The following is a 57,148-nucleotide window of genomic DNA, read 5'->3' as shown; positions in this document are numbered from 1 at the left end:
AGTATGAACCGTAAACTTATCGCAATTGCTCCTTTATTAATTTTTATCTTTATTTGTGTGTTTTTATACCAAGGGTTGTTTGCCAACCCGCGGGAAATACAAACAGGGCGAATTGGTCAAACGGTGCCTGCGTTTAATTTACCTGATTTAATGCAAGACGATAAACGTTGGACTGATGAGCAGCTAAAGGGTGACGTGTATTTGCTAAACGTTTGGGGCACATGGTGTCCGACGTGTTTAGCTGAGCTTGGCTATTTAACTAAGCTACGCGAGCAAGGGGTTAAAATTATCGGCTTGTATTATGTACAAAGTTACGACGCCGATTTTGATGGCCCATTTGATATGCAAGCGCTGCGTGATGATGTGAGTAATATGCTTTCACGTGCGGGCGACCCTTATCAATTTAATATTTTAGATTTAGAACGTTCATTGTCTTTAGATTTAGGGGTGTCCGGTGCACCAGAGACATTTTTAGTAGATAAAAATGGCACCATTTTGTTACATCACACTGGTGATATAAACCCTCGAGTTTGGCGTGCTAAGTTTGCGCCTATTATGCAGGAGCTGCAGCCATGAGATTGTTTTTATTAACCCTTAGCTTGTTTGTTAGTGTAGCTGCGTTTGCTCAGCAAGACCGTTATCAATTTGATAGCAACGAGCAAGCTGTTCGCTTTGAAGAGCTAACAAAAGAATTACGTTGCCCGAAGTGTCAAAATCAGAATATTGCTGACTCTGATGCCGTTGTCGCAAAAGACTTGCGCGAGCGAGTGCTGGCGTTGGTAAAAGATGGCAAAACCAAAGATGAAGTTATTGATTACATGATTGATCGATATGGCTACTTTGTTCATTACGATCCACCGGTAACACCTGCCACGTTAATACTGTGGGTACTTCCGGTACTCATCGTAATAATTGGGTTTGGCTTTATTGTGATTCGCCAACGTAAAGCGTCGGTAAAACAAACCTGGAGTGACGCTGATGAAGTGATGCTCAATAAGCTGATTAAACAAAATAAACATCAGGAGCAAAGTTAAATGATTTTAATGTGGGCGTCTTTTGCTTTACTCACACTTATTGCATTGCTGTTTATTATTGTGCCTTTTTTAAAAAAAGAGCGCGTAGTAACCATCACCCATAACGCCAATGCACAGCTTATCAGCATTTATGAACAGCGTTTAGTTGAATTACAGACAGATTTAGATAATCAACGTATAGACTCGCAAAATCACAGCGAAGCTATTATTGAATTAAAACGCCGTTTACTTAATGAATTATCGCCGGAGAAGTCACTAAATAGCCGTGGTGACAATCGTATATTTGCTTTAACAGGCGCGGCGTTTTTAATTGCATTAGCAGGTATTTTCTATGCAATGACAGGCAGCCAGCAACAAATTGCAGCTTGGCATGATGCAATGGATAACTTGGCCGATTATGGTCAGCGCGCCGTAATGCAAAAGGGCGAGCCATTAACTAAAAATGAGTTACAAGCGTTTGCCTTAGCACTGCGTACTAAATTAAGTCAAAGCGGTGATGATGAAGTGGCTTGGATGTTGTTAGGGCGTGTTGCTTTAATGCTAAATGAATTTGATATGGCGAAACAGTCATTCGATAAAACATTAAAAATAAACCCTGATAATATGCAAGCGCTTGTTAGCTACTCTCAGGTGCTATTACTTGAGGGCAGTGAAGAAAACATGACTCGTGCAGCGGGTATGCTTTCTAAAGTACTGCAAGCTCAACCAAATAACCTTGATGCGATTTCGTTACTTGCACTAATCGCCTTTGAGAGAAAAGACTGGCTACAGGCAAAGGCAGCGTTTGAGGTGCTACTTGCAAGTATGGATGAGTCTGATACGCGCTATGCTATGATCAACCAACGTATTAGCGAAATCGACCTACAAATTGCTCAGCAAAACGTGGCAACCAGTGGCGATCAGTTAGCGGCTCAAAGTATTCAAGTTACCGTTGATATCGATAGCCAACTTGCAGACAAACAGCCCAATAACGGTATTTTGTTTGTGTTTGCTAAAGCGGCTAAGGGATCACCGATGCCTTTAGCCGTGGTCAAACTAACAGACTATAGCTTTCCAATTACGGTTGAGCTGAGCGATGCTAATGCCATGATGGCAGGGCTAAACTTATCGAGTGCGAGTGAAATTATCATTTCTGCGCGTATCTCTAATGATGATTCAGTTATGCCAAGCACTGGGGAGCTTGAAGGGCATTCTCAAGTGCTTGCTTCTAAAGAGGTGCGCCAAGTGCAACTGAACATTGATACATTAATACCTTAAGGATTTGAGATGTTAAAACAAGGCTTACTTTTATTATGTTTACTCACGTTATCGGGTTGTGCTCAAGTGCCTGAGAGTAAATATGATGAGCGCGATCCCATACAAAGTGTAAACAGACCTATTTATGACTTTAATATGGACGTACTTGATGCTTATATTTTAAGGCCTGCGGCAGTGGGTTATATAACAGTAACCCCACAGCCTGTGCGTCGAAGTATTGTGCATTTCACCGATAATATTACAGCACCGGTTGATATTATTAATGCGGGTCTGCAAGGAAAGCCAAGCAGTGCCGGAATTAATTTTGCGCGCTTTTTAGTGAATTCTACAGTGGGGGTGTTTGGCTTATTTGACGTTGCAAGTTCGTTAGGGCTTGAAGTAACTGATGAAGATTTTGGCCAAACCTTAGGTGTGTGGGGAGTAGGCGATGGTGCCTATTTAATGATCCCGGCAATGGGGCCATCAACTGCACGTAACTTAACCGGTGATGTTGTTGATAATGTGGTTTTACCTGAAATTGCACTGACTACACCACAAACAATTTTAGTGTTTGCGTTAAAGGCGGTTGAGGCAAGGGCGTCTTTAATGGCTCAAGAGGGTTTATTAAATGATTCATTAGACCCATACCTGTTTGTTAAAGACATTTACTTTCAGCGTCAGTTATATGAACTCTACGATGGCAATCCGCCAATAAAAGAAGAGCCTGAAGATTTTGACGAAGATTTCTTAGAAAGCCTTTGATAAAAATAAAAACGCCAGCAAATGCTGGCGTTTTATTTTTAGTTATTAATTACTAATGAGCGCTTTAATTATCAATCATTATCTGCATTTGTTCACTAACCCAATTAAGTGCTTCGTGGTAAGCATCAGGCACATCATCACCTAAGTTAAGCTGTTGGGCTTTATCGTTAGCAGCGTGCCAGTTACCCTGCTCATAGAGGGTTACTAAGTTTAAATACTCAGCAAGCAGCCCTTCATTGTTTAACAGTGCCGCTTTTATCTCATTTGAAAGCGGTAGTTTAAGCATTACACTGTCCATCTCTTCATCTAGTATGGCATCCATAAGCGACATCATGCCGGTTAAAAATGCTATTCCTGTATCTCTAAGTTTGCCATGTGAAATTGCTAAAAGCTCACAAAAACGCGCGCGTGTGAGCGACAACCTAATAAGCTCCAGAGGTTTGTCTGCAGAGACTTGTGCGGCAAATAATAAAGAGAGTAGTTTTTTTATTTCAGCCGCGCCCAATACAATAAGCGCTTGTTTTATTGTGTTTATTTCAGAGCGGCGAGCAAATGCTGCCGAGTTTGAGTAGCGTAGCAGCTTATACGATAAGTTAACATCACGCTCAAATACATCGGTGATTTTTTTAAGATCCATTTCTACGCTGGATGTTTCATAGAGTAGCTCAGCCAGTGCCATGCCCGATGGCGGTAATGCCTTGCTTTGCACCATTTCTGGTTTTGAAAAGAAAAAGCCTTGAAAGTATTCAAAACCTAGTTCAAAAGCTTGATTGTAAAGCGCGTAAGTTTCAACCTTTTCAGCAAGTAATTTTATGTGTGGATAAGGTTTTAAATCCTCTATGATCGTTTTAACGTTTTCAATATCACAAGTTAAAAAGTCGACTTTAATAATATCGATAAACGGATAAAAGTGCCGCCATACAGGTTGATGTGCATAGTCATCTAGCGCTAGCGTATAGCCTTTTTCTTTTAGGTCTTTAACAATTGCCAATAAGCGTTTACCTGGCTGGACGGTTTCGAGTATTTCAATTACCACCCCATCTTTGTTTAAAAGGGTTGGGTAGCCTTTTAACAAGGTGTCTAAGGTAAAGTTAATATAAGCGGGTTTATTATCAGTTAAATCTTCTAAGCCAAAGTTAAATTGACTGCCTTCAATCAGTCGAGACGTGGCTTCATCGCCGTCAATATTTGGAAATACGTTATCAACTCCATCACGAAATAAAAGCTCATAGCCAATTAGTTCTTTATTGCGATCTAAAATAGGTTGCCGAGCAGCGTAAAAATACATATAAGATTCCGAAAGAGTAGAAATTGATTAACATTGTAATAATATATTGGAAAACATTCAAAATAGCATCGGTAAAATGAACATTATTAATAAAATACTATGGTTGGTTTGGTATTTCTTAATCTAATTTTATTGTTTTTCATTTTATTTGTTGCAAAAGTGAGCTAACCGATGGTTTTTTATCTACTTAAATGAGCGGGTTGGAGTTATTAGCAATTACCGTGTTATAGTTCAGTAGAAAGCTTTTATTCCAATACTGTCTTAATTATAAGATTTCAAGAGTCATTATTTGGATTAAAAGCCTGTTATTACTTATTTAAGTGGAGGCAAATTTGGAAACAGGAATGATTATTTCACTGGCATTATATTTTATTGTAATGCTGGGAATAGGACTATACGCATATAAGCAATCTACCAGCGATATATCAGGGTATATGCTAGGTGGTCGTAATTTAGCCCCCAGTGTTGCTGCCTTATCAGCGGGTGCATCAGACATGAGTGGTTGGTTACTTATGGGCCTACCTGGCGCAATGTACTTGTTTGGGCTTAGCAAGGTTTGGATTGCTATTGGCTTAGTATTAGGCGCATGGGCAAACTATTTCTTAGTCGCCCCAAGACTGCGTGTTTATACTGAAAAAGCAAATGACTCTATTACCATCCCTGATTATTTTGCAAATCGTTTTGATGATAACAAGAATATCCTCCGTGTGATCTCTGCAATTGTTATTATTGTGTTCTTTACTTTGTATACTTCATCAGGCGTAGTCGCCGGTGGTAAGTTATTTGAAAATTCATTTCAGATGAGTTACGAAATGGGTTTATACATCACCACGGGTGTGGTTGTTGTTTACACCTTATTTGGTGGCTTTTTAGCGGTTAGCCTAACAGACTTCGTGCAAGGTTGTATTATGTTTATCTCCTTGCTTGCAGTACCTATCGCTACTTATATGATGCTTGATCAGCCATTTATGGATACTTTAGCAAATGCAAATTACCAGCAGTTGTTAAGTTCACCAAAAGCCAGTGAAATCCATTCATTGAATATGCTTGATTGGTTTGCTGGTGGTTCTACCATTGCTATTATTTCTGCGATGGCTTGGGGCTTAGGCTACTTTGGTCAGCCACATATTATTGTTCGCTTTATGTCTATTCGCTCAGTAAAAGAAATGCCAACTATGCGTCGTATTGGTATGTCTTGGATGACACTATCTGCGATTGGTGCGGTATTTACCGGTTTATTTGGTGCTGCCTTTATGATTGAAAACCAAATGCCAATTGCCGATAAAGAGACCATTTTCTTAGTATTAGCTGAACTTATTTTCCACCCATTAATTGCTGGTTTCCTACTGGCTGCTATTTTAGCTGCGATTATGAGTACGATTTCATCGCAATTATTGGTGTGTTCAAGCTCGCTTACTGAAGACTTCTACAAGATTTACTTAAACCGCGATGCCTCGCAAACTGAGCTGGTGTTAGTAGGGCGTATTAGCGTAATACTGGTTGCGTTATTTGCTATTTACCTAGCGTATGACCGTAATAGTTCAATACTTGATTTAGTTAGCAACGCATGGGCTGGTTTTGGTGCTGCATTTGGTCCACTTGTCTTGTTTAGTCTTTACTGGAAACGTATGAACTTAAAAGGGGCTATTAGCGGTATGGTTGTTGGTGCTTTAACAGTGCTTGTATGGATTTATGCGCCTATTACCATTAATGGTGAGAGCTTAAGCAGTGTAATTTATGAAATCGTCCCAGGCTTCATTTTAGCGAGTATTGCTATTGTGGTAGGAAGCCTTGTGACAGCTGAACCGAAAAAAGAAATTACTGATCTGTTTGATGAAGTTGAATCGTCATTGTAACTGATTAGCTAACGTAAAGTGTTGGTTTTTATAAATGCCAATCAGTTTAACTGGTTGGCATTTTTTATTGGCTGACCTTTAGCTATTATTATTTAAAGGCATAAAAAAACTGAATTCGAATACCGAATTCAGTTTTTTAATAATTACTATTGAGCTTTTGAAAGTGCTAACTCGCTGCTTTATCTTTTATATCCGCAACGTTATCTGACTTTGTTTTTTTAGCTTTAGTGGGTACTTCTTTACCACCTTTAAGTACGGCCATAAAGTCGTCTTTACTTTTTGCAATCTCCAGCGCGAGCGACTCAACCTGTTGTTCACTTAGTGGCACATCTACTTTTTCAAGCATGAGTTCTAGTGACTCGGCAATATCGAGCATTTTGTCATAGGCATCAGCTTCTTTTTTAGTAGTAAACGTCATGCGCTCGACTCCGTTTCGTTCTACAACATATTTAACAACAACAGCCATGATTTCTCCTGCTTACTTACGTGGCAATATGATTATTTTAAATCATTAGATTACTGTTTTTATATACAGTACAAGCTTGCGCGTGGTTTTGCAAGCTTTAGCCTTAGTTTATCTGCAGCTTGGTTGACAATAAAGAGTAACTCTACTTTATTTATTAAGTCACTTTATAACGCGTTGCAGTAAAGGAGTCGCAAGGAGTGATTGTTACCGTTAGTACTTAGTAACCACAACGTTATGTAAAAGTGCTGGGTGTAAATAATCAACGAATGTTCATGTAAGAACACAAAAGGAAATAGTATGAAATTAATTAAAATCATCTCATTAGCCGCTGCTTTATGTTTATTACCTATGGGTACCACCTTTGCGCAAAGCGATATGCTATCAGAGCAGATGCAATCAGCCGTGGTTAATATTAATACTGCTGATTTAAAACAGTTAATTAAGTTACCAGGTGTCGGCAAGAAAAAAGCACAGGCAATTATCGATTATAGAGAAACAAATGGTGATTTCGCATCACTTGAAGATCTAGCTAAAGTAAAAGGGGTGGGTAAAAAAATGCTAGCCAAACTTGATGGAAAGGTGGCGTTTTAACTTAAAAGGGCGCTATGCGCCCTGATCAAACTGTTTTAAGGCAGCACCAAGGTGCTTTTTAGCAAAATTAACATCTACGGGGGCGGTTAGTAGCGGGTAGCTTAAACCAGCCACAATCAAAAAGGGCACGAGTAGCCATCCTTCAAAAAGGGTAAATATTAAAAAAAATGGGCTTAGCAGCATAAGCTTTACAATACGCATTAACACTCTGTCACTAGGAGAGAGCATACTTAACGAGATCGCAATAACGGTTTGTCTTTGACGAACTTTTAAGTGTTTAAGTTCGTCAACGTGGCTTGAAAAAAAAGTAAACATATTAAAGTGACTTTTTAGAGATTAATCGACTGGCCACTAACGCAATAAGTGTGGCGGTAAACAATACAAAAATAACTTCCATCCATGCAGGCATACTTAAGCCTGCAAATTGCCAATCTATGTTTCCGCAATCACCGGTTGCCTCAAAAAATTGCGGTATCCAATGATGTAATGGCATAAACTCTGGAAAATTTGGCTCAAACTCACAGCTAAATGCGAAGGGGTCAGTGGTTGTTTGCATTTCAATGTGCTCACGAGCTATTAGTAACCCCCATACACTTGAAACCCCCCACACTGTATAAGCGACAATACGGACTACGAGGTTGTTTGGTTTACTGGCGCCAATAATACCGGCAAAAAGTAAGCCTAATACCGCGGTGCGTTGGTAAATACACATAATGCACGGTGCTAATCCCATGTTGTATTGAAAAAAGAGCGCGATGACTTCAAGCAGAAAAACAATCCCACTGAATAATAACCAAGGTGTACGTTGAGTACTTAGATTAGCAAGCCAGTTCATAACAAATCCGTATTTAAATAAGGGCTTAGATTATGACGTAGGATAAACAGCGGAGCAAGTAAAAGGGAAAAAGTGAGGAGCTATGAAATTTCCTAGCTCCTCAAAGTCGGGGAAGCTCTTAATGCCCAGAATTCGCTACAGGGATGTGGTGTTGTATTATCCCCCAGTCATAAAACAAACTGGTTATTTCACTCAAGCCAAAATAAGTCGCGCTTAACCCAACAAAGGTAAGCACAAAAGTGTAAGGTAAAGCCATATACACCATTCGACCGTAAGATAGGCGTAACACGGGAGCTAGTGTTGATGTAAGTAAGAATAAGAAAGCAGCTTGACCATTAGGGGTGGCCACGCTGGGTAAGTTTGTGCCGGTGTTTATCGCCACTGCAAGTAAATCAAATTGGTCTCGAGTTATCTGACCTGCTTTTAGAGCTGCAGCAACTTCATTTATATATACAGTGCCGACAAATACATTATCACTGACCATTGAAAGCAATCCATTAGCGATAAAAAACATCACCAATTGTAAGTGCCCTTCAAATGTTAGTACCCAAGTAATCACAGGAGTAAAGAGTTGTTGATCGATGATTACTGCAACCACACTAAAAAATACACAAAGTAGTGCAGTGAAGGGGAGGGCCTCTTCAAAGGCTTTACCGAGTTGGTGCTCTTCTATTATGCCGGCCGACGACGTGGCTAAAATAATGACCGATAAACCAATTAAGCCCACGGTTGCTAAATGTAACGCTAAGCCAGTAATTAACCAGATAGCGATAAGTGCTTGAATTGTGAGGTTCACTCTATCGCGTTTGGTACGTTTTTTATCAAGTGTTTGTGCATGGTTTTTTAAAATAGCATGAATTGTTTCTGGCAGTTTTGCCCCATAGCCAAAGGTTTTTGTTTTTTCTAATAAAAAGGTTGTTAATAAGCCCGCAAAAAGCACGGGTAAAGAAACGGGCAGCATTCTTAAAAAGAACTCTCCAAATAGCCAACTTGCTCGCTCTGCAATAATTAAATTTTGTGGTTCACCAACCATAGTACACACGCCGCCAAGTGCGGTCCCAATCGAGGCATGCATGAGTAAATTACGTAAAAAAGCACGAAACTCTTCAAGCTCTTGACGGTTTACCTCTTTTACTTGGTTATCATCGTTAATATCGTGCTCACTAATAAAATCTTTTCCTGAGGCCACCTTGTGATAAATACTATAAAAGCCCATGGCCACCGCAATAACAACCGCCATTACAGTCAGGGCATCCAAAAAAGCTGATAAAAACGCAGCAGCTATTGCAAAGGCAAGCGATAAAACGGTCTTACTTCTTACTGAAACCACTAACTTGGTAAAAATATACAGCAGCAGATCTTTCATGAAATAAATACCGGCAACCATAAAAATAAGTAATAAAAGCACATCTAGGTTTTGTGCTATTTCATGTTCAACTTGCGTGGTTGATGTCATACCAATTAATAGTGCCTCAATGGCAAGTAGACCACCAGGTTGCAGTGGGTAACATTTGAGCGCCATGGCCAATGTAAAAATAAACTCAATAACCAGTACCCAGCCAGACAAATAAGGGTTTAATTGAAACAGCAGCGGGTTAATTATTAAAAATGCAATAATGGTGTATTTATACCATTGAGGTGCTTTACCTAAAAAATTTATAAATATTGCAGATGGGACACTCTGTTGCATGATTTTTCCCTAGGGAGGCGTTTAATAGTCTGGTTAATGTCATTAACTTAGTCCAGCTTATAGAGGGTGTAAACAACTAAATAATAATAGTCAAAGTGTCTGGTATGAATAATAGGTTGGCATTCATATTGTGTTTAAAACCTATCGGTAAAACTAGCGAATCATACAAGTAAAGTTGCCTTTTTAATCACATACCTAGGTAATTTAACTTACTTTACTTGTTAGTTGTGGCTTGTCTGGTACAATCAGTCAGTTAATCGTATGTAGCGATGTGATGTGAATTAATTCGAGTAGGAATTGAATGAGAATTTTTAAAGCGAAAAGCCCAGCAGGATTTGCTGAGGAATACATAGTAGAGTCAATCTGGAATGGTGATTTTCCTCCAGGTTCAATTCTGCCTGCTGAGCGTGAACTCTCAGAGTTAATTGGTGTTACTAGAACCACATTACGAGAAGTATTACAGCGATTAGCTAGGGACGGTTGGTTAACAATACAACATGGTAAACCTACTCGCGTTAATAACTTTTGGGAAACCTCAGGATTAAATATCCTTGAAACACTGGCACGTTTAGATGAAGATAAAATGCCAGAGCTAACCGATCAGTTACTCTCAGCACGTACTAATATCAGCGCAATTTATACCCGTGCAGCTATAAAACTTGCACCAGAGCGTGTTATCGAAATTTTATCACAAAGCGATGAATTAGAAGACAGCGCGCAAGCGTTTGCAGATTATGATTATAAAGTTCATCATGAATTAGCTGTTGCCGGTAACAATCGCATTTATGTGCTCATCCTTAATGGCTTTAAAGGTTTTTATTCTAAGATTGGCTGCCATTACTTTTCAGATCCTCGCACTCGCGAGCTTGCACGCCAGTTTTATAAAGACTTAACTAAGCTTGCTGAGAATAAAGAGCACGATGGTGCAATATTCATGATGCGTAAATATGGTCATCAAACCGGTGAAATATGGCAACATATTCGCGGTGATATGCCTAGCGATATTATGGATTAGTAAAAAGAACCTGCTTAAAGCAGGTTTTTTTATGATTAAAAATCAGTCCATTTATCAAGCGTTCGCTATTTTAGAACGGTGCTATCTATAAATACGATTGTTAATTTATTTTTGATAGCCATAGAATAATGTTTAATTAAATATGGTTGCTATTGTAATTTTAAAATTAGTGCCCATATTAGTAATCAGTATTGCGTAAGCAATTGACAATAAACTCAAAATATTTGGAGAATAAAATGGGTGTATTAGTAGGCCGTCAGGCACCAGACTTTACCGCTGCAGCTGTTCTAGGTAACGGTGAGATTGTAGATAGCTATAACCTTCACGAAAAAATCAAAGGTAAAAAAGCAGTAATCTTTTTCTACCCACTAGATTTCACATTTGTATGTCCTTCTGAGCTTATTGCTTTTGATAAGCGTTATGCAGAATTCCAAAAACGTGGCGTAGAAGTAATTGGTGTTTCTATCGATTCACAATTCTCACACAACGCATGGCGTAACACGGCTGTAGCAGACGGCGGTATTGGTAAAGTTCAATACGCACTAGTTGCAGACGTTAAACACGAAATCTGTAAAGCATACGACGTTGAGCACCCAGAAGCGGGCGTTGCATTTCGTGGTTCTTTCCTAATCGATGAAGAAGGTAACGTACGTCACCAAGTAGTGAACGACTTACCACTGGGTCGTAACATCGACGAAATGATCCGTATGGTAGATGCACTAGCATTCCACAGCGAGCACGGTGAAGTATGTCCTGCTGGTTGGACTGAAGGTAAAAAAGGAATGGACGCAAGCCCTGAAGGCGTTGCTAAATTCTTATCTGAAAACGAAGGCGAGCTATAATTTAGCCCTTTAGTTTGAGAAAAAAAACCGCCAAAATGGCGGTTTTTTTATTATTTTAAATTAAAACGAAAAGCTAACTTTAGTGTAAATGTAACGACCACGAGGGTTGTGTACACCCGATGCGTAACCATACAGATCTGAATCACCGTCACCAATTGCAAACGGTGGCTCTTCATCAAATAAGTTGTTCACACCTAGTGATACTTTTGCTGACTCAGTAATACGGTATGATGTTTGTAAATCTACCAGTACTTGTGAATCAACAGTACGCGATGTATTACTATCGAAGTCTAAGTTCCCATCGAAGTCGATATCTGGCGTATCTTCAAACTCACCTACATAACTAATGTTCATGTTTGTGTTGAACTGACCAATTTCCCAGTTAGTTGAGAAAATCCAGCGATGCTCTGGGTAACCATATTCACCGGTATAATCGCGGCCGTCTTTTTCAAATTTATCTTGGTAAGCCCATTCTAAATTGAATTTTAGTAAGCCTAAGTCATCCAGTGAGTGATTGTAGTTTGCTGAAATATCAACGCCCGAAACTTCTTGTGATGACACGTTTTCAAAAGTACTGAAAATCTTTTGAATAGTCCCTAAACTGTCTGTACCTGACGGAGGTAAGCGAACACATACGGTACTATTTTGGTTATTACACTCTGAGTTGTAAATTGGACCAAACTCTTGCTCATCAATTTTATTGTCTTGGGTGATACTCCATACATCTACACTCAAACCAAAGTCAGTTGTAGGTGCCCAAATAAAGCCGACGTTCCAAGATTCAGACTCTTCAGCCTCTAAGTCAGGATTACCAGCAAATTCAATGTTGTAATCTAGTGCATCACAATCTTTACCCGTTGCGTCACAACGGTAATTATCGATAAAGAACTGGCTCTCTTGAGATGGCCCTAAACCTACTTGTGCAAGAGACGGTGCTCTAAAGCCTTGTGCCCAAGAACCACGCACTGTGATTTCATCAGTAGGTGCCCAGCGTAAAGCGACTTTAGGATTGGTTGTGGTACCAAAGTCACTGTAATCATCGTAACGACCAGCAAGTTGTAGCTCTAAGTTCTCAGCAAGTGGAATTGAAAACTCTACATAGGCAGCGTATTGGTCACGCTCTGCTGCAGCTGACACAGACTCGGTACCAAAGATTAATCCTCGTTGGAATTGATCATCTGGCGTATCAGTTACGTCCTCTTCGCGGTATTCAATACCGGCCGCCATCATGACAACATCATCACCAAAGCTAAATGCTTCACCTGAAATGTTAGCATCGAACGACGTCATATGAGACTCGCCTTGACGAACCAAGCTCGTAGTAATTCTATCAATTACGGCTTGATCGTTGTAAGTGCCGCCGAATGGGTTGTAGTTACCGGCATCAATTTCTTGTTGTAAGAAGTCAGTACGTACCCAACCTTGTGAGCGATCCCCAGTTTGTAATGACTTACTACGTCCTTTTTGTACCGCTGTTTCCCAGCTCCAATCGTTTATTTCACCTTTTAAACCAGCAACAAAACGTAATGTGTCTGATTCGATATCCCATTGGCGCGCACCCGCATCTACGGTTCTGTAACGACCTATTTCAATATCTTGGCCGAATGGGTTATTAGGGTGACTACCTGGTACTGTTAAGCCCGCATCTTCATCAAGTGGCGTTGGGGCACCTGCTGCAATTGAGCTGTTATGCTGAACGGCCATTTCTAAGAAGCCCGTTATGCCATTATCAAAGCGGTATTCAAATTGTGAAATAGCACCTACACGTTCTGATGCCGGTGCAATATAGCCAAATGGACCATAGTCAAATAAACAACTGCCACTTGATGTTGCATTTTCTGCAGGACACGCAGGGTCAATTGTTTTAACGCCATCAACATAGAAGTAGCCAGGGAAGCCACGTGATGAACGGAAATCTTCACCGCCATATGGAGATTGATTAGCAGTACCTAAACGCCCCATTTCATCTGATGATAAAGAGGTGTTTTTAAAGTAATCAATAATAACGGATGCGCTACTTTTTGCACTAGTAGTACCCCAAACAATACTGGCTGTAGTTTCTTCATAGTTAGGGCCATCTGTGCCGCCGTAACCTAAGTTTACTTCAATACCGTCAATATCTTTTTTCAAGATAACGTTTACAACACCCGCTACAGCATCAGAGCCATAGATTGCTGAGGCGCCATCTTTTAAAATATCAATACGTTCGATTGCTGAAACAGGAATACTGTTGATATCAACGAATGAGTTGGTGATCCCTTCAGCAAATGCACTGATTGCAACACGACGACCATTAATAAGTACCAAGGTAGCATCGGCGCCTAAGCCACGAAGGCTGACGGCAGCTGAGCCATTTGCGGTTGAGTCTTGGTTATTACCACGGGTTGAAAAAGTACCATTACCTGCAACAGGCATTCTTTCAAGAAGCTGTTGTAGGTTGTCATAACCCATGTTTTCGATGTCTTCTTTATTAATGGATTGTACTGGAGACGGGCCTTCGATGTCCGAACGTTTGATACGAGAGCCTGTTACTTGAATACGTTCTACTTTTTCTGCAGTTTGCTGTGCAGCGTAAGTTGTTGTACTAAAACCTGCTGACAATGCGATAGTAGCACCGATGATTAAGCTCGGTGTAAATGCAATTGATTGCTTCATCCTTAAGTCCTTGTTGATATGTTATAATTTACTTGTTTTACAAGTCGAATTATTAATACCATGTAACTTAACTGTTATCAATTGGCCACAAAGATGATTTTGTTATCTGCACTAATATGTACTGATTTTCTCAATAAAGGTAAACGATAGGATGCTCGCTATTTGGCGCTGTAACGTGATTTAGTTATTATTGATAAACAAAACGCCGAGCGACTTTAATTTGTAATAATTTGTATTTTCCTAAAAATTTAGCAAAAAAAAGCCTAACATGATGTTAGGCGTTTTTATTTAAACTTTATGTTTCATTAAGCGTTCTTTTTCACGGGACCAATCTTTATTTTTACCGTCTTCACGTTTGTCATGCATTTTCTTACCTTTCGCTAAATGGAATTCAAGCTTTACCCAGCATTTTTTCCAATACATAGCTGTGGCAATTAATGAATAACCATCACGCTCGGTTGCACCAACCAAACGGTCAAGTTCACGTCTGCTTAGTAATAATTTACGATAACGCAGCGGGTCGCAAATAACATGGGTTGATGCACTATTTAAAGGCTGGATTGTGCTGCCTAATAAAAACGCTTCACCGTTTTTAAGATGAATATAAGTTTCAGAGATATTTACTTTACCTGCTCGGATACTTTTTACTTCCCAGCCTTGGAGTTCAATACCTGCTTCAAACTTGTCGTGTAAAAAATACTCGTGTCGCGCTTTTTTATTTAGCGCGATGGTATTACTTGTCGATTTTGATGAATTTTTCTTAGCCATAGTGCCCTATAATATACGTTATACGAGATGTTTTACATCGATTTTTTTAAATTATACATGCAAAAGCGAAGGATTCATTTAAGCGCGATGAAAGTTTGGGGAAACGCACAAAGCTTGCTAAAATTCCTGCACACAGTTGGGAGTGAGTATGCCACAAATAGAGAAAAGTGCGCTGGTTATGTACAGCACTAAAGAGATGTTTGATCTAGTCAATGATGTAGAAGCTTATTCGCAGTTTTTACCTAATTGTTCAGACTCAAAAATTATTAAGCAGCATGATAATAACATGACCGCCAGTTTAGAAATATCTAAAGCCGGTATAAAAAAATGGTTTACCACTGAAAATACGCTAATTGATGAGCAAACAGTGATGCTTCGCTTGGTCGATGGGCCTTTTAAAACCTTACAAGGTCGCTGGCATTTTCAGCAATTAGATGCGCATGCGTGCAAAGTGCATTTACAGCTAGACTTTGAATTTTCTAGTAAGTTAATAGAACTTGCGTTTGGTAAAATTTTTAATGATGTGGCTAAAAATATGGTGAGTGCCTTTACTCAACGAGCAAAAGCGGTATATGGAGAGCGAGCATGATCAATATTGAAATTGTGTTTGCGTTACCAACGAAAGCAACCACGCTAAATATAGAGGTATTCCAAGGTACCACCGCAGAGCAAGCAGTGATCCAATCAGGTATTATTAAGAAGTGCCCTGAAATTGATGCAACCGCTTTAACTTTAGGTGTATGGAACAGAACGGTAAAGCTTAATCATGAGCTTAAAGACGGCGATAGAGTTGAAATTTACCGCCCATTAATTGCCGACCCTAAAGATGCCCGCAGAAAGCGCGCCGAAAAAGCTAAAGAAGAGGGTCGCGCAAATAAAGTAACCGGTGGCCGACCGTTAGATCGCTAGATACAAAAAAGGTGAGCCATGCTCACCTTTTTCAATTAAACCCAAATGGCTTATTGCTCTAAAGGGGTTGTAAAGTTTTCTGGTTGCTCATAGTCACCAGAGACAGTTACCAACTTTTCATTTTCAAAGTTTAATACTAATGATTTATATTGTTCATTAGCGCGCCCTTTATTAAAGCTATAAACGTAACGCCAAGTATTTTTATCGAAGGCGTCTTCGGCAATCGGTCTGCCTAGTACATAAATTACTTGCTCGCGAGTCATATTAACGCGAAGCTTATCAACGTCTGATTGTTCTAAAAAGTTACCTTGAGGGATGTTGATTCTGTACACCCAGCTAGAACAACCTGCGGCTGAACTAAGCGTTAAAGCGACGATAAGCCAAAGAGAAAAAGTTTTTAACGACTGCATTGTTAGTTGTGATCCTTATTTTTTATAGTCTGCATGATACCGATTAGTCACTCAAGGTAAAACCCTTTTGAGTAATTGTTTTTGTTTAGCGCGTTAAGGCGAGGTTTTGACCATTAATAATCAAAAAAGTTTAAACGATGAGTTGTGCAATAGTAAAATTAAACCGGCTGTTTGGTCACTGTATATTGTGCAAACACGGTTTGGTCATTGGTATACCGGCATTACAGTTGATGTAGCGCGTCGTTTAGCAACGCACCAAGCGGGTAAAGGGGCAAAAAACCTCAAAGGGAAAGGACCGCTGGTGCTCATTCATCAGCAACAAGTTGGGACTAAAAGCGACGCAAGTAAATTAGAATATGCGATTAAAAAACTTCCACGGGCAAAAAAAGAGGCTTACGTTGCTGCTTTTAAGGGGGGACTGAATACCTCAGGGTTTGTCAAAAGCTGATTAATAAATGCCTCAATTAGCAATACTGCTTCTTGATAAAGAGCAGTATTAATATTTTCGAGCGTATCTTTTGCTGTGTGATGATAGTTATCGGCGCCCATCGAAAAGTACACATACGGAATTTTCTGTTTAGCGAATGAATAATGGTCGCTGGCTCTGTGCCAGTCTATTTGTTTCGTGTTGGTTAATCTGCTCATTTTTCGTGATGAATAAACGGGCTTTAATTCGACACTCGTATTTTTTATTTGGCTAAATAGTGGAGTGAGTTGACCTTTTAACGAACGACTTGTTAGCGCGTATAACCGCTTATGCGATTTTTTAATTGCCAACATATCTAAGTTAATATTTAAAGCAACAGGGAACTGGCGCATTGTTTTGGCAAAGTGCTCACTGCCGTGTAAACCGTTTTCTTCAGCGTCTGTTGCAACAAACACAAAACCATAGGATGATTGCACCTTTAAAGCGTTCGATAAGTATAGTAATGCGGCAACACCCGAGGCATTATCGTTAGCGCCAGGGTGTAATTTTCCGGCTTTTAGGCCTAAATGGTCGTAATGCGCTGTAATAACAATAACAGGCAAATTTTTTGCTGTTTTGGTCGCAACAATATTTACGCCTTGCGCCTTAGAAAACAGCCCTGATGGATAAGTAAAAGGTTGTTCTATAACCGTTAGTTGATGCTCTTTAAAGCGTGCTTTTAAATATTCTCTGGTGAGTAAAGCCGAGTGACTATTCGTTTTTCTGCCTGCTAATTTAGAGCTGGTTAGCGTTGTTAAATCAGTGAATAACTGCGGCTCAATCGGCTTTGAGAGTCCACTCCAACTTATAAAAAATACAATGCAGGTTAAGCTAAATAATTTAATAATGATTCGCCTTAACGATAAGTGATTTTAATGCGATGAGTTTATTATCATAGCGTTGTTTGTCATGTGTAAAGTCTGCTTTTTTTCTGGCTTTACGCAAATGAAATTCCGCCCTAGCTATATTATTTAACTCAAAGTAACTTCGCGCCAGTCCAAAGTGGCTTTCATGTAAGGTTGGTGACATAGCGTTCGCTTTTTTATAGTGGCTAATTGCGCCTTTAAAATTACCATTTACATACTCACTGTTACCAAGCGAGATATGATAGTAAGGATTTTCTTGGCGTTTTTTGTCAAGCTCAGCCAATAGCTTTTCGCCTTCGGCCACTCTATCTGTGAGTGTGTATAATAATGCTAAGTTACCTTGTGCAGTATTATTATCAGTATTTAAGGCAATAGCATAGCGATACATTTGCTCCGCTTGCTTTAAATCATCTAATTGTTTAAAGAGTACCCCTAAATTGCCCCAGCTAGCACTAAATGAAGCGTCCGTATTGATTGCTGCTTTGAAATAGCTAAACGCTAAATCATAGTGCTTATTTACCAGTGCCTCACCCCCTTTATTATTATAAAACATGGCGGTCACTCTTTTTTTTGAAAGCAATGAGGTTGCAAAACGGGCTTGTCGGCTATTGGGATCAAAATCAATGATTAAACGCTTATTACGCTGATAAACAAGTGAGCTGTCTTTGAGTTTCGTTTTATTGTCTATGGCAAGGTTGATGTGCCCCGTGAGTAAATTAAATCCCTGATTTAGTGACCAATACTCCGGAATGTGTACTTTTTGAAAGCGAGCTTTAAGCCCTAAATGCTCAGCTAAACTATATGCTAAAATTGATAGTGACAAGCAATTGGCGTTTAAGTTTTGATAGCTCTGAGATGCGGTTTGTGTCGTGGTGGATTGATAAGATAAAGCGCTATCGCCATTTGTGAGTAAAAAACTAAGTAGGCTATACGCTATTTCATCAACTGATTTACTCGATTGCACGTAAGCATTTAATTGCTGTTTGAGGCTATCGTCGAGTTGAAATATTTGTTGCTCAGACTCTACCAGCTGCTGTTGTAATTGCATGGGAGGAGTAATAGTGGGGATTGGCACGCTTATATTGGCGTTATCTGTGGTGCTACAAGCACACAGAGCCAGCAGACACACAATCAGTAAATAATGTTTACCTTGGAGAGCATTCATACACACCTCTGTACAAAAAACACACTTAAGTATAGTGGTTATTTTGTACAGAGGTTATTTTTTAATGTAACACTCTATTTAACGTTGCTGATTAAACGTTGCAACGAGTGCATCAAGTGTTTGTGCGCTGGTGGCTAAATCACGAATTGCTTGTTCTGTATTGATTTGTTCACTCATTGACTTATCACTGATCTCACTTATTTGCTCAATACTACGACCTACATCATTCACCACGCTACTTTGCTGTTCGGTGGCGGTGGCAATTAAGGTCGCCATATCGTTAATTTCATTGGCTGTTTCAGTAATGGTATTAAGTAACTCAACCGAGTTTTGCATTGCGCTTACGCTTTGTTGTGCTTTATCTTTTGATTGACCGATATCGCTGACAACGTCATCTGAAATATGAGTGAGTTCTTCAATCATTGATTGAATTTCAGTGGTCGATTGTGAGGTACGATTCGCCAGCGCTCTTACTTCATCAGCAACTACAGCAAAGCCTCGTCCATGTTCACCAGCACGAGCAGACTCAATGGCTGCATTAAGAGCCAGTAAGTTAGTTTGTTCAGATATACCTCTAATTGAATCCACAATACTAGCGATATCAATAGTCTTTTTAGAAAGTAAAGCAACTTGCTCGGTTATGCCGTCAATGTCGCTGGCAAGGGCTGAGATTGTCGTTTGGCTTTGTAACACTTGTTGATGGCTTTGCTTGGTGTTATCGCGGCTATCGTTGGTTAACTTAGCTGCATTGGCAGCACTTTGCGCTATTTCTTGCACTGTAGCGCCCATTTCATTAATGGCTGCTGCAACTGAAATAGTTTGCTCTTTTTGCTTATCAAGCGCTAAAGAGTTTTGCTTGGCTTGCGAAAATACATGATCTGAGCTGTGGCGAATACCGTGGCTCTCATTAGCTACTTGCACAATAGCGGTTTCTATTTTTTCAATAAATTGATTAAAGCCGGTGGTTAAATTATTTAGCTCAGGTTGGGGAGATGTTGGTAAGCGATAGGCTAAATTTGCATCGCCACGCCCTAAACGCGAAAATAACTCAGCCATTGTTGATAACGGTGAAGCTAAAGACCGAGCTAATAAGTAACTGATCACGCTTGCGATTAGCGCAGTGATGATAGTGAAAGTGAATATTTGCCACTCTAGGGTATTTACACTAGAAAATACTTCGCTTTTTGGGACTTGAGCTAAGACAAATAAGTCAGTGTTTTTAATCGGTGTGGCTGCAATGAGTGTGGCTTGCCCGTTGATATTTACTTCCTCTAAAGCGAAGCCGTTTTTACTAAGTAATTTGTTATGAATATTAGCGCTGTAAATACTATCTATATTAACCTTAGCGACTTTGTCTGCATCTTTATGTAACTGAATTAATCCGTTTTTATCGGCAATAAACACAAACCCTGATTGCTCAATTTTAAATTGTTGTAGCAGCTTTTGCATATCTGTAATGCTTTTTGCTAAGCCTGCCAAGCCTAAACCATTAGGTTGTTGGTGGTTAACAAACATTTTTACATCGTTTTCTGACTCTTGATAAATACTAATTGAGTAAGGTTGCTTTGATTGTGTAAAAGCAAAAAACCAGCCATCTGCGGCATCATTTTTTAAAACACGTAAAAAGCCATCTTGATTCCAATATTGTGCAGTGTTTTTATTCGCCCACGAAGCCGTGGCAAGATCGTATTGGTCAACCAAACGATTGAGCTCTTTAAGTAATAGCGTGTCGTTGTTGTTGCCAGCATTTGCCCAATCTAAAATAAAGGTATTTGCCGAAAGCTGCTGTGCTGCACCAAGAAGTTCATTGATCTCGCCACCAATATGATTACTGATTGTTTGCAATTTACTTGGCAGTTCAGATTCGATCATGCGTTGCTCAATAATATTCTTTGAGTTATGCAAAGACGTCAAACCAATTAATACAGCAACACAAATAGCAATAATGCTTCCAAGGGCTGTTATTTTTTGAGTAATAGAGAGATTTTGTATCGTCATGATAGTGCTTATATTTACAACTGAGGCAATGAGGGGAATTATTTTAGCACATTATTTATTTTCAGCTATTGATGATTAATTTGCACTTAAAAAAGCCCACAGCAAAATGCAAGTGGGCTTGGTTTCTAACAAGTGAAAGTTCTAGGATCCTTGGGTTAAACTATTTTTTTCATTGCAGACATGTAGCCGCGTAATTTTGCGCCTACTTTCTCAACAGGGTGCTCACGTAGAGCCGTATTTATTTGAATTAAAGTTTGGTTATCAACTTGATTACTTTGCTCATTTAAGCCTTTACCAATAACATCAGTATCAATACCTTGCATAAATTCTTGTAGAAGCGGCAAACAGGCATGGTTATATAAATAGCAGCCGTACTCAGCGGTATCTGAAATAGTGCGGTTCATTTCAAATAACTTTTTGCGTGCAATAGTATTGGCTATCAGCGGCGTTTCATGCAGTGACTCATAATAGGCAGATTCTGCAATAATACCGGCCGCTGTCATGGTTTCAAATGCCAGTTCTACACCCGCTTTTACCATTGCCACCATTAAAATACCGTGGTCAAAAAATTCTTGCTCAGCAATTTCTACATCGCCTGCAGGGGTTTTTTCAAAATGAGTTTCTGCAGTTTCAGCACGCCATTTTAGTAAGTTAGCGTCATCATTTGCCCAGTCTTCCATCATTACACGTGAAAATGTGCCATCGATAATGTCATCTTGGTGTTTGTTATAAAGAGGACGCATAATCACTTTAAGCTCTTCACTTAGCTCAAACGCTTTAACCTTTGCAGGGTTTGATAAGCGGTCAAGCATGTTTGTCACACCGCCATATTTAAGTGCTTCTGTGATCACTTCCCAGCCATATTGAATAAGTTTTGAGGCGTAACCGGCATCAATTCCTTTTTCAATCATTTTGTCAAAACATAAAATAGAGCCAGTTTGTAGCATGCCACATAAAATGGTTTGCTCGCCCATCAGATCAGATTTTACTTCAGCGATAAATGATGATTTAAGTACCCCCGCGCGATGACCACCCGTACCTGCTGCATAGGCTTTTGCTTGTGCCAAGCCATGGCCCTGAGGATCATTCTCTGGGTGAACCGCAATTAATGTAGGTACACCAAAGCCGCGTTTATACTCTTCACGTACTTCTGACCCCGGGCATTTTGGTGCAACCATAATAACGGTAATGTCTTCACGAACTTGCATGCCTTCTTCAACAATATTAAAGCCATGTGAATAGGCAAGGGTTGAGCCGTGTTTCATTAATGGCATGATGGCATTAACAACGGCAGTATGTTGTTTATCAGGTGTTAAGTTAAGTACTACATCGGCTGTTGGGATTAACTCTTCATATGTACCCACTTTAAAACCATTGTCAGATGCATTTAAGAATGACTGACGACGCTCAGCAATGGCTGAATCACGCAGTGTATAGGCTACATCTAAACCAGAATCACGTAAGTTTAAGCCTTGATTTAGGCCCTGTGCGCCACAGCCTACAATTACCAATTTTTTACCTTTAAGTGCAGCAACACCGTCGTTAAATTCGTCTGCGCCCATAAATTCACATTGTGCCAATTGCGCTAATTGTTCGCGTAAAGGTAAGCTATTAAAATAATTTGCCATGATAAGTTTCCTATTAATTCAGTTTGTTAGATGCATTGCTTTTGCTTTGCTTGGAATAACAATATGGAAAATCTTTTCTTGCGTAAAATGATATATTTGAATTAAAGTGTTTCATAATATGAAATACTGGTGTTGTTATGGATCATAAGCATTTAAATTACTTTTTGGCGTTGGCAAAAACGCTTCATTTCTCTCGTGCCAGTGAGTTATGCCACATAAGTGCGCCCACTTTAAGTCGTAATATTAAGCAGTTAGAAGATGAAGTAGGGGTGATGTTATTCCTGCGTGATAATCGCAGTGTAAAGCTTACCCGCGAAGGCGTTGCATTTAAGGAGTATGCCAGTGCAACACTTAGTCATTGGCAGCGGTTTAAAGCTAATTTAAACGAACCGCAACAACATATTTATGGCAATGTGAGCCTTTATTGCTCCGTTACCGCGTCTTACAGTTTTTTGCATCATATTTTAGAGCAACTGAGAGCTCAGCATCAGCATATTGAAATTACCTTAAATACGGGCGATCCCGCCTTGGCTATTAACCGAGTGTTAGATGGACATGAATCTATGGCCATTGCAGCCAGACCCAGTAAATTACCTGCACAAATTGCATTTGTAGATATTGGCTACTCGCCATTGGTATTAATTGCACCCACTATTCAATGTCCGATCACAGAAAAATTAGCCACTAGTAGCGAAACTATTGATTGGTCTGAGCTTGAATTTATTGTTGCTGAACAAGGATTTTCAAGAAAAAGGTTGGAGCAGTGGTGGCGAAAAAATAATGTACAAGGAAAAATTTACGCGCAAGTGGCAGGGCATGAAGCTATGGTATCTATGGTGAGTTTAGGGTTAGGCGTGGCCATGATCCCAAAAATTGTACTCGATAATAGTCCGCTTAACGATAAGGTTCAGGTTTTAGAGTATAAAGGCGAGCCACCACAAGGGTTTAAAATTGGTTTGGCTGTATTACATAAAGAACTAAACGACCCTGCTATTAGTGCGCTTTGGAATATTGCACAAAATATGGGGGAAAACATAATATAGGCTTGTTGGATGATAAAAAACTGTTAATATAAACCGCTAATATTTATGTGTTTATTAACATCTTTGTTGTGATGTCTAAGAGTTTTAATTATGGATAATACGGTTTCACTTGCTCATTCTGCCCAGTGTTTAAAAAAAGCCATTCCGTTGATGGTTAAATACAAAATGCCTGTAACGCCAATAAATTATGCTATTTGGTACTGTTATGTACAGGGCGACAACCCACAACTAAACACAGAGCTTGATAAAGTCATCTCTTTGCACAATACGTGTTCAGCTCAAACCGCCCAAGAAATTTTTAATAAGCATATTAATGACGAAGAGCTTGCATTTTTTCAACAAATGTCTGAAAGGTTTCATGGCACCGTAGAGCAAATGCAGTTTGATCTTAGTGACTCCATTCAATATTCGAAAAGCTTTACTACCTCGTTAGTTGATTCACAAAATGAATTAAAAACGCTCTCTAGTATTAACTCATTTAATGAGATCCTTTCTTGCGTTGAGCGCCTAACTGACGAATCAATTGCGATGCAAGATTACGCCCGTGGATTCCAAACCAAATTAGCGCAAGCGTACAACGAAATTAAAGATTTAAAAGAAGCGCTTAGCGTGACCCAAGAAGCGGTTGATAAAGATTCCTTAACCGGATTATTTAATCGCGGTAAGTTTGATACAGACATTGTTGAGTTTTGTTTGAACGCCTCTTCACAAAATGAACACGGTAAATTAGCGGTGTTGATTATGTTCGATATTGATCATTTTAAACGTTTTAATGACGATTTTGGCCATCAAAAAGGCGATGAGGTACTCAAGCTAGTCGCTCAAAAAGTGCAAAATAGTGTACAAGAGCAATACAGAGCTTATCGTTTTGGTGGTGAAGAATTTTGTATTACGGGTTACTTTGAAAGCATTAATGATGCGATGGCATTTTGTAATCAGCTTCGTTTGAGCATTGCCAAATTGACGATTCGTAAAAAAGAAGACAGTAATAATAAACGTAATATTTCAGCCAGTTTCGGCATTGCTTTAATGGAACCTTTTAGTAAGAGCTGTTTATTAGTTGAAAAGGCAGATAGAGCACTTTATTTAGCTAAAACCCATGGTCGTAATCGGGTCGAAATAGCGGCCAATATGTAAACGTGTTCTGTTTGTATCAAATTTGTTAATGATTGTAACCCTCTAGAGCTTGTGTTCATACTACTTGCTACTATAGGGTCAAAGCCACTTTATAAACTAGCGATTAACTTCATGCGGTTCCATCTGAGAATAAACACATGCCTGTTATTAGTGCTATTAAGCACTAATGCGATTGCTCAGAAGCAGCAACATATATCCACTGATGAGCTTAACCTTAGTGTGAGTGTTGGTGTTGGGGTGATCACAAATCCTCTGTATGGTGCAGATAACATCCCCTTAGTTGTTATTCCGCAAGTGGCCTATTATGGTCAAAATTGGTTTTTTGATAATGGCCGCCTTGGTTATTCTTTTTTACAAAGCAAACAACATAACGTTAGTTTTGTGTCAGAAATTAACCCTGAGTCACGTTTTTTTATTGATTGGCATCCACAAAATATTTTCGCCTTTAAAACAACGTCTGAAAACGAGATATTAGAATCGCTACACACTGATTCACCGCGTGAAGTAAATATAAATAATATACAAAAAAGACGAGTCGCACTTGATGCTGGTATAAGCTATTTTTTTGTAAAGCAGCAGCAAGTATTTTCTGCGCAATTATTGCATGATGTAAACAGCGTTTATAATGGCTACAGGGGATCGTTGCAATGGCAATATCACCATGAGTTTAAGCAATTAACGTTAAAGTCGACGTTAGGCGTTAATTACAAATCAGCCCAACTAAATAACTATTTTTATGGTTTAAATAGCGCTGAATCTATTTACGGTGAAATAGAAGTTGGTAGTAGTTGGCAACCTTATGCTAAAATCGACGCCCGTTGGCCTGTAGATGGAGTCAACGCGCTTCGTTTTCATTTAGCCTATTATGATTATTCAGCAATGGATAGCAGCCCGCTTTTTGAACATGACTATTCAATGACCGCCTTTATAGGATTCGAACATACATTTTAATATGAAGTGTTTTATGTTGGTTGTGCTTGCAGCTTCATTTTTTAGCAACGCTAGCGTTGCAAAAGCCTCTTCACTTAACGTATCACCCAAAGTCTGTGTGGTTTCCGAACAACAAGAATTTTGTGATCTTGAGTTAAAATTTAAGTGGCAACTGTCAGCCGCTAGCGATGTATGTTTATACCAACAAGATACACAATTACAATGCTGGCAAGGTGTCAAAAAAGGCCAACTTAGTTATAAAGCGCGTGTTCAGGTGGAGACCATATACTCCCTGATTAATCCCCATACAGGTGTATCGTTAGCGAGTGTGCAAATAGAAGTGCAAACCGCATACGCTAAGAAAAAACATCGGCTACGCTCACCTTGGAGCTTTTTTTAATTTAGGAGCAGTAAATGCCAAAGATATTACTTGTTGAAGATGATTTAGGGTTGCAACAATTAACCAAAGACTATCTTGAGCATAATGGCTTAGAAGTTGACGTTTTAGAACGCGGTGACGAAGTGTTCCCTTATCTTAGTGAAAACCACGTCGACTTGATCATTTTAGATGTAATGTTGCCAGGAAAAGATGGCTTTAGCGTATGTCGACAAGTACGTGACAAATACACTCTCCCTATCTTAATGCTGACAGCAAAGGGTGAAGACTTCGATCAAGTCATAGGCTTAGAACTCGGGGCTGACGACTACGTTATAAAACCGGCAGAGCCGCGTGTACTTCTTGCTCGAATTAGTGCATTGCTTCGCCGTGGACAGCCAAGTGTTAAAGCGATTGAAGAACTTCAATTTGGTGACTTATCAATAGATAAAACCAGCCGCATTGTAAAGCTAAGCGGTGTTGAAATTGTCCTAACTTCTCATGAATTCGAATTGCTGTGGTTATTGGCTTCAAATGCTGGTGAAGTGCTCAGTCGAGAGCATGTCCATCAACATATGATAGGGCGTGAGTACGACGGGTTAGACCGCACGGTGGATGTTCGTGTATCACGCATTCGTAAAAAGCTCGGTGATAACAGTGATAAACCCTATCGAATTAAAACGGTATGGGGGCAAGGCTATCTATTTGTATCAGATGCGTGGGATATGTAATAAATGCAAGGTGTTAGGCTAGGTTAATGGGAAAGCTATTTATAAGCCTTTACGTGTATATTATTGCCTCCTTGTTTATTGTTAGTGGCGTTATAGAGCAGTTTTGGCCCTATGATGAATCTCAGCAAAGTGTATTGTTAGATGACGAATTCGGGCAGTCTTTATGGCTGCTTTCACAAACTCCAGATGGGCTTGAGCAGCTTAAACATAATTTTGATAGCCAAGTCATTGCCCAGCAAGATCTAGTGCTCCCACCTGAACAGCAAGCACAACTATTTCAAAACCATTACCTTTATTTATATGATAAACAGCAGCGTATCGTTTGGTATGTAACGCTAAATAATTCACAATTGCTACAAGTAGGCCCTGTGGGTGTTAAACACAGCAGCTCAGGGACTGTGTTACCGTATTTACTGGTGTTGTTTATTATAAGTTTACCAATAGGTTTGTGGAGCTTTTTGTTGTGGCGAGACTTTGCAAAGCTGAGTCATGCATGCGAGGCAGTGGGTGGCTCGCAAGACTTTCAATTAAGCCATGGCTCAAAGTCATTCTTCTTACCCATCACCGATACATTGCAAGTAATGCAGCAACGTATTGAGTTTTTACTTAGTGCTCAGCAAGAGCTCACTTCTTCTGTATCTCATGAATTTAGAACGCCATTAGCGCGGTTGAAGTTTGCTATTGCAATACTCGAGGATAAAACTCACGATACCAAAGCACAGCAGTATTTATCTGACATGCAAATGGATATTCATGAACTGGAGTCCTTGGTATCTGAAATGTTGGAATACGCCCGTTTAGATACACAGCAACCTAGTCTACAATTAGCCCCTTGCGATATCGTTGCATTAATTAAAACTAATATTGAAAAAGTAAACTTTGATACCCGTATTAAACTAACAACAACGCTCCCCACTCAATTTATTTACTTATGCGATAGTCATTTTATGTCGCGGGTGCTGCAAAACTTAATCAGTAATGCACTTAAACATGCCTCGAAAAGTGTACATATTAGTTTAAGTACTGCCGATGAAAAGTTACTGCTAGTGGTTGAAGATGATGGCCCTGGTATTGCCTTCTCTGAGCGCGAAAAAGTATTTAAGCCGTTTACACGCTTAGATAAAAGTCGTGATAAAAAAACCGGTGGGTTTGGGTTAGGGCTGGCGATAGTGAGTAAAATTGTGTCATGGCATAAAGGGCAGTGCACGATTGAAGACTCTACACTGGGTGGGGTTAAGTTTATTATTAGCTTAGACTAGTAAATTCCACACAATAAAAAAGCGCCGTAAAGGCGCTTTTTTGCGGTTTAAAACCAAAAAATCAACAAGTAGCAAATAGATAGACAGGCCACTTATAGAAAAGTTCTATTTTATTTACTATTTTTTTCTAGTAATGGCATCAACATTTGCTCTAAACCATTAAGCTTCACTTCGTACATCATTGCAAGTTGAGAGCCGAGCTTGCTATCAGGAAAGCCTTGCTGTTTAAACCACACTAAATAAGGCTCAGGCAGCAAAAGTAAGGGGCGTCCCGCATATTTACCAAACGGCATAATGGTATTAATGGCGACTTTAAGTTGTTGAGGATCCATTATTGACATCTTTTATGAGTAGAGGTGTTAAGTGTAAGGGATAATAAAGAAATAAAATAGGCTGTAACGGGCAAGTAACAGCCTATTGATAGAGGGAGTAGGCCCTCTAATTTGAGAATCTTATTGGTTAATTAAAAGCAAGGGGTCCAGTTGTGTATATTTTTATTTAAATACACACTTAGGTATTAGCTTTACTAAACCAACACAGACATTTTACCTTATTTTTAAACCAATAAAATACGCAGATGTAAAGGAATGTAAATGCAATCCATTTGCATCTAAACCCTATTAAGGAAACAGGGTTTGCTTTACATGCTCTGCAAAACCGCTACCTGCTTCTAAGTAAAAGTTGTAAGTAGAGTCTATTCCCATTTCTTCTAATTCTTTTTGCTGATCGGGGTAGTTGGCAATCGCCGTTACTTGTCCTTTATAACCCGATGCTTGTAATTGCTCTAAGGCAAAAATATTTTGCATGTGCTTAGGCATAGCTAGCATTACCATTTCAACGTGGGAGTGGTTAACACGTTGCCAAAAATCAGGATCGGTGGCATCGGCAATTAATACTCGGCGACCTCGCTTTACATGCTTATCAACTACCTCAGGCTTAATATCAATACCTGCAACAACATCCGGATGAGTTGCGTTTATTGTTTCATAGGCACCTGTGCCAATCCTACCCATACCAAAAATAACAATTTTTGTGTCATTTAAGTTTACTGGGAGCTCTTCAGCTAAGCGGGTTTTGCTTTCAAACTTTAATAAAAAGCGTTCAATTTTAACGTATAGCTCGTTAGAGCGTTTATTTAAAGGAGAAGCAATTACAAAGGTGATCGACACCGCAATCGCAATAACAGCAAGCCACTCAGAGGTAACCATGCCGGTAGATGCGGCAACTGCACACACAATCAAACCAAATTCGCTAAAGTTAGCTAGGCTAAATGCTGTTAACAAAGAGGTACGCGCTCGAAGTTTAAATAGGTTGGTTAGTATGTAATAAAGCAGGGTTTTAATTGGAATAATTAATACCAACACTAAAGCGACGACTAAGGAGTGGGCAGTAAGCTCTGCACTTAAACCAATGCTTAGGAAAAAGCCAACTAGCAATATATCTTTTAGGCTAAGCAATGACTTAGACAATTCACCGGCTTTTTTGTGTGGTGCGAACATCATACCTACTATCAAAGCACCTAAATCACCTTTGAGACCTGCAAATTCAAAGGCGTTATAACCTGCTACTAAGGCAAAGAAAAACCCAAATAGCGGCAGTAACTCACCATGTTTAGAGCGGTTTAACACCCAGTACATAACAGGGCGAAATAAAGGTAAGGCAATAATTAACCCTAAGGCCCAAATATTCGGCAACTTACCGGTACTGACCGCTAAAAATATAACCGCAAATATATCCTGCATAACTAAAATACCAATGGCTATTTTACCGTGCAGGCTTGCCATTTCACCGCGCTCTTCAAGGACTTTTACCGCAAATACGGTGCTTGAAAAGCTCAGAGCAAAACCAACTAACAGCGCACTTTGCCAACTTAAATCGACGAATAATGGCAGTGCAAAAACACCCAGTAGTAGCATAAAGCCACTAAATAAAGCGCTGCTTAGAATAATATGTAAGGTGGCCGGAGCCCAGACTTGAGGTTTTATTAAATTTGAAATTTTAAGCTTGAGGCCAATACTAAAAAGTAGCAGTGTAACCCCTAAAGATGCAATTGTTTCCAGCAATTCCGTGCTTTTATAACCCGCTAAATTAAGAATAAATCCAGCCATAAGAAAGCCGATAAGTGGCGGCAATTTTAGCTGGTATATACCAAAACCGCAGACGAAGGCGGTAGCAAAATAAATTAGTTCCATAGTTATTAATACCACTTTTTTAGGCACTGTAGTGTAGCGAAAAACAATGCTTATTGACAATTAATCTACTTATTTAACGCAGTTAGTTACGTGATAGTGAGTATTTATCAAATGATTGCTACTGTCAGTTTATGCAGAGGTAAAGTAGCTTCAATGTATAAAAAATGCACATATATGGCTGGTTTTATGGTAAACAGCATGTAAATAGCAGTTTTTCGCTGACAAGAGCTTTTAAATGTGGTTAAGATGCCATAACGAAGGAGTTTAAGCGTAAGCAAACATTAGAGTTGCTTAGCTTAAGGAGAAAATATGTTTAAAAAGATTTTAGCATCGGTAGGCATTGGTGCCGCCAAAGTAGATACTATTTTAGAGACCGAGCATCTTCAGCCGGGGCAATTATTTAACGCGCAAATTGTAATTACTGCAGGTGATGTGAGCCAAGAAATTACCGGTTTAGACTTAATGTTAGTTACCCGTGTCAAAGTGGCGAGTGAAGACGGTGATTATTTCACTAATCATGTGATTGACCAGTGGCGCATTACCGATATTGGTATTATTGAGCCCGGTGAAGTAAGAACTATTCCGTTTGAAGCCCGTTTACACTCTGAAACGCCTATAACTGAAATTAATGCAGGTTATAATCAATCTTATGTATGGTTAGAAACAGGCCTTGATATTGACCTTGCGCTTGATCCAACAGATAAAGACCATTTACACATTTATCCTAATGAAGCGGTTAAAACATGCATGCAAGCGATGGAAAAGCTTGGTTTTAGTTTAGTTAAAGCCGATGTAGAACAAGGCCATTTACGTGCCCCTACTTTTCAATCTGTATCAGGATGTTATCAAGAGCTTGAGTATCAGCCTAATAGCCGCAGTTTGTTTGGCATAAAAGAAATTGAGTTGTCGTTTATTCCTGAAGCGCATAAAACCCATGTATTGATTGAATTAGACAGGGCATTTAGAAGTGATGGCTATGTTGATTTAACCATAGAGCATGACCATGTTAATTTATCGCAGTTATGTGATCAGTTAGAGCGATTATTTGCTTAATCGCTTTAGGGGCTTACTTTAGGTAAGCCCCTGCAATAAAAAAGGTATTTAAATGGCGTTTAAATGTGAGCCATTCTCTGCGCTCGACTCCCAAACCCTGTTTTCAATCATGCGTGTACGTGTCGACGTATTCGTTGTGGAACAAGCATGTCCTTACCCCGAACTTGATGATCACGATATCGCAGACTCTACACGTCATGTCTATTTACTTGATGGGCTATCGGTGAATGCCTATGCCCGTTGTTATGAAAAAGATGCTCAGTACAGTGCGATAGGGCGTGTATTGGTTGCTCAATCACAGCGAAGTTCTGGATTAGGCAAACAGTTAGTCAATGAAGCAATAGCATGCTGTAAGGCGCAATGGCCGACTCGCGATATTTATATTGGCGCACAAACCTACCTACTGAATTTTTATCGCTCATTCGGTTTTGAATGTGTTGGTGATGAATATATAGAAGATGGCATACCCCATCAGGATATGATTTTAAAGCAGTAATATTGCTCCACTAAAAAGGCCCACTGATGTGGGCCTTTTTTATGCATCTTTTAACTAGCTTAGTAGGGAATGTAAGAATACTAAGCTAATGGCAATAGGGCATACAAACTTAGTATACCAAGGCCATATCTTCCAAAATAACGTATTATGCACCTCAGGGTTACCTTGTTGAATCGCTTTTAGTAGTGACGATCTGTACCAGATCCAACCTACAAATATACAGCACATAAGCCCTAATAAAGGTTGTGCAACTTTGGTTGTTAGGGTGATCACTAAGCCAAATAAAGTGCCTAGGTTACACACAATGGTAATGCTCACTATGGCAATTAAAGCGCCTATTAACCACGTTGCTTGAACACGTTTCATCGCAAAGCGCTCTACCGTGTACGACACTGGCGCTTCTAGCATGGAAATAGATGAAGTTAGTGCGGCAATACTCATCAATGCAAAAAAAGCAAAGCCAACAAATAAACCTACACCACCCATGCCATCAAATAAGGCAGGCAATACCTGAAATACGAGAGTATCTTCAGAGAGAAGTTTACCTGTAGTTGCAGAGAATATTTCAACACCTTGCGCTTGTGCCACATACATAGCAGGGATGATCAATAAACCCGCTACAAACGCTATAAACACATCAATTAAGGTTACATACGCGCCAAGGGAAACAAGGTTTTCTTTTTTACTGATATATGAGCCATATATAATCATCACACTGGTGCCCAGTGACAATGAAAAGAAAGCTTGGCCTAAGGCACTCACTAACAATGTAGGGTCAAAAATAGAAGAAAAGTCAGGGACTAAGTAAGCTTTTAACCCCTCAACAGCGCCTTCTTGAGTCATCACGTAGGCAATTAGGGCAAACAAAATACCGAGCAGAGCGGGCATTAAGCGTTTAGACCATTTTTCGATGCCGTTTTCTACACCGCGGCTGATAATAGCAACAGTTAAAATAATAAATAAAACAGTGAAAAGAATATTACGAGTAAGCGATTGCTCACTTAACCATAAAGAGGCGGCATCAGCGCCGACCAATGTGGTTACCGGTTCTAAAGTGGCACTTAACATCCAACCGGCAACAATGGCATAAAAACTTAAAATAAATCCAGCACATAAAATACCACCAAAACCGACAGCAAAGGCAAATTGCTTTTGCCATGGTCGCGTGGTTAATTTAGTTAATGAAGAGACCGCATTAGCTTGCCCATGGCGACCTATCATCAGTTCTGCCATTAAAGCGGGGTAGGCTAAAAAGAAAGCCAGTACTAAATACGCGACTAAAAATGCAGCGCCCCCATTACTTGCTGTTTGAGTCGGAAAACCCCAAATATTACCCAAGCCAACAGCTGATCCTGCCGCAGCCATTATAAAACCAAAGCGGGAGCTAAACTCACCTCTTACTGCACTCATATTATTCTGCTTCTCTATTTTTTCGACGCCGTGACAATCTACTGGAATTGTAATTAAATAAAAAGTGCTTATTTGTCTCTGTTGCACAATTATTGCGTTTTATTTAGCTGTATAAATAACACGTGCGTATTTTGATTATAAATAGCACAATTTTTTTAATTATATTTCGTTTATCAGCTGTATTGAGCATCTTTGCATTGTTGATTAATGTTCAAACTGAGCGATGGTTAATGTGAAACAGGCGCCTGAGAGTCGTTCACTTTTACTCACTTTTACGGTGCCATGATGCCAATCGGCAACTTTGGCGACGATTGCTAACCCCAAGCCATAACTATTATCACTGCGATTACGGTGGCTGCGTTCACGAAAAAATGGGCTAAATACTTTATGATTATTTTCTTGAGCAATGCCTGGTCCGTCGTCTGCGATGTTCACCACCAGAAAACGTTCTTGTACTGAAGCGGTTACTTGAATGCTGTGATTTGCAAAGTCGCAGGCATTATTAATTAAGTTGGTGATTGCTCTTGCCAGCCAATGTAAGTCAGCATAAACGGTATGATCATCACATTCTAAAGAAATATTAAGCGAGCGAGAGGTTATTCTAGGCTCAAGTTGCAATACAATATCACTTAGGTATTGTTTAAGGTTTGCTGATGAGTAAGTAAGCTTATTCGCATTTTGCTCTAAAGTAGCAAACGTTAAATAGCTTTTTAGCATTGACTCCATATGGTCTAAGTCGGTTTCCATGCGAGTTAAATAATGCTTTATTTTACTCTCGTCATGACTATCAAGAGCGGCGTCGACACCAAAGCGTAAGCAAGCAATTGGAGTTCTAATATCATGCGATAAGCTGGAGGCCATTAGCTTGTTTTCAGCAACTAGCTTTTCAATTTGACTCGCCATACGGTTAAAGGTCAGTTCCACATCTTTTATATAGGTAAATCGAGAGGGGGTAATACGCGCTTTAACATTACCAGATGCAAATTGCTTTGCTGCTTCGTTTAACACCGTAAGGCGCTTTGCTAAAGGGGTAATAATAAAACCCATAAAAACACATAAGCCAGTGTAAAATAATAGCGTTAAAATAATATCGTTTCGTTGTGTGGCCTCATAGGGTTTATCTAAACGCATGGTTAAATGATAAGGACTTAACTCATCATTTGTGTAGAGCATATAAAAGCCTTGCTCGTCTTCGAGTATTAATCCGCCTTGGGTTTGCATTTTATCTAATAGCGCTAAGGGCAGTGCCAGCGACTGATTTAATTTGTAGTTAAGTATAAGGTCAAAGTCAGCGGCGAGCTTTGTTACTTGTTGTGGGCGAGCATCGGGTTTTAGTGTCGTGAGCTGTTTACTTAACCCGACAATAATCTGGCTTTGAACGCTAAACTCATCCAAAGGCGCATGCGCTTGTTGGCTAAATGCATCAATAAGCCAACCTAAAACAATAATTGAAAGCAGCGCACTGCCTAGTAGTGAAATATAAAACTTTTTCATTGATGCTATTCCATAATAGGCTGGGTGTATTGAAGTGACTTTTATTACTATCGCGCTAATTATTTTAAGCACTCAGGCATTAAAACTTACCACGCTGTAGTCACAAACAAATAACCACGTCCCCAAATGGTTTTAATTTTTTCTGGTTTTTGTGGGTCATCATTAAACTTTTTACGCAAGGCAGAAATAAGCACATCAACGCTTCTATCTAGGCCATCATATTCCCTGCCTTTGGTTGCTTTAAACACCGCATCGCGGGAAACAACTTGTCCAGCATTACTGGCTAAGTAATGCAGTAATAAATACTCTGCGCTTGAAATGTTCACATCCTGTTGGTTAAGGGTAACGTTGCGTGACTCGGTATTAATACTTAATTGACCGATATTGATCATATTTGCTTGATCATCGGTTTTAGGCGTGTCGCTACTGTAGCGCAAGGCAGATTTAATGCGTGCAAGCAATGCGCGAGGGCGTACTGGTTTTATTATATAATCGGTAGCACCGACTTCTAGCCCAATGACTTCATCCATTTCTTCATCGCGGGCAGTAAGCATTATAATTGGGGCATGATAAAAGCTACGTAGCTCACGACATACACTAATACCATCAAGCCCTGGCAGCATAATATCGAGTAAAATAAGTTGTGGGTTTAAACGTTTTACTTGGCTTATTACCTCATCACCTCGATGACATACGTGTACAACATAGCCTTGCTCTGTTAAATACTCAGTGACCCATTGTGCAAGAGAAATATCATCTTCAACCAGTAAAATAGTACCGTAATTATCCATAAGCTTTCTTCGCATACCTAAATGATGTTTAGCTATCATAATGTTTATAGTGTGTGACTAAAATAACCGCCAACGCCGCTTTTTTTGCCTATTTTGATACACCCATTGTAATTTTACTTCTGTGACGGCAATGACTTGTGATGTATTACTGTCAAATAGTTCAAACGAAATACTTTGCGTTGAGTCAAAGGCATAATTAAACGAACCTTGTCGCTGTTTAAGCCAGCACTGCATAATGTACTTTGAGGTGGCATCGCGTAGACAATAATTCCCCACTTCTACTTGCTGCCATGACAAAACAACATCGGCGTAACAGTGACGTCCTTCACGTAAGGCCACACAGGTATCAGGTACTGCACTCAATTGAGCGGGTATTTGCACTGGGGCTGCCAGCAAAGAGCCTGAATAACTAAACAATAAACAGTAAAAAAATCTAAAGTACATAACGCACGCCTACCTTGGCTTTGTGTTGATATCCTTGGGAAATAATTGGGCTGTCATCAATTTCTTTTGAAAACCACGTCGTTAACCAGCCTGCTAAAAAGACCCAATCTTGGTTAATGGGATATTCAGCATGAAATTCAAACATAATACTGGTACTGGCATTGGTTTGATAAATAGGGCGAGTTGCGTTTGCTTCATCGCTATCAATACCAAAATAATAGTTTGTAAAATCTGCAGAGTAGGCACTTAGGCCAATACCAGAGCGAAACTCCCAATTACGCCAAGGCTGAATATGACTAAAAAATACGTTTGCCACCCAGCCATTATGAGCACCAGATATGTCATGTAAGTATTCAAGGGAAATTTGTGAGTTTTCAAATCGACGTGTTAATCGAAGGCCAGTATCAAAATCATAGTTACGTTTTTTGATACCGCGCAGTGGCTCAATAATGCCATCGTTATAAATACCTAAGCCTTGTTCGTCAAACCCGGCTTGCGAATTAGTACCTAATAAATCAAGGCCCCAATCGTATTTGTTAATTAAGCTATAGCCTAAAACAAGTCCACCGCTGAGTTGATTATGATCAAAATCAAGGTAAAAATTATCGTAAGAAACCGCAAGGCTTAAATCTAACTCGGCGCCAACATCATAAGAATTCATCCCCACCAAATAAGAATCTTCTATGTAATAACCAGCTCCTGCACTCCAGTCCCAGGCAAACCCTGTAGTGGGTTCCAATGTGTTATCGGCATAGTAACGATTGCTTGCTGTGCTCTGGCCACTAAAAATGAGCGCAAACAATAAGGCTGTACAACGGAAAAAATGTCTTTGTGGGAAATGCTTCATCCTTGGAACCTAAATTAGAGTTTGCTTAAAAGGGTAGTATATTGTCAAACTCTTGGCTAAATCTGTAAAAAAATGTAGCGGTCGTCCTGCAACTACTGAACTTTAATTTTATCGATAAGTATACTGCTTAAGTAAAATTGCATCATGGGAGTTAACGCGCTGATCTCAGTACGTGTACATGGCCCATTTAATTTAGTTAAACGACTCAGTTTAGTGATAGTTTTATAAGCAGGCGCCGTTACTTCATTTTTAAGTTCAGCACGCTTAAGCCGAGCCTGTTCGGTGTTATGTTTATGAATAAACGCAACAACCTCTAACTCGTTAGTGATCTTCTTTTCTTCAGTAAAGCTATAGATTAGGGGCTCACGGTGAAAGCTTGCACTATCTATTGATGATTTGGCAAACCACACTACATCTCCCGATGCTTTGTGTGTAAGGCGCATACTAACTTGTGCCAGTATATTTGCGCATTGTTGAGAAGGGAATTGCTGTGCTACTTTTGAAAACAATGAATAAGGTTTTTCTGGCTGCGCTAGGATGTACTTAGCATCATCTATAAACTCAAGGTCAACTTGATGAATAGCTAACGTGTAATCACTGTTATCGGTTGTGGTAACTTTTAGTTGTTTATCGTTAAGTGCTTGGCTAATTTGAGATACTAATGTGTCAGTGACACTTGCACGGTCTACGATTACTCTGACAGTCTGATTTTTTTTAATGTTATGTGCAGGTAATTGCACCGATTTTACTTTCGGTGAAGCATGCTCGGTTTCATATTTAAGTTGGTAAGTTTGACTCTTAAGCAAAGGTTTTGCAGGCATTGCTAAAGGTTCTGCAGGCTGCTTAACTATGGCACAACCTGAAGCTAATACAATAAAAAGTGATACAACTAAAAAACGCATAAATATTTTACATCCACTCAAAAGCCATTAATCGAACATATTGTACGTTAGTCCGAGCAAAAGTTCATGATATTATAGAGGCTGATTATGACTAAAAAAGAAAAATTAGCTAAGAATGAAGTATTTTAACTCCTTACCCTTTTATTTTTTTGCTTTATGTATTTTAGGGACGCATTTACAGGCAAGCGCAAGCACAGATCCTGACTGGGAAGCTTTTGTTAAAAATTATGGACGCTACGTAGAAAAAAAACTAAAAGTAAAAAAGATTCCGGGCGGAGCGCTTTCCATCGTCAACGCACAAGCGCGTGACTATATTCATACTATGGGGCATACCAAAGTTCGCAGTGGGCAAAAAATTAATCCACACACTCGGTTTCGTTTGGCCTCAGTATCTAAAACGTTTGCAGGGTCGTTAGCGGCAAAACTTGCAAATGAAGAACAACTTAATTTGTATTTTCCTGTTAGTCATTACATTCCTGAATTTAAACAAACCGACTACAAAGATGATTTAAAGGTTTTTCATATTTTAAGCCATTCTAGTGGGCTAGTACCGAATGCATACGATAATTTAATCGAATCGCGAATGGGGTATAGCGATATTGTAGAAAAGCTATTAAGTGTAAAACCCATATGCGAACCCGGTGACTGTTATGGCTATCAAAATGTCATGTTTAGTTTAATTGATGACGTGATTTTAAAAAGCACCAACAAAACTTATACTCAGTGGCTCAATGACGCATTTTTTATCCCTCTAAAAATGAACGATGCAAGCTTAGGCTACGATGCCATGGTGCAAGATAGTAACTACGCACACCCTCATGTGCGTGGGAAAAAGCGTTGGTACAGTGCCCGTTTGAAAAAGAATTATTATAAAGTCGCTCCGGCGGCTGGGGTAAACGCCAGTGCGTCAGATATGGCTATTTGGTTAAATGCGCAATTAGGGCAATATCCATCGGTATTATCCTTAGAAGCATTGGCCACGCAAACGCGTCCTTATACACATACTAAAAAAGAACGCTACAGACGAGTATGGCGAGAGCACATGAACGAAGCCTACTATGGGCTAGGCTGGCGTGTGTATGATTATGATGATGAAACGCTTTATTACCACAGTGGTTGGGTGCAAGGTTATCGCAGTGATTTGGTTGTGTTTCCACACTTAAATGTTGGCTTTAGCTTAATTTTAAATGCAGAAACTGGACTCATAAATGAGCTTACAACTGAGTTTATAAATCGTCTATTAGCATATAAACGAGAGAAGCAATAATGAACGCCCACATAAAAACATTGTTAATAGCATTATTATTTATTTGCCAACCCGCCTTTTCTGCCCCTGAACAGGTTTACTTGTTTCGACATAGCGAAAAACAAACAGGGGAAAATCCATTTCTAACTGCCCAAGGCCAAGCGCGTGCTGAGCACTTGGTTTCGTTAGTTAACACCTATCCAAACATAACGTTATTCAGCAGTAACTATAACCGTACCCTAAACACGGCAGCGCCATTAGCCGCGTATTATAATATTAAAGTTATTACCTATGATGCTGCTGATCTAATGACATTGAAAAAACAATTATTAGCACAAAATGGCGTTGTGGTAGTAATAGGGCATAGTAATACCACACCGCAGTTGGCTTCATTATTGAGTAACCAAGCTATTGAAAGTATGGATGAGAGTCAGTACGGGCATTATTATTTAGTGGGTAAACTAGAAAATAATAGTTATGAAGTTAAAACGCTGACAATGGGTTTTTAAGCAGGCATAAAAAAACCAGCAATGGCTGGTTTTTTTGTTTTACCTTTAAATGGCCTTATTAGCCACGAGGTAATTGAATTTTTTTCTCAGGGCTTTGACGATAAAGCACAATCGTATGACCGATAGTCTGTAATTTAGTAGCCCCTGTTTCGCGAACAATAGCATCAAAAATAAGCTTTTTGGTTTCACGATCGTCTGTTGGCACCTTCACTTTAATTAATTCGTGAATTTCTAGTGCGCTTTGGATTTCAACTACTACGCCTTCGGTTAAACCGTTAGAACCTAGTAAAACTACAGGCTTAAGGCTATGCGCCTGACCTTTTAAAAACTGCTTTTGTTTGTTTGATAATGTCATGATATTACAAATTTTGCTGAATATGGCTTGAATTAAGGGTATTCTAACGCCATCTAGAGAATATTACTAATTAGTTGCGTGTTAATTTATGACAAATAAAAAACAGTCAGCCAGTTCACAACGTTGGCTTAAAGAACATTTTGATGATAAATATGTTCAAGAAGCGCAAAAAAAAGGCTGGCGCTCTCGAGCTGTTTTCAAATTAGACGAAATCCAAAACAAAGATAAGTTATTGCGCCCAGCGATGACCGTTGTTGATTTAGGCGCAGCCCCAGGGAGTTGGTCACAATACTTAGCTGAAAAAGTGGGTGACAAAGGCCAAGTGGTTGCGTGTGATATTTTACCTATGGACTCTTTAGCGGGCGTTGACTTTTTACAAGGCGATTTTCGTGAAGAAGCGGTACTTGATGCATTGTTAAAACGCATTGATGGTAAAAATGTAGATGTGGTATTGTCTGATATGGCACCTAACATGAGTGGCAATAACTCGGTTGATCAGGCAGGCAGCATGTACTTGGTTGAGCTTGCACTTGATATGTGCAACCAAGTTTTAAAGAAAAATGGCGCGTTTATTGTTAAAGTATTCCAAGGTGAAGGCTTTGATCAATATTTGCAAGATGTACGTAATAGTTTTAAAGCAGTGAAGATACGTAAACCGGATGCCTCGCGTCCCCGTTCTCGGGAAGTATATATAGTAGCGACTGGATACAAACTGTAGTACAGTTGCTTGGCGTTTAGTTGAATTTAAATTAATTGGATACAAGAGGTTAACCCCTTGAGCGATATGGCGAAAAATCTAATACTCTGGCTGGTTATTGCAGTAGTGCTTATGTCAGTATTTCAGAGCTTTAATGGCGGCGATCAAGTTGATCGTCAAACAAGTTACAGTCAATTTGTAAAAGACGCCCGTAGCGGCTCTATACAAGAAGTGTCCATTGAAAGTGGTAGTGGCACAATTACTGGCATAAAAAATAGTGGCGAGCGTTTTCAAACCATTATGCCTATTTATGACAAAGACATTTTAAATGATTTGTTAAAAAGCGATGTGAACGTTAAAGGTGTTAAACCTGAAGAGCAATCGTTTTTAGCAAGCATTTTTATTTCTTGGTTCCCTATGATCCTGCTTATTGGTGTGTGGATTTTCTTCATGCGTCAGATGCAAGGTGGCGGTGGCAAAGGCGCCATGTCATTTGGTAAAAGTAAAGCCCGCTTAATGAGTGAAGATCAAGTCAAAACGACCTTTGCTGATGTAGCTGGTTGTGATGAAGCCAAAGACGATGTAACCGAGCTGGTGGACTTTTTACGTGACCCTTCTAAGTTTCAAAAATTAGGCGGTAGTATTCCTAAAGGCGTACTTATGGTCGGTCCTCCAGGTACAGGTAAAACATTACTTGCTAAGGCTGTTGCTGGTGAAGCAAAAGTACCGTTCTTTACTATTTCGGGTTCTGACTTTGTTGAAATGTTTGTAGGTGTAGGTGCATCACGTGTACGTGACATGTTCGAACAAGCTAAAAAAGCAGCTCCTTGTATTATCTTTATCGATGAAATTGATGCGGTAGGGCGTAAACGTGGCGCTGGTATGGGGGGCGGCCATGATGAACGTGAGCAAACTCTAAACCAAATGCTTGTTGAAATGGACGGCTTTGAAGGTAATGAAGGTATTATCGTTATTGCTGCGACAAACCGTCCTGACGTACTAGACCCTGCGTTACTTCGTCCTGGTCGTTTTGACCGTCAAGTAGTGGTCGGTTTGCCTGATATTCGCGGTCGTGAACAAATTCTCAAAGTACATATGCGTAAAGTGCCATTAGGCGATAACGTTGAAGCGGCCGTGATTGCACGTGGTACACCAGGATTCTCGGGTGCTGATCTCGCTAACCTTGTAAATGAAGCGGCTTTGTATGCTGCACGTGGCAATAAACGTGTTGTTAGTATGGCTGAATTCGACGCTGCGAAAGATAAAATCATGATGGGCGCTGAGCGCAAGACCATGGTTATGAGTGAGCAAGAGAAAGAAATGACAGCTTACCATGAAGCTGGCCACGCAATTGTAGGTCGTATGGTGCCAGAGCACGACCCGGTTTATAAAGTATCTATTATCCCACGTGGCCGAGCGCTAGGTGTGACTATGTATTTACCAGAACAAGATCGTGTTAGTCACTCTAAAGAGCTTTTAGAATCAATGATTTCAAGCCTTTACGGTGGTCGTATTGCTGAGGCAATCATTTATGGTGAAGACAAAGTAACCACGGGTGCAAGCAACGACATTGAACGTGCCACTGATATTGCGCGCAAGATGGTGACTCAGTGGGGCTTAAGCGAAAAATTAGGTCCATTACTTTATGCTGAAGATCAAAGTGAGATGTACATGGGTGGCGGCGGTGGTCGCTCTATGAGCATGTCTGATGAGACGGCGAAAGTAATTGATGCAGAAGTACGTTTATTCTCAGACCGCAACTATCAACGTGCAGAATCAATATTGAAAGAAAACATTGATATTCTGCATGCAATGAAAGATGCATTAATGAAGTATGAAACCATTGATGCGAAGCAAATTGATGATTTAATGGCTCGTCAGCCTGTACGTGAACCACGTGATGCGCATGATCGTCATGAAGCTAAACCAGAAAAAGAAGATGTTTCTAAAGACAAACCAGTTGATGAAGTACAAAAACCAGCTGATGAATCTAAAAAAGATGAAACAAACCTTGATGATAAAGCTGAATAATCGTTAAAATAACGTATCCAAAAGCCCCGAAGTTCGGGGCTTTTTTGTATCAGTTTGATGTTAATAACCAAAATTATCACATATTAAGGTTAGCGATGAATAATAAAATTAACCTTGCGCGCGGCCGAACGCTTGATTTTGCAGAGCCTGTGATTATGGGGATCGTGAACGTTACCCCTGATTCATTTTCTGATGGCGGTCAGTTCTTAAATACAACTGCCGCGCTGAGTCATGCGATGCAATTACTTGATGATGGTGCGACCATTTTAGATATCGGTGGCGAGTCAACACGCCCAGGCGCACCTGATGTTAGCCTTGAAGATGAGCTAAAGCGTGTTATTCCTATTATTAAAGCTATTCGTGAGCAAAGTGACTGCGTTATTTCAATCGATACCAGTAAAGCTGAGGTGATGCGCCAAGCGATTGAAGCCGGTGCTGATATTGTCAACGATGTACGGGCATTGCAAGAACCCGGCGCAATCGATGTGGTTGCACAGTTTCCTGAGGTAGCAGTGTGTTTAATGCATATGCAAGGGCAACCTCGTAGTATGCAACACGCTCCTCACTATAATGACTTAGCGGGTGAGATAAACGATTTTTTTAGCCAGCGAATAGCCGCATGTGAAGCTGCTGGCATTAAACAAAGCCAGTTAATTTTAGATCCTGGTTTTGGTTTTGGAAAAACACTAAAGCATAATTATCAAATATTGGCTCAATTTAACGATTATGCAAAATTGGGACTTCCTTTGCTCGCGGGATTATCGCGTAAGTCAATGATTGGTAAATTATTAAATAGAGACACAGACGATAGATTGGCAGGCAGTTTAGCTGGAGCACTGATCGCCGCACAAAACGGTGCACACATTATTCGTGTGCATGATGTAAAAGAAACCGCAGATGTGCTTGGCGTATATCAAGCCTGCAAACAAGGAGTACTTTAAATGAAAGAAAGAAAATATTTTGGCACGGACGGTGTGCGTGGTTTAGTAGGTCAAGGTCCTATTAACCCAGAGTTTGCGATGAAATTGGGTTGGGCCGCAGGGCGTGTACTCTCACTTCATGGCACTAAAAAAGTCATTATAGGTAAAGACACTCGTATTTCAGGTTATATGCTTGAGACTGCCCTAGAGGCTGGATTAATTGCAGCAGGTATTGATGTTATTCTTTTAGGGCCGATGCCAACGCCTGCAGTTGCTTATTTAGCGCAAACGTTTCGCGCTGAAGCGGGGATAGTGATTAGCGCATCTCATAATCCTTATTACGATAACGGCATTAAGTTTTTCAATGGCCAAGGTTTAAAGTTAGATGATGAGGTAGAGCTACAAATTGAAGCGATGCTTGACGAGCCTATGACCTGTGTTGCTTCTGACAAGTTAGGTAAAGCAACACGTTTATCTAGCGCTGATGGCCGTTATATTGAATTTTGTAAAAGCCAGTTTCCACAAGGATTGTCCCTGGAAGGAATTAAAATTGTTTTAGATTGTGCTAATGGTGCTACATACCATATTGCTCCTTCTGTAATGCGAGAGCTTGGTGCAGAGGTGATCACCCATGCATGTGAGCCAAACGGTGTAAACATTAACCATGAATGTGGCGCAACCCATGTTGATACATTAAAGCGTAAAGTACTAGAGCATAAAGCGGATGTCGGTATCGCCTATGATGGCGACGGCGACCGTGTGATGATGGTTGATCATAATGGCCGCGTATTCGACGGTGATGATTTGGTTTATATTATTGCTTGCCAAGCTGCACAAGATGACAATTTAGGCGGTGGTGTTGTTGGCACGGTTATGTCGAATATGGGACTTGAAAATGCGTTAAAAGCAAAAAACATTGCTTTTGCTCGCAGTAAAGTCGGTGATCGTTATGTGATGGAACTGCTGCAGCAAAAAGGCTGGAAAATTGGCGGTGAAAGCTCAGGCCATGTGTTGAATCTAGATTTAATCAGCACGGGTGATGGCATCATCTCAAGCTTACAAGTGCTTGCTGCTATGGTAGCACAAAATCGTACACTTCAAGACTTAGGAGCCGGTTTTACTAAGTACCCAATGAAAATGATTAACGTACGTTACACTGCCGGTACTGATCCGACCCAAGCACCCGAAGTGCTCGCTGCAGTTGCTGAAGTAGAGCAAAGCTTAGCAGATAAAGGGCGCGTATTACTGCGTAAATCAGGCACTGAGCCTGTAGTACGAGTAATGGTTGAAGCTGAGCAAGAAAAAATAGTAATAGATAGTGCACAGAAAATAGCAGCGGTTGTCGAATCTATGAGCAAACAAACTGATTGATAACAATAACCTCTTGTAACTTTGGGCGAGTCGAGTTAATATCTCGCCCGCTTTCTAATGTGGAGTGGAAAAATGGCAGCACGCAAAGCGATGGTCGCAGGCAACTGGAAAATGAATGGTTCATTAGAACTCGTTCAACAACTGTCTGATGCTATTAACGATGTTAAATCTTCTGAAGTAAACATTGTTTTATTTCCTCCGTTTCCTCTAGTCCCAGCAATGGTTGCAAGTGGTGTAACAACAGGCACGCAAACAGTGTCTGAAAATACCCCAGGTGCATTTACTGGTGAAGTAGATGCCGAGCTAATTAAGCAGCTCGGTGCGAAATATGTACTGGTTGGTCACTCTGAACGACGCAGCATATACAAAGAAAGCAATGATACCGTTGCTGCAAAATTTGCTCGCGCGCAACAAGTAGGTCTAACGCCTATTTTATGTGTTGGCGAAAGCGAAACAGAGCAAGAAAGCGGTCAAACAGAACAAGTAGTTGCTGCTCAGATTGACGCGGTAATTAATAAATTAGGTGTAGCAGCACTAAAAGAATCTGTGATAGCATATGAGCCCGTTTGGGCTATAGGCACAGGTAAGACTGCATCGCCTGAACAGGCACAAAGTGTTCACAAATTTATCCGTGACAAAATTGCTGCACTAGATAGCGATTTAGCACAAGGGCTAACCATCTTATATGGTGGTAGCGTTAATGAAAAAAATAGCGAATTATTATTTGCGCAAACAGATATAGACGGCGGCCTAATTGGAGGCGCAAGTTTAAAAGCAGAATCATTTACTGCTATCTGCAATAGTGCAAAAGGGACCGTATAAGATGTACGAAATTTTATTAGTAGTGTATTTAATTGTAGCTTTAGCGCTTGTTGGTATGGTTTTGATCCAACAAGGTAAAGGTGCGGACATGGGGTCATCATTTGGTGCCGGCGCATCGTCTACAGTTTTCGGTTCTTCTGGGGCTGGGAATTTCATGACGAAAACGACAACGGTATTAGCTACAATCTTTTTTGTGCTTAGTATTGTGTTAGGTAACCTAACTGCCGGTCAAATTAAAAAGACTGACGAATGGGAAAACCTAGAAGCGGCTCCAGCTGTTGAAACAGTGACTCCAGTTGAAGAAGATGTGCCAGTCACATCAACTAAAGAGCAAAGCTCTGACGTACCAAATTAATTTAGTTTTAAATCGTTAAGTTGTTTATTTCCCTCAAATAAACATGCAGACTTAGCACTAAGCAATAGCTTAAAAAATGCGGATGTGGTGGAATTGGTAGACACGCTACCTTGAGGGGGTAGTGCTTTCGGGCGTGGGGGTTCAAGTCCCCCCATCCGCACCAAATACAAAAACCAGTAACAGCAATGTTACTGGTTTTTTTGTGCCTAAAATTTAAAATATTAAACAACTCTTTTAGGATTAATGTTGATCATTGAGTAGAACACTCTATATTTCAATTGTTAGTGTTTACAAAAGAATATTACGGTATATTTAAATTTATGTATAAAAAGCGTCTAAAGTTAAAAATAAAGTTAACATTTATGCATCTTAAGCCGATAATAACTATAGATAATTAAACGGAGTAAATGAATATGGCTTCAGGTTTCTCTTTTAAAAACCTCAGCATTACTAAAAAAATACATGCAATTACATCTATAGCGATCATCGCATTCTTAGTAATCGTTTTGGTTAACTACTTTGCCATGAACGAAAATCGCATATCACTCAATGAAATGGAGAAATCGTCTTATAAAGTAGCCAAATTAACCTTGGCTAACGTAAGTATTTTAGAAAAATTAGATGAATTATACACTCAGGCTGTAACCTTTGGTGAGCAAGACTTAGTAACAAAGGCGAGTGAAACCTATGCGCAGTTGGTTACTAATCTTGGTGCGATTGAGGCAATTAATACCTCTTATATTGATAATGATACAAAAACACGACTAGCTAATTACGAAAAAATATCTGCAACTATTGCCAATGGTATGGTTAATGGCACGGCAGATTTCAGTAAAATTCAACAACAAGCTCAGCTTAAAACAAGCCTATATGAAGCCGTATTAACCAGCTTTAAAAACGCACAACAAAAAGCAGATGCTCGCTTTTTCGAACTGGTGGCCAATACAAAAGCACGTTCTGATGATGCACTTAATCTGATGTTAGTTGTTGCTGTTGTATCGCTAACCCTTTTGTTACTAATGGCCATTTGGATTGCGCGTAATATCGGTTCATCAGCCAGTGATGCCGCTAATAATTTAAGCCTTTTGGCAAGTGGTAAAGGGTCGTTAAGTACCAAGCTTGCTGTTAACTCAGAGGATGAAATAGGACAGGTATCTATAAACTTTAATGCTTTTATTAGCCTGCTTAGAGAAACCGTTTTAGAAGTCATCGCGGTATGTGAACCGTTAATGGAAAATTCAACCCGTCTTGTACAAGGGATGGAGCGAGCGGAGAGAGCGACCACCAAACAAACCACCGATGCAGATGTTGTTAAACAGTCGATGGAAGAAATGAAGCAAAGCGTGGGTGATATTTCACAATCAGCTGCAAGCGCATCTAATGCCGTGCAAACCGCAGAAAAAGAAGTAGATCAAAGCCGAATACAAGTAAAAATGTCTGTAAATGCGTCGCGAACGCTAAGTGATGAAATTAATATAGCGGCCAGCACCATTAATAAGTTAGCTGATGACACTAAAAATGTATCGCAAATATTAAATGTAATTACATCCATTGCCGAGCAAACAAACTTATTAGCCCTAAATGCCGCAATAGAAGCTGCACGCGCGGGTGAACATGGCCGAGGCTTTGCCGTGGTTGCAGATGAAGTCCGTGAGCTTGCCTCTCGTACGGCGCAGTCAACTAATGAAATACGTGAATTGTTAAGTACATTAAGTGTGGCAGCTAATGAATCTGTAAGCGCGATGACCTCTGCAAGAGATATGGCAACCGATAATGCTAGTGCAGCAGAGCAAACCGGTGTTTCGATTGAAAAAATTGCAGAGCAAATACTAGAAATTAATGGCATGAACTCGCAAATTGCAGCTGCAACAGAAGAGCAAACCTCTGTTGCTGCAATGGTTGTAGACAACGTATCTAATATGCATGTTTCATTTGAAGATACTATGAGCTCACTAAAAGCAGTAAGAGATGTGGCTAAAAACTTACATTACCTTTCAGATAACTTATTAGATGCAACTGCTAAGTTTAAAATTGAGTAGTTGCTAAAGCACATTACTTTAACGTTTTATGATTTTGTAAAACGTTAAGGGATAAAAAAGCCCGCAATAAAGTATTTATTGCGGGCTTTTATTTTAATTTAGCAGATTAATACTTACCCACTACTTTAACTTTATCACTTACTTTGGCGCTATCGATATAGCCAATTGCATCTGCATTAGCAGCGACAAAATCAATCACAGCTTGGTCATTATCAAGTTTACCCGGCGGTGTGCCTTTACCTGTAAATACGAGCTTTGACCAATAGGCATTTAATTGACTACCCGATTTACCAACAAGTTTGTCGTTAAATTCATCAGCGACTGCAGTGCCATTTTGATTAACAGGATTAACTTTGGTGCCATCGGCAAACGATTTGCTCTTGCCAAGGTATATTTTTTTAATATCGTCTTGGCTTACTGCATTAGCATTCGCAGGGTTAATGATGACTGCAACTTCAGCAAAAACTGCTGAGCTACATAATGTTAGCATGCTGGCTAAAATTAATTTTTTCATGATTCGCTCCAATTAAAATACTAAATCAACGCCAACGGCCACTACGTCGGTTTCAGTATTTGTTATGTCATCTTTTAAGCGGCTAAAGTCTACTTTTAAGGCAGCCATTGGGTGGAAATCATAACGAGCACCAATAGTGTACACATTACTTTTTGCTTTAGAGCCTTCCAAAACTTGGTTAAGGCCAGCATTTAATTGCGGCACAGTTGGGATTGCATTATAACGATTACTGTCATGCTCATCATCGTTATTTTCATAGGTTAAATGAACAAGCCATTCATCCATACGGTAGCCTAAAGATGTGTAATATTGAGTTTGCTTAGCGAGCGCACTGTTATCTACTTCAAACTGTGTGTATTCAGCGTCAAACAAGATATTATTGTAATCAATTGAAAAGCCAAGCGCTAAAAATGCACCATCGTCTTCGTCAATAGCAATACTGTTAGCTTGGTCAACAAAACCTGAGTTACGAAGGGCTTGTTCTAAGCCGTTAAGGGCCATACCTTCGGCCGTATCATTTTCAATCTCAATACTCGTTTCGGCAACAAAGTAAGCAGCGCGAGCACTGAACCAATCGTAACTTAATGTCCAGTTTAACCCTGCAATATCATTAAGCTCGGTATCACCATTTACAGATACTACGGCAATATTATCGTCGAAGCTGCCGTAAATAACCTGTAGAGTAGAGTCCCAATCACCAAGCTGAGTTGTATGTAATAAGCTTAGGCCTTCATAGGTTGAAAAAGGTAAGTTATATACAGACTGAGGTGGGCGCACCCAACGGTAGGTATAGCCAACATCTAAAAAGTCAGAGTAACGATAAAACGGTGCACGCATTTTACCAGCACTGATCTGTAATTCGTCAGATATCTCATAAGTTAAGTATGCCCATTCAAAATCGGCATCAAAATCATTTTCGCCGCGAGCCACTATTTGGGCTGTAGCGGATAGCTTCTCTTGCAAATCAGCAGTTAGCTGAAGAGCAAATACGCTTTCATTTTTGAATGAAATATCATCATCATATCCATATAAAGTTTGATCACTATCGAGCGACTTACCACCGACAATAGAAGCAAACCCATTAATACGAACTTCAGCACTCGCGTTGCTTGTGGCAAGTGCGCAACAAATTGCTACTGCTACAGATAGTTTTTTCATTGTGTATCCTATTTAATTTCATGTGTATCCCGCTGCAGTATAAGATGAGTATTAACTTTTTTCTAATTAAAATTAATAAATTAAGTACTTTTCACTACCTTTTTGCAACAAGAACACATGGCTGTGATTGAAAATTAAGGCTTTTATATTTTAAGGTAATGTAACTAGCTGAGTTTTTTGAATTATTTATGATTAGATAATATTTACTGCAGTACGTATTAAGTAGTAATTATTTTTTAAGTTATAAACGTGAATTTATATTTTTTAGGTTATTTTGACACCAACGAATTGCTTGCTGTTTATTTTTGACCGCTATTTTTTTATAAATTTTATGTAAGTGCACTCTCACCGTCGCTTCACTTATAAATAAACTATCAGCAATAGCACTGGAATGAAGTCCGCTAAAGAGTAGATTGAGTACTTTAATTTCTTTATCGGTTAGGTTAGTTGTTTGCAAAGCGTTTTTTTGCTCTGTATCGAGCATTTGGCGCATCCAAATGTCACTAATGGTCCGTGGAAACCACAATTCACCTTGTTTAATTGCATCTAACCCTCTATTGAACAACTCTTCACTAGTATCTTGATAAAAAAGACCTTTTAAATTTGGCCATTCTTTGAGTGAAGCCGCATCGGTATTTTTAGGGATATTAAAAATAACGAGCCCTTGGTAATTATTTGTATGAATAAATTGGTTTAAAAGTTCGTAATTAGTAAGAGAATTTAGGGCTGAGTAGCATACCAACAATATGTCGTTATTCAATGTAGTAAAAAATAATGGATTATAGTGGTTGTTGTTAAAAAGCATGTTAGCTGATTGTGAGGTCTGTTTTTTTGTCATGCTTTTCACCTAAAAATGGCTTTACTGTAGACTTAAATATAAAGGGTCTTTGGATATTGTCATAATCTCATGTAGCTTTAATGTATTTTTCACAATAAATTATGTGTGCGATTTATGCACAACATGGCTGCTGGCTAATGTTAAAGTCTTAATTTAAAACCAAAGTTGCGTCATTATTGAGATAATTAGTTCAGATTAAAAACTGAAAATTAATTTTTTTGTATAAACTAAAGTTAAATATACATTTTGTAACTTTTATGTAATACAATACACTCCCAGAGGAAAGATGCATCTAAGCATCTTTTTTTATGCCTACAGTTTATGTTTATACAACATATAACGCATAATTAAATTAATACCCTTTGGAGAAAACCTTGAAATTACGCACCCTCTCACAGTTAAGTTTAGCGGTTATTGCAGCCCTAACAACTTCCGTAAATGCACAAGAAGCTAAAACCACTGCCAAACAAGACGCGTTTGAAAAAATTGAAGTTACAGCACGTAAACGTACCGAGAGCTTGTTCGAATCTCCAACTGCAATTACATCAATAGGCGCTAACCTTATTGATAAAGCCAATATGGGTAACTTAGAAGACATTGGCAAATACGTTCCTAACTTAAACATTACTCGTTATGGTGTTGGTAACGCGGCACATGCTTCTGTATTTATTCGCGGCATTGGTTTACAAGATCACATTATAACAACCGATCCCGGTGTAGGTGTTTACCTAGATGGCGTTTACCTAGGTCGCCAAATGGGGTCTAACTTATCGCTTCCTAATGTTGAGCGAGTTGAAGTTTTACGTGGACCACAAGGCACGCTTTATGGCCGTAATACATTAGGTGGTGCAGTAAACGTAATAACTAAGCAGCCTGGTGATGAAGGTATTTTAACGACAACTGCTAAAGTGGGTAGCCGTGGGCGTATTGCTGGCGATATTTACTTTAATAATGCACTAACCAATGATTTAAGCATGTCAGCCAGTGCGTCATACAAACAACGTGACGGTGTAGGTACGGCGGTAAATTTAGCTAACCCTGAAAAAGAAATTGGTGAAGAGCAAGAGTTTAGTGGTCGTATCGCGCTTAAATACGAAGCCACCAGCGACTTAGCGTTTACTTTCTCATTAGATGGGGTTGATAATGAATCAGGTCAATCACCTTATACTATTGAACTAACAGATTCATTAGATTCAAATGATGTATTCAATGGCGATTTCCCATTATTAACTGAAGACTTAATTCCATCGAATCCAGATGATTTAGGCACAACAGTTGCCGGTATTGAATCAACCTCATATTCAGGTTGGGGTACGTCATTTACCGCTGATTGGGCAATTAATAACACGTATACAACTAAGTTTATTTCAAGCTACCGCACTTCTGAGTATGAAGGCGGCTTAGATGATGATGCATCACCACTTAACTTATCTGAGTTCCCAGAAGTAGGCGGTGCAGATCAATACTCTTTTGAAGTTCAGTTAAACGCAACGTTTGATAAAATGGACTTTGTATCGGGTCTATACTTCTTTAATGAAGATGGTTTTACTCGCTCAGAAGATTTTGTATTTAGCCCGTTTAACACGCCAAATGGTCTGTTAAATGATGGAGTTACTCCGTCATTTGGTGGCTTTGGACTTTTTGAAATCAATCAAGAAACAAATTCATACGCAGCTTACATTAACGGTAGTTACGATTTAACAGATGATTTAACAATTGGCGGTGGTCTTCGTTACTCAGAAGATAAAAAAGACGCGAATGCGATTTTCCCAAGCTTTTCAGAGCGTAAATACATTAGTGCAGACTTTAATGCAGTGACATGGGATATTAATGCTTCATATCAGCTTAGCAATAATATGAATGTGTACGGCCAAGTACAAAAAGGCTATCAAACAGGTGGTTTCCCGCCGCGCCCATTTGGTGGTCCAGATCAGTTTGTATCGTTTGATGAAACCAAAGCAGTTAACTACGAAATTGGTTTAAAAGGCCAAGTACATGAAAATGTGTCTATGATGCTTGCGATGTTTGTTACCGACTACACTGACTTAGCACTACCATTTTCAGACCCAACTGCTGGCGGTGGCTTTGTCACTATCGTTGAGAATGCAGGTCAGTCTAAAGCGCAAGGTATTGAACTTGAAACCACAATTGCAATAACTGATGACTTTACTATTCGCAGTGCGGTAGGTTATTTAGACTCAGAGATTACCGAAGTCGCCGAGGGCGTACAAGGTATTGGTAAAGGTGATTCACCAGCATTGACTCCGCGTTGGACAGTGATGGTTGCGCCTTCTTACTTTGTAGATTTAAGTAATGGTGGCACAGTTGCATTGAATGCAAATTACTCATACCGCAGTGAAATGCAAGGTCAATCAGTTTTCAATAAGAGTGAAACGATTGATTCGCGTGAGCTAGTAGGCTTTAATATTTCTTACACTAACCCATACGGTGATATGGAAGTGACGTTATATGGCGAAAACGTATTAAACGAAGTTTACGATGTAGGACGTCTACAGCAAACTGGCTTTGTTGGCGTTATGCGCAGTAATGATCGTAGTGAGTTTGGTTTAAAATTCAAAAAAGACTTTGAACTATAATCTATATTTTACTTTAAAAGTAAAACAAAAAAGGTAAGCCATGGCTTACCTTTTTTTATGGTTAAAAATAATTAACCTTCTTTATGTTCTTTACGTGCCTGCTCAATTTCTGCGGCAATTTCACGTGCTTTTTGCTTGGTTTTTTCAGTCAGCTCGCCAGCCGCTTCTTTGCTTTTAATCCATGCATCAACAGCTACTTCTTTGCCGTCGTCGTACATGTCTAAGCCCATTTCTTTACTCTCTTCAAGTAGCTCATTTAATGATTCATCATTTTTAAGCTCATTGGTTTTTTCCTTTACTTCATTCCAAGTTTCATCAAGCTTTTCTTTCACTTGAGCGCTTGTTTCTTTTGCATCTTGTTTTACTTCGTTGGCATCTTCACAGCCAGTTAACGTAATTAAAGTGCCTAATAAAGCTAAACCTGCTAATTTCTTCATTTACTATCTCCTTTAGAGAAAATTATATTTCAGGGGTAACTATACAACAATGAAAATGAACATAGCTGTAACAACACGATTAAGTTTTAAATTAATGGACGAACATGATTGGCCGCAATTATACGAGCTCGATCAAGACCCAGCCGTTATGCAGTATTTAACACAAGGTAAACCCACTTCGCTTGAAGAGATAAAAACAGTCAGTATTCCTAGAATGCTTGCTTATCGTAACGAGCAACAAGGGTGGGGGTTATGGCAAGTAACCTTGCGTGAAAGCAATACCTTTATAGGATGGGTGCTTGTTCGGCCGATGGGCTTTTTTTCAGATACGCCTGATTTTAGTGATATTGAAGTGGGCTGGCGGTTTAAGCAAGCGAGTTGGGGCAAAGGGTATGCTATCGAAGCGGCAGGCGCTATTTGTTCAGAGCTTGAAAAACAACGCCAAGTAAAGGCAATTAGCGCTACAGCACTGACCTCAAATGTTGGCTCAATTAATGTTATGAAAAAACTCGGTATGCAGCTTAAACATTATTATATTCATACAGAGGATGGCTCAAATTTAACAGCCGTACTTTATTCAAAGTCATGTGGATAATCTAACAACAATCCTAAGCTCTTTAAATGTGGCGTATAAATATTGACCTAGTGTTTGTTACTGTGCATTAATGTTTGCCATCAATGTATAAAAATAACCTAAGGATATGGGATGGGATCACTTTTTTCACCACGCAAGCTAATTATTAGCAGTGTCTTAATAATACAAGTAGGCTTTTTTAATGTAGCGGCTAAACAAAGTGCGGTGGCGATGCCCGACACATTTAGTGCGCACGCTGCAAAAGCCGTGTTAGAGCAAGGCGGCAACGCGATTGATGCAGCTATTGCTGCTCAGTTTGTATTAGCCGTTACGCTCCCCGAAGCGGGTAATATTGGTGGCGGTGGGTTTATGCTTATCCATAAAGATGGAAAAGGTGATTTTATAGATTACCGCGAAACCGCGCCCAGTGCCGCGCATCGCGATATGTATTTAGATGAGCAAGGGCAAGTAATTGAAAATAAATCTATTTACGGCATACACGCTAGTGGCGTGCCTGGCAGTGTCGCAGGGATGTGGTTAGCCCATAAAAAGCATGGTACGTTACCGTGGAAAGCGTTAGTGCAACCTGCGGTAACATTAGCAGAGCAGGGCTTTGTTGTGCCTGAAAAGTTGGCTCAGCTGATTGAGGACTATATAGCGCATCTAAATAATAAAAATATTAAAGTAAACTTTGCCAGTTATTTTGCTACAGCTACGGCAGGTGCGCTTTTTAAACAACCAGAGCTAGCTGCCACACTCAAACGCATTCGCGATGATGGTCAAGATGGCTTTTATCAAGGTGAAACTGCCGCAATTATTACAAAATTTATGCACCAACATGGCGGGATCATTAACCAAGATGACTTAAAACGTTATCGTGCTAAATCGCGGACTCCTATAAAAGCGAACTGGAATGGCTACCAAGTGCTTACTTCACCGCCACCAAGTTCAGGCGGCATTGCTATATTGCAGTGGCTGAAAATGTATGAGCTTAAAAAACCAACGTCCGCACAACAACATAATTCAGTAGGGTATGTGCATTTATTGGCTGAAATAGGTAAGCGAGTATTTGCCGATAGAGCAGAATACTTAGGCGATCCTGATTTTTACCAAGTACCTACAGCAAAACTACTTGCAGAAAACTATCTTAAAAACCGTAGTAACAGTATTGATTTAAAGGCTATTTCAACCACCGAAAATATTAAACCTGGTTTAAAAGAAAGCGAGCAAACCACTCACTTTTCCATTGTCGATAACATGGGTAACGCTGTAGCTAATACCACCACCATTAATTTAGGCTTTGGTAGTGGTGTGGTGGTAGAAGGCGCAGGCTTTATTTTAAACGATGAAATGGATGACTTTAGCGCTAAACCCGGGGTTATGAATGTATTTGGTGCCATTGGCGGCAAAGCAAATGAAATTCAGCCGCATAAACGTATGCTCAGCTCTATGACCCCCACTATTTTACTCAGTAATAATCAGGTGAAAATGGTAACAGGGTCGCCAGGTGGCACTACTATTATTAGCTCGGTGTATCAATCGATAGTCAACGCGATTGAATTTAATATGAGCGCCGATGATGTGGTAAATAGCCCGCGTTTTCATCATCAGTTATGGCCAAAAAATGTTATCAGAGCACATGCCGGCTTGGAGCCATCAGTAAAACAACAGCTTATAAAAATGGGTTACACAGTGGACGAACGCCACTTTGGTGATATGCATGTGATTATTAATCATAATGGCAAATTAGATGCGGCGTCAGAGCAAAGCGGTAGAGGAAAAGCAATCGTGTTTTAACGTTAGCGTTTGCATGGCAATCCCCCCAAACTCTTGTTTGGGGGGATTGCCAATAGAGTATTACTTATTATTGGGTATTAACCTATTGCAGGTATTAGCCCTGCCATTTGCAGGCATTGCGCACTAATAATTGAAATGCCACACAAAGCGGCTATGGCTAAACCAATATTACCGCTTCGTACTTTATAACCGCTTTTTTCAACGCCTTGACGCTGTTTGTACACCATACTCACCGGCAAAAATACAGCCAATATCACCAATGCAATGGCGGCATAACCTAATGCCATAATAAACCCTTGCGGATAAAATAAGGCAAACCCAAGAGGAGGAATAAAGGTAATAAATGCGGTTTTTATTCTATCTGCGCCCGTATCTGCTTTTTTGAATGTGTCGGCAAAAAAGTCAAATAACCCCAAGCTTACCCCTAAAAATGACGTTGCCAGCGCTAAATCAGCAAAAAGCTTAACCGCTGTAGAAACGCTCGTGTTGTTAGCAATATTTGCCACACTGGCTACAAACCCAGTTAACCCTTCGCTTTGTAGTAATTGATCTTGGCTCATTATGCCTTGGCTTAATACTTGCCAAAATACATAAATAACCAGTGGTAAAGAGGCGCCTGCAATCATAACTTTGCGTAAGGTTTTTATGTCAAGGCCAACGTATTTAACAATAGAAGGAATAGAGCCATGAAAGCCAAAAGAGGTAAATACCACCGGAATAGCCGAAAGTATCAGCCCTTGCTCAACCGGCATTTCAAGTAAGTGCTGGCCATGCACATAAGGCGTAAGCATATAAAATAAGCTACCCAATACCACTATTTTTATACTAAACAGCACTCTATTAAGCTTATCTACCTTGCTGGTGCCTAAAGTGACAACACCTGCAATCACCACCGCTAAAATAACGGAGCCTAACTGTGGGGCAATACTTAAGTTAAAACCAGTGTTTATACGTTCTTGTAGCTGGGCTCCGCCACCTGCTATGTAGGCCGCGCATAACGCATAAAATAAAAATATCATTGAAAAGTTAGCCACATACTGACCGCGCTTACCTAGCCAAAGCTTAGCCAAGGTATTTAAGGTGGCGTCGCGAGGGGCGTATTGATGTAGTTCCAACATAAGTAAAGCGGTGTAGGTCATAAGTAACCAACAACCGATAATTAATACCATCGCGGTATTAAATCCAAGCCCTGCAGAGGCGATAGGCAGGGCAAGCATACCTGCACCTATGGTGGTTCCTGCAACAATTAACATGCTACCTATTGTTTTATTTTTAAGCACTTAATGATCCTGATCAAACGTGA

The 57,148-nt window shown here is 39.7% G+C and carries 58 protein-coding genes and 1 tRNA gene (1 of these 59 running past the window's edge); 33 read left to right on the top strand and 26 right to left on the bottom strand.

What is annotated here, in order from left to right; genetic code table 11:
• The 5 genes in view from N523_RS0114635 to N523_RS0114615 are tightly spaced (at most 9 nt apart) and all read left to right on the top strand, a layout consistent with a single transcriptional unit that may run on beyond the window.
• Positions 1–7, top strand: partial view of a heme lyase CcmF/NrfE family subunit gene (locus N523_RS0114635; RefSeq protein WP_028833999.1) — the 3' end only. Its footprint begins 1,955 nt before the window's first position; only the last 7 of its 1,962 coding nucleotides appear in the window; its start codon lies off the left edge, out of view; the stop codon is at positions 5–7.
• Positions 4–576 (top strand): DsbE family thiol:disulfide interchange protein, encoded by a 573-nt coding sequence (locus N523_RS0114630; protein ID WP_013465537.1) that lies wholly within the window; start codon positions 4–6, stop codon positions 574–576. Before N523_RS0114635 ends, N523_RS0114630 begins: the two co-directional genes overlap by 4 nt.
• Positions 573–1,034, top strand: a complete 462-nt coding sequence (locus N523_RS0114625; protein ID WP_013465536.1) for a cytochrome c-type biogenesis protein — start codon at positions 573–575, stop codon at positions 1,032–1,034. Before N523_RS0114630 ends, N523_RS0114625 begins: the two co-directional genes overlap by 4 nt.
• A complete protein-coding gene (gene ccmI / locus N523_RS0114620) occupies positions 1,035–2,291 on the top strand; it encodes a c-type cytochrome biogenesis protein CcmI (RefSeq protein WP_028834000.1) in 1,257 nt (418 codons plus the stop codon).
• 9 nt (positions 2,292–2,300) lie between these two features.
• Positions 2,301–3,032 carry an MlaA family lipoprotein gene (locus N523_RS0114615; protein ID WP_028834001.1) on the top strand — a complete coding sequence of 244 codons (732 nt, stop codon included), beginning with the start codon at positions 2,301–2,303 and terminating at the stop codon, positions 3,030–3,032.
• A 64-nt stretch (positions 3,033–3,096) separates the two neighbouring features.
• Here N523_RS0114615 and N523_RS0114610 read toward each other — a convergent pair whose 3' ends face one another.
• On the bottom strand, positions 3,097–4,320 hold the full coding sequence (locus tag N523_RS0114610) for an EAL and HDOD domain-containing protein (protein ID WP_013465534.1): 1,224 nt from the start codon (positions 4,318–4,320) through the stop codon (positions 3,097–3,099).
• 344 nt (positions 4,321–4,664) lie between these two features.
• Between N523_RS0114610 and putP the strand changes: the two genes are divergently transcribed.
• Positions 4,665–6,176 carry a sodium/proline symporter PutP gene (putP, locus tag N523_RS0114605; protein ID WP_008113313.1) on the top strand — a complete coding sequence of 504 codons (1,512 nt, stop codon included), beginning with the start codon at positions 4,665–4,667 and terminating at the stop codon, positions 6,174–6,176.
• A 166-nt stretch (positions 6,177–6,342) separates the two neighbouring features.
• Here the strand turns inward: putP and N523_RS0114600 are convergent, their stop codons facing one another.
• On the bottom strand, positions 6,343–6,642 hold the full coding sequence (locus N523_RS0114600; protein ID WP_013465532.1) for a YebG family protein: 300 nt from the start codon (positions 6,640–6,642) through the stop codon (positions 6,343–6,345).
• Between the two features lie 297 nt (positions 6,643–6,939).
• Here N523_RS0114600 and N523_RS0114595 point away from each other — a divergent pair, with 297 nt between their 5' ends.
• Positions 6,940–7,233, top strand: a complete 294-nt coding sequence (locus tag N523_RS0114595; protein ID WP_024602041.1) for a ComEA family DNA-binding protein — start codon at positions 6,940–6,942, stop codon at positions 7,231–7,233.
• A gap of 12 nt (positions 7,234–7,245) precedes the next feature.
• Here the strand turns inward: N523_RS0114595 and N523_RS0114590 are convergent, their stop codons facing one another.
• The 3 genes from N523_RS0114590 to nhaB all read right to left on the bottom strand — a co-directional run bounded on the left by N523_RS0114590 (position 7,246) and on the right by nhaB (position 9,758).
• Entirely contained in the window at positions 7,246–7,548 is a 303-nt protein-coding gene (locus N523_RS0114590; protein ID WP_024602042.1) for a DUF6170 family protein, read from the bottom strand.
• Position 7,549: 1 nt separating this feature from the next.
• Positions 7,550–8,068: a disulfide bond formation protein DsbB gene (gene dsbB / locus N523_RS0114585; protein ID WP_013465529.1), complete on the bottom strand. Its 519-nt coding sequence runs from the start codon at positions 8,066–8,068 to the stop codon at positions 7,550–7,552.
• A gap of 118 nt (positions 8,069–8,186) precedes the next feature.
• On the bottom strand, positions 8,187–9,758 hold the full coding sequence (gene nhaB / locus N523_RS0114580; RefSeq protein WP_013465528.1) for a sodium/proton antiporter NhaB: 1,572 nt from the start codon (positions 9,756–9,758) through the stop codon (positions 8,187–8,189).
• Between the two features lie 301 nt (positions 9,759–10,059).
• On the opposite strand from nhaB, the gene fadR reads away from it, so the two are divergent.
• Together fadR and N523_RS0114570 are read left to right on the top strand one after the other, a co-directional pair.
• Positions 10,060–10,773, top strand: a complete 714-nt coding sequence (gene fadR / locus N523_RS0114575; protein WP_008109093.1) for a fatty acid metabolism transcriptional regulator FadR — start codon at positions 10,060–10,062, stop codon at positions 10,771–10,773.
• Between the two features lie 236 nt (positions 10,774–11,009).
• Complete coding sequence (locus N523_RS0114570; RefSeq protein ID WP_008109095.1) at positions 11,010–11,615, top strand: peroxiredoxin; 606 nt, start codon at positions 11,010–11,012, stop codon at positions 11,613–11,615.
• 60 nt (positions 11,616–11,675) lie between these two features.
• Here N523_RS0114570 and N523_RS0114565 read toward each other — a convergent pair whose 3' ends face one another.
• Positions 11,676–14,270 carry a TonB-dependent receptor gene (locus tag N523_RS0114565; RefSeq protein WP_028834002.1) on the bottom strand — a complete coding sequence of 865 codons (2,595 nt, stop codon included), beginning with the start codon at positions 14,268–14,270 and terminating at the stop codon, positions 11,676–11,678.
• Between the two features lie 288 nt (positions 14,271–14,558).
• A complete protein-coding gene (gene smpB, locus N523_RS0114560; RefSeq protein WP_013465526.1) occupies positions 14,559–15,038 on the bottom strand; it encodes an SsrA-binding protein SmpB in 480 nt (159 codons plus the stop codon).
• A gap of 148 nt (positions 15,039–15,186) precedes the next feature.
• Here smpB and N523_RS0114555 point away from each other — a divergent pair, with 148 nt between their 5' ends.
• Complete coding sequence (locus tag N523_RS0114555; RefSeq protein WP_013465525.1) at positions 15,187–15,627, top strand: type II toxin-antitoxin system RatA family toxin; 441 nt, start codon at positions 15,187–15,189, stop codon at positions 15,625–15,627.
• Positions 15,624–15,947 carry an RnfH family protein gene (locus tag N523_RS0114550; RefSeq protein WP_013465524.1) on the top strand — a complete coding sequence of 108 codons (324 nt, stop codon included), beginning with the start codon at positions 15,624–15,626 and terminating at the stop codon, positions 15,945–15,947. The genes N523_RS0114555 and N523_RS0114550 overlap by 4 nt, the downstream gene beginning before the upstream one ends.
• Positions 15,948–15,997: 50 nt before the next feature.
• Here the strand turns inward: N523_RS0114550 and N523_RS0114545 are convergent, their stop codons facing one another.
• Positions 15,998–16,357, bottom strand: a complete 360-nt coding sequence (locus N523_RS0114545; RefSeq protein WP_013465523.1) for an outer membrane protein assembly factor BamE — start codon at positions 16,355–16,357, stop codon at positions 15,998–16,000.
• Between the two features lie 106 nt (positions 16,358–16,463).
• Between N523_RS0114545 and N523_RS0114540 the strand changes: the two genes are divergently transcribed.
• A complete protein-coding gene (locus N523_RS0114540) occupies positions 16,464–16,805 on the top strand; it encodes a GIY-YIG nuclease family protein (RefSeq protein ID WP_016899245.1) in 342 nt (113 codons plus the stop codon).
• Here the strand turns inward: N523_RS0114540 and N523_RS0114535 are convergent.
• The 4 genes from N523_RS0114535 to ilvC form a co-directional block, all read right to left on the bottom strand.
• Entirely contained in the window at positions 16,751–17,470 is a 720-nt protein-coding gene (locus tag N523_RS0114535; protein WP_269320063.1) for a M28 family peptidase, read from the bottom strand. The genes N523_RS0114540 and N523_RS0114535 overlap by 55 nt on opposite strands.
• Positions 17,471–17,663: 193 nt before the next feature.
• Positions 17,664–18,854 (bottom strand): tetratricopeptide repeat protein, encoded by a 1,191-nt coding sequence (locus tag N523_RS0114530; RefSeq protein WP_028834004.1) that lies wholly within the window; start codon positions 18,852–18,854, stop codon positions 17,664–17,666.
• A 78-nt stretch (positions 18,855–18,932) separates the two neighbouring features.
• Entirely contained in the window at positions 18,933–20,852 is a 1,920-nt protein-coding gene (locus N523_RS0114525) for a methyl-accepting chemotaxis protein (RefSeq protein WP_028834005.1), read from the bottom strand.
• Positions 20,853–21,007: 155 nt separating this feature from the next.
• Positions 21,008–22,480 carry a ketol-acid reductoisomerase gene (gene ilvC, locus N523_RS0114520; RefSeq protein WP_013465519.1) on the bottom strand — a complete coding sequence of 491 codons (1,473 nt, stop codon included), beginning with the start codon at positions 22,478–22,480 and terminating at the stop codon, positions 21,008–21,010.
• A 137-nt stretch (positions 22,481–22,617) separates the two neighbouring features.
• Between ilvC and ilvY the strand changes: the two genes are divergently transcribed.
• The 6 genes from ilvY (at position 22,618) to N523_RS0114490 (ending at position 27,956) form a co-directional block, all read left to right on the top strand.
• On the top strand, positions 22,618–23,523 hold the full coding sequence (gene ilvY, locus N523_RS0114515; RefSeq protein WP_028834006.1) for an HTH-type transcriptional activator IlvY: 906 nt from the start codon (positions 22,618–22,620) through the stop codon (positions 23,521–23,523).
• Between the two features lie 90 nt (positions 23,524–23,613).
• The gene (locus tag N523_RS0114510) at positions 23,614–24,660 is read left to right on the top strand and encodes a GGDEF domain-containing protein (protein WP_016899249.1); all 1,047 of its coding nucleotides are present in this window, start codon (positions 23,614–23,616) and stop codon (positions 24,658–24,660) included.
• Positions 24,661–24,771: 111 nt separating this feature from the next.
• Positions 24,772–25,611 carry a MipA/OmpV family protein gene (locus tag N523_RS0114505; RefSeq protein WP_051440330.1) on the top strand — a complete coding sequence of 280 codons (840 nt, stop codon included), beginning with the start codon at positions 24,772–24,774 and terminating at the stop codon, positions 25,609–25,611.
• A 13-nt stretch (positions 25,612–25,624) separates the two neighbouring features.
• Positions 25,625–25,990 (top strand): DUF3019 domain-containing protein, encoded by a 366-nt coding sequence (locus N523_RS0114500; RefSeq protein ID WP_028834008.1) that lies wholly within the window; start codon positions 25,625–25,627, stop codon positions 25,988–25,990.
• Positions 25,991–26,004: 14 nt separating this feature from the next.
• On the top strand, positions 26,005–26,697 hold the full coding sequence (locus N523_RS0114495) for a response regulator (protein ID WP_013465514.1): 693 nt from the start codon (positions 26,005–26,007) through the stop codon (positions 26,695–26,697).
• Positions 26,698–26,723: 26 nt separating this feature from the next.
• Positions 26,724–27,956 (top strand): ATP-binding protein, encoded by a 1,233-nt coding sequence (locus tag N523_RS0114490; RefSeq protein WP_028834009.1) that lies wholly within the window; start codon positions 26,724–26,726, stop codon positions 27,954–27,956.
• A 110-nt stretch (positions 27,957–28,066) separates the two neighbouring features.
• On the opposite strand, the gene N523_RS0114485 is transcribed toward N523_RS0114490, so the two are convergent.
• Both N523_RS0114485 and N523_RS0114480 read right to left on the bottom strand, forming a co-directional pair.
• Positions 28,067–28,288 carry a DUF3820 family protein gene (locus tag N523_RS0114485; RefSeq protein WP_010387988.1) on the bottom strand — a complete coding sequence of 74 codons (222 nt, stop codon included), beginning with the start codon at positions 28,286–28,288 and terminating at the stop codon, positions 28,067–28,069.
• Positions 28,289–28,576: 288 nt separating this feature from the next.
• Positions 28,577–30,148 (bottom strand): cation:proton antiporter family protein, encoded by a 1,572-nt coding sequence (locus N523_RS0114480; RefSeq protein ID WP_024602056.1) that lies wholly within the window; start codon positions 30,146–30,148, stop codon positions 28,577–28,579.
• Positions 30,149–30,457: 309 nt separating this feature from the next.
• Here N523_RS0114480 and N523_RS0114475 point away from each other — a divergent pair, with 309 nt between their 5' ends.
• Both N523_RS0114475 and N523_RS0114470 read left to right on the top strand, forming a co-directional pair.
• Positions 30,458–31,201 carry a sporulation protein gene (locus N523_RS0114475; protein WP_013465509.1) on the top strand — a complete coding sequence of 248 codons (744 nt, stop codon included), beginning with the start codon at positions 30,458–30,460 and terminating at the stop codon, positions 31,199–31,201.
• A gap of 52 nt (positions 31,202–31,253) precedes the next feature.
• Positions 31,254–31,697 carry a GNAT family N-acetyltransferase gene (locus N523_RS0114470; protein ID WP_028834010.1) on the top strand — a complete coding sequence of 148 codons (444 nt, stop codon included), beginning with the start codon at positions 31,254–31,256 and terminating at the stop codon, positions 31,695–31,697.
• Between the two features lie 54 nt (positions 31,698–31,751).
• Here the strand turns inward: N523_RS0114470 and N523_RS0114465 are convergent, their stop codons facing one another.
• From N523_RS0114465 to N523_RS0114440, 6 genes are all read right to left on the bottom strand, one after another.
• The gene (locus tag N523_RS0114465) at positions 31,752–33,107 is read right to left on the bottom strand and encodes a sodium-dependent transporter (protein ID WP_024602058.1); all 1,356 of its coding nucleotides are present in this window, start codon (positions 33,105–33,107) and stop codon (positions 31,752–31,754) included.
• Positions 33,108–33,311: 204 nt separating this feature from the next.
• Entirely contained in the window at positions 33,312–34,601 is a 1,290-nt protein-coding gene (locus N523_RS0114460; protein WP_028834011.1) for a HAMP domain-containing sensor histidine kinase, read from the bottom strand.
• An 86-nt stretch (positions 34,602–34,687) separates the two neighbouring features.
• On the bottom strand, positions 34,688–35,392 hold the full coding sequence (locus N523_RS0114455; RefSeq protein WP_028834012.1) for a response regulator transcription factor: 705 nt from the start codon (positions 35,390–35,392) through the stop codon (positions 34,688–34,690).
• 57 nt (positions 35,393–35,449) lie between these two features.
• A complete protein-coding gene (locus tag N523_RS0114450) occupies positions 35,450–35,836 on the bottom strand; it encodes a DUF3019 domain-containing protein (protein WP_016899250.1) in 387 nt (128 codons plus the stop codon).
• Complete coding sequence (locus tag N523_RS0114445; protein ID WP_013465503.1) at positions 35,826–36,683, bottom strand: MipA/OmpV family protein; 858 nt, start codon at positions 36,681–36,683, stop codon at positions 35,826–35,828. The genes N523_RS0114450 and N523_RS0114445 overlap by 11 nt, the downstream gene beginning before the upstream one ends.
• Positions 36,684–36,775: 92 nt before the next feature.
• Positions 36,776–37,585 (bottom strand): hypothetical protein, encoded by an 810-nt coding sequence (locus N523_RS0114440; RefSeq protein ID WP_028834013.1) that lies wholly within the window; start codon positions 37,583–37,585, stop codon positions 36,776–36,778.
• 115 nt (positions 37,586–37,700) lie between these two features.
• Here N523_RS0114440 and N523_RS0114435 point away from each other — a divergent pair, with 115 nt between their 5' ends.
• Both N523_RS0114435 and N523_RS0114430 read left to right on the top strand, forming a co-directional pair.
• A complete protein-coding gene (locus tag N523_RS0114435) occupies positions 37,701–38,852 on the top strand; it encodes a serine hydrolase domain-containing protein (RefSeq protein WP_024602063.1) in 1,152 nt (383 codons plus the stop codon).
• Complete coding sequence (locus N523_RS0114430; RefSeq protein WP_028834014.1) at positions 38,852–39,340, top strand: SixA phosphatase family protein; 489 nt, start codon at positions 38,852–38,854, stop codon at positions 39,338–39,340. The genes N523_RS0114435 and N523_RS0114430 overlap by 1 nt, the downstream gene beginning before the upstream one ends.
• A 58-nt stretch (positions 39,341–39,398) precedes the next feature.
• On the opposite strand, the gene yhbY is transcribed toward N523_RS0114430, so the two are convergent.
• The gene (yhbY, locus tag N523_RS0114425; protein ID WP_008112687.1) at positions 39,399–39,695 is read right to left on the bottom strand and encodes a ribosome assembly RNA-binding protein YhbY; all 297 of its coding nucleotides are present in this window, start codon (positions 39,693–39,695) and stop codon (positions 39,399–39,401) included.
• Between the two features lie 88 nt (positions 39,696–39,783).
• Here yhbY and rlmE point away from each other — a divergent pair, with 88 nt between their 5' ends.
• The 8 genes from rlmE (at position 39,784) to N523_RS0114385 (ending at position 47,930) form a co-directional block, all read left to right on the top strand.
• Complete coding sequence (gene rlmE, locus N523_RS0114420) at positions 39,784–40,413, top strand: 23S rRNA (uridine(2552)-2'-O)-methyltransferase RlmE (RefSeq protein ID WP_013465499.1); 630 nt, start codon at positions 39,784–39,786, stop codon at positions 40,411–40,413.
• A gap of 66 nt (positions 40,414–40,479) precedes the next feature.
• Positions 40,480–42,423, top strand: coding sequence for an ATP-dependent zinc metalloprotease FtsH (gene ftsH / locus N523_RS0114415; protein WP_033104106.1), 1,944 nt, complete (start codon positions 40,480–40,482; stop codon positions 42,421–42,423).
• Between the two features lie 95 nt (positions 42,424–42,518).
• Positions 42,519–43,364, top strand: coding sequence for a dihydropteroate synthase (gene folP / locus N523_RS0114410; RefSeq protein WP_013465497.1), 846 nt, complete (start codon positions 42,519–42,521; stop codon positions 43,362–43,364).
• On the top strand, positions 43,365–44,714 hold the full coding sequence (gene glmM, locus N523_RS0114405) for a phosphoglucosamine mutase (protein WP_013465496.1): 1,350 nt from the start codon (positions 43,365–43,367) through the stop codon (positions 44,712–44,714).
• Positions 44,715–44,786: 72 nt separating this feature from the next.
• Positions 44,787–45,536, top strand: a complete 750-nt coding sequence (gene tpiA / locus N523_RS0114400) for a triose-phosphate isomerase (protein WP_028834015.1) — start codon at positions 44,787–44,789, stop codon at positions 45,534–45,536.
• Between the two features lies 1 nt (position 45,537).
• Positions 45,538–45,891, top strand: coding sequence for a preprotein translocase subunit SecG (gene secG, locus N523_RS0114395; protein WP_013465494.1), 354 nt, complete (start codon positions 45,538–45,540; stop codon positions 45,889–45,891).
• A 78-nt stretch (positions 45,892–45,969) separates the two neighbouring features.
• Positions 45,970–46,054, top strand: a tRNA-Leu gene (locus N523_RS0114390).
• A gap of 250 nt (positions 46,055–46,304) precedes the next feature.
• Entirely contained in the window at positions 46,305–47,930 is a 1,626-nt protein-coding gene (locus N523_RS0114385) for a methyl-accepting chemotaxis protein (protein WP_028834016.1), read from the top strand.
• Between the two features lie 106 nt (positions 47,931–48,036).
• Here N523_RS0114385 and N523_RS0114380 read toward each other — a convergent pair whose 3' ends face one another.
• The 3 genes from N523_RS0114380 to N523_RS0114370 all read right to left on the bottom strand — a co-directional run bounded on the left by N523_RS0114380 (position 48,037) and on the right by N523_RS0114370 (position 50,440).
• Complete coding sequence (locus N523_RS0114380; RefSeq protein WP_013465492.1) at positions 48,037–48,444, bottom strand: phosphate ABC transporter substrate-binding protein; 408 nt, start codon at positions 48,442–48,444, stop codon at positions 48,037–48,039.
• 12 nt (positions 48,445–48,456) lie between these two features.
• The gene (locus N523_RS0114375) at positions 48,457–49,602 is read right to left on the bottom strand and encodes a porin (RefSeq protein WP_013465491.1); all 1,146 of its coding nucleotides are present in this window, start codon (positions 49,600–49,602) and stop codon (positions 48,457–48,459) included.
• 241 nt (positions 49,603–49,843) lie between these two features.
• Positions 49,844–50,440 carry a LuxR C-terminal-related transcriptional regulator gene (locus tag N523_RS0114370; RefSeq protein ID WP_028834017.1) on the bottom strand — a complete coding sequence of 199 codons (597 nt, stop codon included), beginning with the start codon at positions 50,438–50,440 and terminating at the stop codon, positions 49,844–49,846.
• A gap of 374 nt (positions 50,441–50,814) precedes the next feature.
• On the opposite strand from N523_RS0114370, the gene N523_RS0114365 reads away from it, so the two are divergent.
• Positions 50,815–53,037, top strand: coding sequence for a TonB-dependent receptor (locus N523_RS0114365; RefSeq protein WP_028834018.1), 2,223 nt, complete (start codon positions 50,815–50,817; stop codon positions 53,035–53,037).
• A gap of 71 nt (positions 53,038–53,108) precedes the next feature.
• Here the strand turns inward: N523_RS0114365 and N523_RS0114360 are convergent, their stop codons facing one another.
• Positions 53,109–53,474 carry a hypothetical protein gene (locus N523_RS0114360; RefSeq protein ID WP_013465487.1) on the bottom strand — a complete coding sequence of 122 codons (366 nt, stop codon included), beginning with the start codon at positions 53,472–53,474 and terminating at the stop codon, positions 53,109–53,111.
• Between the two features lie 49 nt (positions 53,475–53,523).
• On the opposite strand from N523_RS0114360, the gene N523_RS0114355 reads away from it, so the two are divergent.
• Together N523_RS0114355 and ggt are read left to right on the top strand one after the other, a co-directional pair.
• Positions 53,524–54,069: a GNAT family N-acetyltransferase gene (locus N523_RS0114355; protein WP_028834019.1), complete on the top strand. Its 546-nt coding sequence runs from the start codon at positions 53,524–53,526 to the stop codon at positions 54,067–54,069.
• Positions 54,070–54,180: 111 nt separating this feature from the next.
• A complete protein-coding gene (ggt, locus tag N523_RS0114350; RefSeq protein WP_028834020.1) occupies positions 54,181–55,845 on the top strand; it encodes a gamma-glutamyltransferase in 1,665 nt (554 codons plus the stop codon).
• 77 nt (positions 55,846–55,922) lie between these two features.
• On the opposite strand, the gene N523_RS0114345 is transcribed toward ggt, so the two are convergent.
• A complete protein-coding gene (locus tag N523_RS0114345; RefSeq protein ID WP_028834021.1) occupies positions 55,923–57,125 on the bottom strand; it encodes an aromatic amino acid transport family protein in 1,203 nt (400 codons plus the stop codon).
• Between the last annotated feature and the right edge of the window lie 23 nt (positions 57,126–57,148).

The organism is Pseudoalteromonas sp. 23_GOM-1509m, from assembly GCF_000518425.1.
Taxonomy (GTDB): Bacteria; Pseudomonadota; Gammaproteobacteria; order Enterobacterales; family Alteromonadaceae; genus Pseudoalteromonas; species Pseudoalteromonas tetraodonis.
This window is presented reverse-complemented; position numbering and strand designations above follow the sequence as displayed.

What these genes read in the sequence shown, in the direction of transcription:
- N523_RS0114630 (WP_013465537.1), top strand. Translation starts at nt 4, where the DNA reads ATGAACCGTAAACTTATCGCAATTGCTCCTTTATTAATTTTTATCTTT.
- N523_RS0114625 (WP_013465536.1), top strand. Translation starts at nt 573, where the DNA reads ATGAGATTGTTTTTATTAACCCTTAGCTTGTTTGTTAGTGTAGCTGCG.
- ccmI (WP_028834000.1), top strand. Translation starts at nt 1,035, where the DNA reads ATGATTTTAATGTGGGCGTCTTTTGCTTTACTCACACTTATTGCATTG.
- N523_RS0114615 (WP_028834001.1), top strand. Translation starts at nt 2,301, where the DNA reads ATGTTAAAACAAGGCTTACTTTTATTATGTTTACTCACGTTATCGGGT.
- N523_RS0114610 (WP_013465534.1), bottom strand. Translation starts at nt 4,320, where the DNA reads ATGTATTTTTACGCTGCTCGGCAACCTATTTTAGATCGCAATAAAGAA.
- putP (WP_008113313.1), top strand. Translation starts at nt 4,665, where the DNA reads ATGATTATTTCACTGGCATTATATTTTATTGTAATGCTGGGAATAGGA.
- N523_RS0114600 (WP_013465532.1), bottom strand. Translation starts at nt 6,642, where the DNA reads ATGGCTGTTGTTGTTAAATATGTTGTAGAACGAAACGGAGTCGAGCGC.
- N523_RS0114595 (WP_024602041.1), top strand. Translation starts at nt 6,940, where the DNA reads ATGAAATTAATTAAAATCATCTCATTAGCCGCTGCTTTATGTTTATTA.
- N523_RS0114590 (WP_024602042.1), bottom strand. Translation starts at nt 7,548, where the DNA reads ATGTTTACTTTTTTTTCAAGCCACGTTGACGAACTTAAACACTTAAAA.
- dsbB (WP_013465529.1), bottom strand. Translation starts at nt 8,068, where the DNA reads ATGAACTGGCTTGCTAATCTAAGTACTCAACGTACACCTTGGTTATTA.
- nhaB (WP_013465528.1), bottom strand. Translation starts at nt 9,758, where the DNA reads ATGCAACAGAGTGTCCCATCTGCAATATTTATAAATTTTTTAGGTAAA.
- fadR (WP_008109093.1), top strand. Translation starts at nt 10,060, where the DNA reads ATGAGAATTTTTAAAGCGAAAAGCCCAGCAGGATTTGCTGAGGAATAC.
- N523_RS0114570 (WP_008109095.1), top strand. Translation starts at nt 11,010, where the DNA reads ATGGGTGTATTAGTAGGCCGTCAGGCACCAGACTTTACCGCTGCAGCT.
- N523_RS0114565 (WP_028834002.1), bottom strand. Translation starts at nt 14,270, where the DNA reads ATGAAGCAATCAATTGCATTTACACCGAGCTTAATCATCGGTGCTACT.
- smpB (WP_013465526.1), bottom strand. Translation starts at nt 15,038, where the DNA reads ATGGCTAAGAAAAATTCATCAAAATCGACAAGTAATACCATCGCGCTA.
- N523_RS0114555 (WP_013465525.1), top strand. Translation starts at nt 15,187, where the DNA reads ATGCCACAAATAGAGAAAAGTGCGCTGGTTATGTACAGCACTAAAGAG.
- N523_RS0114550 (WP_013465524.1), top strand. Translation starts at nt 15,624, where the DNA reads ATGATCAATATTGAAATTGTGTTTGCGTTACCAACGAAAGCAACCACG.
- N523_RS0114545 (WP_013465523.1), bottom strand. Translation starts at nt 16,357, where the DNA reads ATGCAGTCGTTAAAAACTTTTTCTCTTTGGCTTATCGTCGCTTTAACG.
- N523_RS0114530 (WP_028834004.1), bottom strand. Translation starts at nt 18,854, where the DNA reads ATGAATGCTCTCCAAGGTAAACATTATTTACTGATTGTGTGTCTGCTG.
- N523_RS0114525 (WP_028834005.1), bottom strand. Translation starts at nt 20,852, where the DNA reads ATGACGATACAAAATCTCTCTATTACTCAAAAAATAACAGCCCTTGGA.
- ilvC (WP_013465519.1), bottom strand. Translation starts at nt 22,480, where the DNA reads ATGGCAAATTATTTTAATAGCTTACCTTTACGCGAACAATTAGCGCAA.
- ilvY (WP_028834006.1), top strand. Translation starts at nt 22,618, where the DNA reads ATGGATCATAAGCATTTAAATTACTTTTTGGCGTTGGCAAAAACGCTT.
- N523_RS0114510 (WP_016899249.1), top strand. Translation starts at nt 23,614, where the DNA reads ATGGATAATACGGTTTCACTTGCTCATTCTGCCCAGTGTTTAAAAAAA.
- N523_RS0114505 (WP_051440330.1), top strand. Translation starts at nt 24,772, where the DNA reads ATGCGGTTCCATCTGAGAATAAACACATGCCTGTTATTAGTGCTATTA.
- N523_RS0114500 (WP_028834008.1), top strand. Translation starts at nt 25,625, where the DNA reads ATGTTGGTTGTGCTTGCAGCTTCATTTTTTAGCAACGCTAGCGTTGCA.
- N523_RS0114495 (WP_013465514.1), top strand. Translation starts at nt 26,005, where the DNA reads ATGCCAAAGATATTACTTGTTGAAGATGATTTAGGGTTGCAACAATTA.
- N523_RS0114490 (WP_028834009.1), top strand. Translation starts at nt 26,724, where the DNA reads ATGGGAAAGCTATTTATAAGCCTTTACGTGTATATTATTGCCTCCTTG.
- N523_RS0114485 (WP_010387988.1), bottom strand. Translation starts at nt 28,288, where the DNA reads ATGGATCCTCAACAACTTAAAGTCGCCATTAATACCATTATGCCGTTT.
- N523_RS0114480 (WP_024602056.1), bottom strand. Translation starts at nt 30,148, where the DNA reads ATGGAACTAATTTATTTTGCTACCGCCTTCGTCTGCGGTTTTGGTATA.
- N523_RS0114475 (WP_013465509.1), top strand. Translation starts at nt 30,458, where the DNA reads ATGTTTAAAAAGATTTTAGCATCGGTAGGCATTGGTGCCGCCAAAGTA.
- N523_RS0114470 (WP_028834010.1), top strand. Translation starts at nt 31,254, where the DNA reads ATGGCGTTTAAATGTGAGCCATTCTCTGCGCTCGACTCCCAAACCCTG.
- N523_RS0114465 (WP_024602058.1), bottom strand. Translation starts at nt 33,107, where the DNA reads ATGAGTGCAGTAAGAGGTGAGTTTAGCTCCCGCTTTGGTTTTATAATG.
- N523_RS0114460 (WP_028834011.1), bottom strand. Translation starts at nt 34,601, where the DNA reads ATGAAAAAGTTTTATATTTCACTACTAGGCAGTGCGCTGCTTTCAATT.
- N523_RS0114455 (WP_028834012.1), bottom strand. Translation starts at nt 35,392, where the DNA reads ATGGATAATTACGGTACTATTTTACTGGTTGAAGATGATATTTCTCTT.
- N523_RS0114450 (WP_016899250.1), bottom strand. Translation starts at nt 35,836, where the DNA reads ATGTACTTTAGATTTTTTTACTGTTTATTGTTTAGTTATTCAGGCTCT.
- N523_RS0114445 (WP_013465503.1), bottom strand. Translation starts at nt 36,683, where the DNA reads ATGAAGCATTTCCCACAAAGACATTTTTTCCGTTGTACAGCCTTATTG.
- N523_RS0114440 (WP_028834013.1), bottom strand. Translation starts at nt 37,585, where the DNA reads ATGCGTTTTTTAGTTGTATCACTTTTTATTGTATTAGCTTCAGGTTGT.
- N523_RS0114435 (WP_024602063.1), top strand. Translation starts at nt 37,701, where the DNA reads ATGAAGTATTTTAACTCCTTACCCTTTTATTTTTTTGCTTTATGTATT.
- N523_RS0114430 (WP_028834014.1), top strand. Translation starts at nt 38,852, where the DNA reads ATGAACGCCCACATAAAAACATTGTTAATAGCATTATTATTTATTTGC.
- yhbY (WP_008112687.1), bottom strand. Translation starts at nt 39,695, where the DNA reads ATGACATTATCAAACAAACAAAAGCAGTTTTTAAAAGGTCAGGCGCAT.
- rlmE (WP_013465499.1), top strand. Translation starts at nt 39,784, where the DNA reads ATGACAAATAAAAAACAGTCAGCCAGTTCACAACGTTGGCTTAAAGAA.
- ftsH (WP_033104106.1), top strand. Translation starts at nt 40,480, where the DNA reads ATGGCGAAAAATCTAATACTCTGGCTGGTTATTGCAGTAGTGCTTATG.
- folP (WP_013465497.1), top strand. Translation starts at nt 42,519, where the DNA reads ATGAATAATAAAATTAACCTTGCGCGCGGCCGAACGCTTGATTTTGCA.
- glmM (WP_013465496.1), top strand. Translation starts at nt 43,365, where the DNA reads ATGAAAGAAAGAAAATATTTTGGCACGGACGGTGTGCGTGGTTTAGTA.
- tpiA (WP_028834015.1), top strand. Translation starts at nt 44,787, where the DNA reads ATGGCAGCACGCAAAGCGATGGTCGCAGGCAACTGGAAAATGAATGGT.
- secG (WP_013465494.1), top strand. Translation starts at nt 45,538, where the DNA reads ATGTACGAAATTTTATTAGTAGTGTATTTAATTGTAGCTTTAGCGCTT.
- N523_RS0114385 (WP_028834016.1), top strand. Translation starts at nt 46,305, where the DNA reads ATGGCTTCAGGTTTCTCTTTTAAAAACCTCAGCATTACTAAAAAAATA.
- N523_RS0114380 (WP_013465492.1), bottom strand. Translation starts at nt 48,444, where the DNA reads ATGAAAAAATTAATTTTAGCCAGCATGCTAACATTATGTAGCTCAGCA.
- N523_RS0114375 (WP_013465491.1), bottom strand. Translation starts at nt 49,602, where the DNA reads ATGAAAAAACTATCTGTAGCAGTAGCAATTTGTTGCGCACTTGCCACA.
- N523_RS0114370 (WP_028834017.1), bottom strand. Translation starts at nt 50,440, where the DNA reads ATGACAAAAAAACAGACCTCACAATCAGCTAACATGCTTTTTAACAAC.
- N523_RS0114360 (WP_013465487.1), bottom strand. Translation starts at nt 53,474, where the DNA reads ATGAAGAAATTAGCAGGTTTAGCTTTATTAGGCACTTTAATTACGTTA.
- N523_RS0114355 (WP_028834019.1), top strand. Translation starts at nt 53,524, where the DNA reads ATGAAAATGAACATAGCTGTAACAACACGATTAAGTTTTAAATTAATG.
- ggt (WP_028834020.1), top strand. Translation starts at nt 54,181, where the DNA reads ATGGGATCACTTTTTTCACCACGCAAGCTAATTATTAGCAGTGTCTTA.